Here is a 57,671-nt window from a genome sequence, read left to right as displayed (position 1 = left end):
TAAAACAGCAGGAAAATGAAAGAGGATTTGATATGAAATCATTAGTAATCGCAGAAAAGCCCAGCGTAGGGCGTGATATAGCAAGAGTACTCCAGTGTAAACAGGGAGGAAATGGATTTTTAGAGGGAAAAGATTATGTAGTAACCTGGGCACTGGGACATCTTATCGAGTTGTCAGACCCGGAAAGCTATGGCAATCAGTGGAAGGAATGGAAGTTAGAGACACTTCCTATGTTGCCGGAAAAGTTAGAGATACAGGTAATTAAGAAAACAGGTCGCCAGTACCAGACCGTAAAGGCACAGATGTATCGAAAAGATATCGGAGAGATTATTATCGCTACGGATGCAGGAAGAGAAGGAGAACTGGTAGCACGTTGGATTATCCAAAAAGCAGGTGTGAAAAAGCCTATGAAGCGGCTGTGGATTTCTTCTGTTACCGATAAGGCAATCAGAGAAGGATTTGCTCATTTAAAAGATGCAAGAGATTATCAGAAGTTGTACGAAGCGGCAGTAGCAAGAGCGGAGGCAGATTGGTTAGTGGGACTAAATGCCACAAGAGCTTTAACGGTAAAACATAACGCACAACTTTCCTGTGGCAGAGTACAGACACCAACCCTTGCCATGATTGCAAAAAGAGAAGCACAGATAAAAGCATTTCAGCCAAAGGAATACTATGGAATAAAAATAAAGGGTGGAGGAGTTACCTGGAGTTGGCGTTCTAAGAAAAATAACAGCACCAGCACCTTTTCCAAAGAAGAAATAGAAAAAGTATTCCAGCAGACCAAGAATGAGACCGCGATCATAGAAGAAGTAAAGAAAAAACAGCAAAAATCCTATGCTCCACAGCTTTATGATTTGACAGCGTTGCAGCAGGACGCAAACCGCATGTATGGGTTTTCTGCGAAACAAACCTTGGACTATATGCAAAGACTATATGAGCATTATAAGGTTGTGACCTATCCAAGAACAGATTCCAGATATTTGACAGCAGATATTGTAGATACATTAAAAGAACGCATCAAGGCATGCCAAAGTGGAAATTATGCACAGATTTGTCGCCAGTTGTTGAAAACACCACTGACAGGGAATAAGTCTTTTGTAAACGACAGTAAGGTGTCAGATCATCATGCCATTATTCCCACAGAGCAAGGCATTAACATGAGCGAGTTAGAGTATGGAGAGCGAAAGATATATGAGCTTGTGGTATCCAGATTTTTAGCGGTGCTGTTGCCACCATGCATTTATCAACAGACAGAAGTTACCGCTGTTTGTGCAGGAGAACACTTTACCGTAAAGGGTAAAATCGTGGAACAACCAGGATGGCAGGAAATTAAGATGTCAGACCAGTCCGCAGAAGGGATAGAAGAAAAGGAAGAGTTTGCAGAACATATGCCAGAGTTTACCAAAGGTCAGCAGATTGTTTTTACCGAAGGGAAAATAACCACGGGAAAAACAAAACCACCGGTGCCATTTACCGAAGCAACACTTTTGGCAGCTATGGAAAATCCCATAGGCTATATGGAAAGCAATGACAAGGAGTTGAAAAAGACCTTAGGCGAAACGGGAGGTCTTGGAACAGTTGCAACCAGAGCGGATATTATAGAAAAGTTGTTTAACAGCTTTATGATTGAAAAACGAGACAAGTATATTCATCTGACTTCTAAGGGAAAACAGGTGTTAGAGCTTGCACCGGAAGGATTGACCTCACCGGAATTAACAGCAAGATGGGAACAGGAACTTGCAGATATTGCCAAAGGAAAGGCAAAAAAGAAGGACTTTGAAGCAGAGATACGAAACTATACTGTAGACATCGTAAAGGATATTACTGCATCATCTAAAACGTATCGTCACGATAATCTTACCAATAAAAAGTGCCCGGAATGTGGAAAACTTATGTTAGAAGTAAATCACAAGAACGGACGTATGCTGGTATGTCAGGATAGAGCATGTGGTTATCGAAAGACCTTATCCAGAGTCACCAATGCCCGTTGTCCACAGTGTCATAAGAAGATGGAACTGGTAGGAGAAGGGGAAAATAAACGTTTTACCTGTGTATGCGGCTATCGGGAAAAATTGTCAGCTTTTGAGAAACGAAAACAGGAAAGCGGTGGCGGAGTATCGAAAAAAGACGTGAATAAGTATATGAATAAAATGAAGAAAGAAGCCAAAGAACCGGTGAACAATGCATTTGCAGAGGCATTTGCCAAGATAAAGCTGTAGAAAAGGGGAGAATGGGGAGTATAACGATTATGAAATAAAGAAAAATAAATGTAATGTCATAAAGAAAATGAGCCTTTCATACATTATAAAAAAACAATGTATGAGGGATTCTTTTGAAAGGATACATAGAAGAGCGAGCCATCAATATCGCTAATTATATAATTGAAGAAAATGCAACTGTGCGCCAGACTGCAAAGAAGTTTGGAATCAGTAAAAGTACCGTACACAAGGACGTAACCGAGCGACTTGTCCAGATTAATCCGACCCTTGCAAAAGAGGCACGGAAGGTATTAGACGTGAATAAACAGGAACGTCATATTCGCGGCGGACTTGCTACAAAAGAAAAATACTTGCATATGCATGTATAAACTTAGCATTCAGAAGAAATGGTAAAATAGGAGCATTGACAATTCTTATAAAAAATGATAACATACATCAAGAAAACTGATTAAAATTATCACTATACAGTGCGAAAGATGTATGTTATGATAAGTTCCATGAAAAGCAAAGAAAAGGAATAGTAGCTGTAAAGAAACTTACAGAGAGCCATCGGTGGTGGAAGATGGCAGGGACAATACAGTGAACTCGCCTTGGAGCTTCTGGCTGAAAAGGTAGCATATAGTAGGCTAAGACGGATTCTCCCGTTACAGAGATGGGCATGAAAGTGCTGATAAGAGCATGGAAACATGAAGTAGAGTGGTACCGCGCAGGATGATATATCTTTCGTCTCTATTATCCCTTTTGGGATAGTAGGAACGGAAGATTTTTTTAATATCATAGGGAACACCATGTAGTATTAAAGTGCAAAAGTGCATGGCTTTCCTAGGATACGAGGAATAATAGAAAAATAAAAGTTGGAGGATAGAAAATGAAAAACTATGAAAAATATGAACGACAGTATTTTATGCCACCGGAAGTAACTTATGACTGGGTAAAAAAGGAATACATTACAAAAGCACCGATTTGGTGCAGCGTAGATTTGCGTGACGGTAATCAGGCATTGATTGAGCCAATGAGCTTAGATGAAAAATTGGAATTCTTCCAGCTTTTGGTAGATGTGGGATTTAAGGAAATCGAAGTAGGATTCCCGGCAGCATCAGATACAGAATATAACTTTATGCGAGCATTGATTGAGCGAAATATGATACCGGATGATGTAACCGTTCAGGTATTAACACAGGCAAGAGAACATATTATCAGAAAGACCTTTGAAGCAGTAAAAGGAGCACCACATGCAGTAGTTCACCTTTATAACTCCACTTCATTGGCACAGCGTGAGCAGGTATTTAAAAAGAGCAAAGAAGAGATTAAGAAAATTGCAATAGACGGCGCAGAGCTTTTGAAAAAATTAGCAGACGAAACAGAAGGAAACTTTACCTTTGAATACAGTCCGGAAAGTTTTTCTGGTACAGAAGTGGATTATGCATTGGAGGTGTGTAATGCAGTATTGGATGTATGGAAACCAACTTCGGATAAAAAAGCAATTATCAATTTGCCAACAACTGTAGAAAATGCAATGCCACACGTTTTTGCAAGTCAGGTAGAATACATGAGCAAGCACATGAAGTATCGTGAAAATGTAGTGCTTTCTCTGCATCCACATAATGACCGTGGGGTAGGTATCTGTGATGCGGAATTTGGTATTTTGGCAGGAGCAGACAGAATCGAAGGAACATTGTTTGGAAACGGAGAACGTACCGGAAACGTAGACATTGTAACACTTGGAATGAATATGTTTTCCCATGGGGTAGACCCGGAACTGGACTTCTCCAATATGTCAAAACTGGTAGAAGTATACGAGAGATGTACCAGAATGCAGGTATCTCCACGTCAGCCATACGCAGGAGAGCTGGTATTCACCGCATTTTCCGGTTCTCATCAGGATGCGATTGCCAAGGGAATGGCATGCAGAGAAAAGAATCCAAATGGAAAATGGACAGTGCCATATCTGCCAATCGATCCAAAGGATGTAGGACGTACTTATGATTCTGACGTAATTCGTATCAATAGCCAGTCCGGAAAGGGCGGCGTTGCCTATATTTTGAAACAGAACTACGGAATGACTATTCCGGATAAGATGCGTGAAGAAGTAGGATATACCGTAAAAGGTGTTTCTGACCGCCGCCATATGGAACTTTCACCACAACTGGTTTATCAGATATTTGAAGAACACTATGTAAATGATATGCCTTATTTCCAGATTGCAGAGTGCCATTTCAAACAGGTAGATGGAATCATGGCAGAGGCAACTATTTCACACGGCGGACAGGTGCGTACCGTAGCAGGAAACGGAAATGGACGTTTGGATGCAGTAAGCAATGCACTGAAACAGTATTTTAACGTAAGCTACGAATTGTCCGTGTACGAAGAACATTCCATGTCTACCGGTTCTTCCGCAAAGGCAGTAACTTATGTAGGAATCTGCTGCGATGGAAAAATGTACTGGGGCGTTGGTATTGATGAGGATATTATTAAATCCTCCATTGCAGCACTTTGCGTAGCGGTAAATAAGTTAGATGCCGTAAAGCAGTTAGAACAGTGCAGAGATGAGCGTCTCAATGAAATTATGAACTATATTCAGGAAAACTATTTAACGGTAACCTTAGAAGAATTGACAGAGCAGATGCACTTGTCTAAGCCATATCTGTCTAAGTATATTAAGGAAAAATCAGGAAAAACATTTGGGGAAATTGTAAAATCTGTGCGAATGAAAAAGGCGCGTACACTTTTGAAAAATACCAGTATGACAGTGGAAAACATTGCAGATAGCGTAGGGTATCAGAATGTAGAACACTTTAACCGCCTGTTTAAGAAAAAGTACGGAATGACACCGGTACAGTATCGAAATAGTAAGCAGGATGTGAAGTAGGGATTTTAGAAAAAATATCATTTTAAAGTTGCAAACAAGTAAAAATTATGCAGAAAGTGCCAAAAATTTGGAATTCCATACTTTCCCCTTGTAAATACAGAATTCCTCCTATATAATAGGTAAAAGATGCATAAAGTATTAATGCGAATGAATCGTGTTATTATTTTAAGAAGTTATATAGGAGGAAAAAGCCTTGAATAAAGAAACGGTAATCGTTCTTGACTTTGGTGGACAGTACAATCAGTTGATTGCACGCCGTGTGCGTGAATGTAATGTATACTGTGAAGTGAAGCCTTATACGATGAGTTTGGATGAAATCAAAGCTATCAATCCAAAGGGAATTATTTTCACCGGCGGACCAAATAGTGTTTATGATGAAACATCCCCTCATTATCAGAAGGAAATCTTTGAATTGGGTATTCCGATTCTTGGTATCTGCTATGGCTCTCAGTTAATGGCGTATACATTAGGCGGAACTGTAGAAACAGCTCCTGTCAGCGAGTACGGACATACTGAAGTAGAAGTAGATAATACAGATGTACTGTTTGAAGGTGTATCACCAAAAACAGTTTGTTGGATGAGTCATACAGACTATATCGCAAAGGCTCCGGAAGGATTTAAAGTAACGGCACATACCCCTGTTTGCCCAGTGGCAGCAATGGCATGTCCAGAACGTAAATTATATGCAACCCAATTCCATCCGGAAGTAATGCATACTGCGGAAGGAATGAAGATGCTGAGCAACTTTGTATTCAATGTATGCGGATGCAGTGGTGACTGGAAGATGGATTCTTTCGTGGAAACCACAATCCAGAGCTTGCGTGAAAAAATCGGAAATGGTAAGGTATTGTGTGCCCTGTCCGGTGGAGTGGATTCTTCTGTTGCAGCAGTATTGCTTTCTAAGGCAATCGGAAAACAGTTGACTTGTGTATTCGTAGACCACGGTCTTCTTCGTAAAAATGAAGGTGATGAAGTAGAGGCAGTATTCGGACCAAACGGTCCTTATGAACTGAACTTTATTCGCGTCAATGCACAGCAGCGTTACTATGAAAAATTAAAAGGTGTTACAGAACCGGAAGAAAAACGTAAGATTATCGGTGCCGAATTTATCCGTGTTTTTGAAGAAGAAGCAAAGAAAATCGGTGCAGTAGATTATCTGGTTCAGGGAACCATTTATCCAGACGTAATTGAGTCTGGTCTTGGTAAATCCGCTGTGATTAAGTCTCACCACAACGTAGGTGGACTTCCGGACGTAGTTGATTTCAAAGAAATCATTGAACCGCTTCGTATGCTTTTTAAAGATGAAGTAAGAAAAGCAGGATTAGAACTGGGTATTCCGGAATATCTGGTATTTCGTCAGCCATTTCCAGGTCCGGGACTTGGTATCCGTATTATCGGAGAAGTAACGGAAGAAAAAGTAAAGATTGTTCAGGATGCAGATGCGATTTACCGTGAGGAAATTGCAAAGGCAGGATTGGACAAGCAGTTAGGACAGTATTTTGCAGCTCTTACTAATATGCGTTCCGTAGGAGTTATGGGTGACTTCAGAACCTATGATTATGCAATCGCACTTAGAGCCGTAAATACATCAGACTTCATGACAGCAGAAGCAGCACAGATTCCATGGGAAGTGCTGAGTAAGGTAACAAACCGAATTGTCAATGAAGTGAAGGGGGTTAACAGAGTAATGTATGATTGCACTGGAAAGCCACCTGGAACGATAGAGTTTGAATAATTTTCAAAAGCTCGCAAAGCCTAGTAAAATGGGCATTTGCGAGCTTGTTTTTTGCCTTGTGGTACTATTTTGGTACTAAAGTGAGTTGTGCGGGAATAGAAAATTGATGGCTTGGAATGCTTGCATTCCATAGACAGCAGGTTTCTATTCATATAGGGCGAACGCCCTCCATCGAGATGCAGCGAAGCGGAATCGAGATGGTGCACAGCGGATGACATTATGTTTCACGCATGAGGCCATGTTATTTTCCACTCAAAATACTCGTTAGGAGAAATCTCTCCATTATTTAATTTCGTTTTCATTTCACACCATTCCGAAAGGAAATCATTTACCAATCCATATTCAAAAGTTAATGCGACAGGTGAGCCTGCACTGTCATAATCATCTTCATTGTAAGTTGGTCTGGCAGTCTCGGAAGGTTTTGCAGGTGTCATTGCAGTCAGATGAATCAGGTTGCCGGGAGCTGTATACTCTGGAAATCTTGTGCCTTTTCCACGTGCCGGGAGAGATGTGGCACTTTCTTCAAGCCAGAAAAGTGTTTCGATGATATCTTCAGCAGCACCAAGGCTGTAATCAGAGATTGCCTTGTAATTGCAGTGCAATGCATCAGCAAGCTTTAGAATCATATCTTCACCGGGAATGCGGGCACCGGTTTCATACTGGGATATACGGACCGACATATTTTTGCCTTCAAATCCAAGTGCACCGCCCAGCTCGTCCATTGTCATTTTACGGAATACCCGTATTTTCTTTATTCTTTCACCAATTGTCATAGTGTAGTTACCTCCGTTTATCTGTCCCTGATGGACTGTTAAAGACAGTATAACACGGAAAAAATGAAAATGGAAGTTTTTCTATACGAAAGCATTAGAAAAACTACTTGACAATTCAATACCGCACGGTATAGAATAATACCAATTCAATTATCTATACGGTATGGTATTGAAAAAAACAACTGAATGAGCGGTATCAGAAATCTAACAGGCATTTGCCAGGACATTCATAGGAATCGAGCGAATGTAGACACTCCCCCAAGCGGACCGAGTACCTCGAGCAGGAGCGGGCGGTATTACAGGAGATCATCTCAGGTAAGGAGGCTGGTTGTGACATCAGCAGAACTGGTATGGAGAAACGCCAAAACAAATTTTAATGGAAAGGTGGTGAAAGGGCATGAACGAAAAGTTTTTAGAAGTAGGAGATGTGATGCAGATTCTTGGAATTTCAAGATCCGCAGCATACAAGCTTATGAGACAGATCAACAGTGAACTTGAAAAGAAGGGTTACATTGTAATCCGTGGAAAAGTAAGCAGAAAATATTTTGAAGAACGCATTTATGGTATGAGTGATGCAGGATAAGCAACAGGTAAGAAGATTGAGACAGAGGCAGGTGCAAAAGTTATATCGGCTTAGGCATCTGCTTTTGCATATGAAAAGAAGGAGATGATGAATATGCCAGCTTATAAAGACAGTAAGACAGGCACCTGGTTCGTCAAATTCTATTGTAAGGACTGGACCGGGGAAAATAAACAGATAAAGAAGAGAGGATTTGCAACAAAAAGAGAAGCGTTGGATTATGAGCGTAATTACAAAATACGGCAGGAGAATAATCTGGATATGACATTTGGAGAGTTCTGGAAGCTGTATACAGAGGATGTGAAAAATTATGTCAAACTCAACACTTGGCTTACAAAAGAACACATTGTGGATACAAAGATACTTCCATATTTTAAGAATCTTAAGATGAATGAGATTACACCGGGAGATGTACGCAAGTGGCAGAATGAGATGGTTGCATTTCGTAATGAGAATGGGAAGAGTTATTCCCAGACTTACAAGAAGACAATGCACAACATCTTAAGTGCGATATTTAACCATGCGTGCAGGTTTTATAATCTGAAATCAAATCCGGCAAGACAGGCCGGAAATATGGGCAGGGAAGAAAAGAAGGAAATGCTTTTCTGGACAACTGAAGAATATAAGAAGTTTTCCGAAGCGGTGATTGACAAGCCGGTTTCATTTTATGCATTTGAAATGCTGTACTGGACGGGAATGAGATTAGGTGAGCTGCTTGCTCTTACGATGGAAGATTTTGATTTTGAAAAGAACACAGTCAGAATAAATAAATCGTATCAGCGACTGCAGGGGCAGGATGTTATTACAACACCGAAAACACCTAAGAGCAACAGAACAATCAAGCTGCCAAAATTCCTTGCGGAAGAAATGCAGGAATATTTTGCAATGTTATATGACCAAAAACCAACAGACAGGATTTTTCTGGTAACAAAGAGCTTCCTTCATCATGAGATGGAGCGTGGCTGCAGATTATCCGGTGTGAAGAAAATCAGAATCCATGATCTAAGGCATTCGCACATTTCACATCTGATTGACCTTGGGTTCTCCGCAGTTGCAATAGCTGACAGGGTAGGTCATGAGAGCATTGATATCACATATCGTTATTCGCATCTGTTTCCATCAAAGCAGGTGGCAATGGCGGACAGACTTGATGCTGTCAATGCGAGCTTTGAGGATTGTGAAGAACAGGATGATGATGTAGAAATCATGCAGACAGAGGAAACAGCACCTATGATTGATATGGATGCGGCTGCGGAAAAGATTATAAGTATTGATAAGTACAAGGCAGTCTGATAATGGCGATGCGAAACATTATGAATCATGCCGGCGAGAGTTTTGCATTATGTATGGATGTGATGTTATGTGGACTTAAGTAAAAGGTTTTATATCGGAAGGAGCAGATTATTATGAGCGAGAAAAGGCTGGATGCCAAGAACAGATGGAGAAATGTTGTGGTAGCATTTCGGATGTCACCGGAGGAAGCGCAGGAGCTGAATGTGAAGGTTTCACTCAGCGGACTTTCAAAACAGGATTATATCATCCAATGTCTGCTGAAGCATGAAATCAAGGTTGTTGGTGGAATAAAGGTGGCAAAGAAAGTACAGGTTCATCTTGATACGATACTGGAAGAATTACAGACGTTAGATGAATCTGACAGAGGTATAGAAGTTGAAGAACTGCTGGTTCCATTAAAGCATGTGCTTGATATCCTGCAGAGTGATGAGAAAGGCGGTAATCATTATGAGTAAAACAACATTTGAAAAGCTTGGTATTCCGTATGAAGAAAAGGATGGAATCTTTTATCCGGTGCTTGTTGCAGGAACAGAAAAGGCAGATATAGATGCAGGAAAGTATGGGCGTATGTGGATTAAATATATCAAGGAAGAATATCCAATGAGATATAAAAGCCTGGTGAGGTTCGGCGAGCTTGAAGAGAGAGCAAATGAAGTCAATGAAACAGCATATGAGCTGCTTGATGATATTGAAGCTAAGTGGCTGAAAAAGCATAAGCCTAAGAATCCAAATTCCTTTACGGAACAGTTACAGCTAAGAACACAGACCAGGATGATGGCAGAGGAAATCGTTATTATGGATGTGGTGATGCAGTTTCATTAGTGTGGGGGCAAAAAGTGCCGTCAAAATGCAAAAGTGGGGGCAAAAAGCGCCGTCAAAACAGCAAAGTGACGGCAAAAAGCGCCACCACTCAAATCAGAGTGAAAAAAGTCATGGTGGCGGAAAGTGCCATCAAAATGGAAAAGTGGTGGCGGAAAATGCCACCAAAACAATAAAGTGATGGCAAAAAGTGCCACCACTTTACAACTCTGGTGGAACTTCAACCACCATATCAGTAATCGTGGTGGTACATTAACCACCACATATCATATACAGGGTGCAGGAGCTCCTGCCAAGACGAAAAATTATGTAAACGCTGATGCGTTTATATTTTTTCGGGAAAAGGTCCGACCTTTTCCGCATCTTGCAAAACCTATAAGCAGAACTTTTGGAAAGGATGAAAAGCAATGGTACAGATAAAAAGAGATTGGTTTGATACAGCATTGAAAAATTACGAAAGGGGAGAAATGTATGGCAGATGGAAAGAGAAGATACAAGTCTGACAGGAAAGATTATAAGATATCGGTGAAGCTGTCAGAAAAAGATATGGATATTCTGAAAGCGGCACTTAAACGGACGAGAATGACAGCAAGTGCCTATATAAGAGAATTAATCCGGACAGGAGGCAATATAGATACAAGTTATCCTGAGGACAGGGCAAGAGCAATCCGTGTTATTGCCGGTATTGCAAATAATATTAATCAGGCGGTAAAGCTTGGCAATTCACATGGGAGGTTGTATTACAGCGACATTGACAAGCTGCAGAACAGTCTGGATGATGTAAAGAAAACATTTGGGGAGGTGCTGGAAGTATGGCGATTACAAAGATCTTAAATATACAGGAATCAGAGGGCAGAAATCCGGCATCGCACTTGAAGAATGCCTTGGAATATATCCAGAACCCGGATAAGACAGAAGAATGTGTACTGGTGGGCGGTATTAACTGCCTGGCGGACACAGCATTTGAGCAGATGGAAGAGACAAAGAATATTTTTCATAAGACGGGTAAAAGGCAGGGCTATCATGTGATCATATCATTTTCACCGGAAGAAAAAGTAAGTGCAGAGCAGGCAATGTATGTGCTGGAGCACTTTGCGAAGAATTTACTGGGAGATGATTATGAGGCTGTGTATGCGGTTCATACTGACAAGGAGCATATGCATGGACATCTGATCTGGAATAGTGTCAGTATGACAACTGGCAAGAAATACAATTCACCTAAAAGCAACTGGAAGAATCATCTCCAGCCTATTACAAATAAATATTGTGATGAACTTGGACTTTCCATAATGCCGGCGGAGTACAGCAGGAACCCTAAGAATATCAGCAGGGACAAGTGGGAAAGAGAAATGTCAATGAAAGAGATAATTCTCAGAGATGCCAAGATGTGTGCGTATGCAGCAGGGAATGTAGAGCATTTTAAATATCTGATGAAACGGCTGGGATATGTATTCAAGAAAGATGCGTGGATGGAGGTGCAGGCACCGGGATTTAGATATTATCATAAACTGGCAAAGCTGGACGAGATGTTTTCAGAAGATATGTTACGGCATTATGTGGATATGCCTTGGATGGCAAAGCCTTACTTTTATTCGTCGGATATCATGGGATTGCACAGAGTGAAGCTGTCACCATATCAGAAGAAATTTTATGCAAAGCTATACAGATTAAGGATTGTAGAGCAGAAGCGTTTTGAGGTTGGTGGAGCAAAGTATACAGAGGATTTGAAAAGGTTTCATCAGTTACAGGACGAATATCTGCTGCTTGTAAATAATGACATCAAAAGTGTTGTGGAGCTTGTGGATTTCATAAGTGAGCAGAAAGAAAAGATCCAGCAGATTGAGGACAGACAGAAGGAGATATACAGAGAAAGTTCTAGTCGGAAACGGAATATTAAGAACGAGGAGCAGTATCGTGAGTACCAGATATGGCATGTGGGAGTGCAGAAAGAACTGGATAAATTGAAGCAGGAGAAAAGAGGGATTAAGAAGCAGTTGCAGCTTGCTGATGGCATTGTGAAAGAAGATTTGTATACAGCTTATTATGTGGTGTCTGGGAAAGAAGAAATCGTTGCAGACAGGGATGTTGATATACCGGGGATGGAAAAGGAGGCTGTGTCAGAGAAAGATGTGGCTGTTGAGCCGGAGACGAATGTTGAGGTAGTGAATCCAGACAATAATCAGAACAATACGTCTGTAATGCCAGATATTCGTAATGCGTCTGATGTAAATACGGCAAGAAGGGATGAAGATATTACTGATGTAACAGGTAAAAGTGAATTTATGGAATCTGAAGAAAAAGTGTCTGTGGACAAAGCTGGCTGGATTGTCAGGAGGATATCAGAGCTTGGTGGTTATGAGAATATTAGTGATTCTGTTAAGGCTGATATATTCGGATTTGATATTGCTGATGTTAGTGGGAGCATATGGTTGTTCTCGGATGTAATGAAAAGGCTTGGGATAAAGCTGGATGGAGACGAAATGTATGAGGAATTCCAGAGAATTTATGATGAGAGTGTTGGTAGAGATGCTGGTAAAGATAAAGCAGAAGATAAGATGTGGAATAGGGGCAGAGGAAGGTAATTCCTCTGTCTCTTCCAGTTATGTATTAGATAGAAAAATATTGATTCACAAATCGAAATATTGGCTATTGAAGGAAGTATAGAAAGTCGCGAGAACGTGCGAAAAAATATTGAGAAAATATTAGATATATGGTATGATGTGATATAGAATTGTTTGATGAAATTTTATATGGAGGATTAGCAATGGCAGTATCATATAAGCGATTGTGGATAAAATTAGCCGAAAAAGAAATGAGCAGAGCGGATTTGAGAAAAAAAGCAGAAATAGCACCTAATACCATGACAAAGCTTGGGAAAAATGAATATGTTGCTATGCCTATTTTAGATAAAATATGTAAAAAATTAGGGACGGATTATGGTGAGATTATGGAGTATGTCCCGGATAAAGAAGAATCAATGGGTGACAAATAACAAGTACAGATTATGGGACAAGTAGTTTGATAAGATGTGTTATATAGTTTGATTTGAAACCGTTATTTTTGGAAAGGAGTGCTTGTATGGATATATTTGAAGGTCTTTCTGAAAGACAGAGAGAAGCAGTCGAAACAATAGATGAAAGGCAGAAAATCAGCTTGAATGGGTCGGGAAAATGAATAATATTCGTAGCAGAGCAGTAGAGATTATAGATGTAGAATTGATTTGTGTTTAGGAGGACAAAGCGGCAGATATAATGTTAAAAGTAGTTGCGTGCGCACGCATATTGATGTATAATACGTTCTGATTGGAGGTATATATCTATGCAACTATTAAAATGGCTTTCCGTAACAGACCGATTTTACAAAATCTATTTGGACAAGCAACTTGCCCCCTATGGAATCAACAACAGTCAATATATGTTCTTAATCAAAATCTGTCGTTCGCCCGGCATTTTACAGGATTCTTTAATGGATATGTTTTATGTTCATCCGAGCAATATTGTACGGACAGTTGCGGCATTAGAAAAGCAGGGAATGATTATGCGTTCCCCAAATGATAAGGATAAGCGGACGTGTAAGCTGTATCCTACGGAACGTGCGCTGTCTGTAATTGATGAGGTACAGACGGTATGCGAAAAGACAGAAGCTCTTTTATTGCAGGGTATGAGCGAATCCGAGCAGAACCTTTTTATGGATTTCTTAATACAGGCGGGCAGAAATATCACATCGGAACTCCATATAGAGAGAAAGGGGGAGGAGTTCAATGACTGAAAATCCTCTGGGCTATGAAAAAATTCCAAAGCTGTTGAAAAATTTTGCTGTTCCCAGTATTGTGGCGTCTCTTGTCGGTTCAATCTACAATATTGTGGATCAGATTTTTATTGGTCAAGGGGTCGGTTATTTGGGAAATGCAGCAACCAATGTTGCCTACCCGTTTTCTACCATCTGCCTTGCCATTGCACTACTGGTCGGAATTGGCAGTTCTTCCCGTGTTTCCCTCTGTCTTGGATGCAAAGAGCCGAAAGCTGCCGCCAAAGCAGCGGGAAATGGTATTGTTCTGATGGGAATTTTCGGAATTATTTATTTGCTGGTTGGAGAAACTTTTCTGCCTTTGCTCCTAAAGGCATTTGGGGCAACGACAGCTGTATTTCCATATGCAAAGCAGTATGCCAGCATAACATTGATTGGAATGCCGTTTCTCATTGTAACGAATGGTATGAGCAATTTGATTCGAGCAGATGGAAAACCAAAGTATTCAATGGCCTGCATGGTTGTGGGAGCTATTATCAATACCATTCTTGACCCCATTTTTATTTTTGTTTGCGATTGGGGAATTGCCGGCGGAGCTTGGGCAACGGTTATTGGGCAAATTTTTTCTTTCACACTCGCACTCCGTTATCTATGGCGTTTCCAAACAATCCATTTTGAAAAAAAGTCGTTTTTATTTGACATTAAAGAAAGCCTGAAAATTTGCAGCATGGGGATAAGCAGCTGCTCAAATCAGATTGCAATTACCGTGATTCAAATCATTCAGTACAATTCGTTGACTTATTACGGCGCATTAACAAAATATGGAACGGATATTCCCTTGGCAGCTTGCGGAATTGTTATGAAAACAAATGCCATAATCCTTGCGATTGTTACAGGAATCTCGCAAGGGATGCAGCCGATTATCGGTTTCAACTATGGAGCAAGGCAATATCATCGGGTACGGGAGGCTTACATGCTTGCAATAAAGTGGAATCTTGTTGTTTCCACTATTGCTTTTATCGCATTTCAATTTTTCCCGCGATCTATCATTTCACTATTCGGAGACGGGGACGAGCTGTATTTTGAATTTGCTGTTTTGTTCATGCGTACCTATATTTTCATGGTGTTGGTAAATGGTGTGCAGTTGCTTTCTTCCGACTTTTTTACCGCAATAGGAAAAGCGTTAAAAGGTGCTCTGTTGGCATTAACAAGGCAGACCTTTTTCTTGATTCCGCTTACCCTGCTGCTCCCGCTTCGTTTCGGAATTATGGGAGTATTGCTAGCGGGGCCTGTTGCTGATTTTTCAGCGTTTGTGCTATCTGTTGTACTGGTGGGTATAGAATTTAAAAAACAAAAAAATGACATGTAAACAGCAAACACTTGTGAATGTCAAGCACTTTGTTGTTTCGGTTAGCATAGATAGTGCAAATTAAGATGGTATCTGAATAGAAAAATACAGTATGCTAAATATTTTACAAGGCTTGGAATCATGTTAAAAAGACATGATTTCAGGTCTTTTTATGTCTTGATACCTTTTTGATACTTTTTCTCTCAGAAAAAATAAGAAACTATTGTACCTACATTCGTGCCTATCTGGATTATCTGACAAATATTCTTCACAAATCACCGGAAGATGTTTCCTGGGAAGAACTGCGTGATCACATCAGATGGTTACAGAAATCCAGAAATATCATAAAGAAAAACTGTATGATTGGGAAGTAGGGATTTAATCTCTACTTCCTTTTTAGTTTACATAACAAAAATATCCTGTTTATTTTGCCAACTATAATATGAAAGTGATTTTGATAAATTGATGAATGATATGAAAAAGGATGATGCTATCCATTAGTACCACAAAATTTCTTATTGCAGAATTAGCGGTTGCAGATTATAATTTCCATAGGTGGACAAGCAAACCGACAGAATATTATTCTGTGAATAGCAAACCAACCTGCAAACCACCAGAACTGCACACAATAATGAAAAAATGCAATGGTACTGGAATGGTACTAAAAATATGTGAAACGAAAAATAATGTGTGGAAAAGACACATATTATCAATACAAAACAGTATAGATAACCATATTAAAACAACCAGAATCAAACCAAACTTTGCGAGTTTGAGTAAGGAGTAGTGTTAAAAAAGTCCAGCATTTATGCGGTTTCCAAACAAATTTGTTTAAGCTCTGGCAACGATTTGGCAACAGATTTCCCTTATTCAATGAATAAGATTACTTTATGAGCATAAGAAAACCTTACTGATTTTCAGAAATGACAACTGAAAATTGGTAAGGTTTTTTTGATGTCTATTTTTTCTTTTTACGCTTCGCTTCTTTCTTTTCTTCTTTTTCTGCTTCTTTGGCACATTCGTCTATAAAATCAAAAAGTTCCTGTGGGTAGACCTTCGCCCAGATTTGGTGGGTATCCAGTTCCGGATACTTGTAACGCCATTCATCATATTCCTCTTTGGTAATTTCTCCGCTTTCCAGCTTCTTGGCTTCAGCGAGCCATGCACGGAGCATTTTGTCCATAGTGGAATAGGTGGAATAGTCGGATTTATCAAGGTGTAAGACAACTTCTCCATCCACTTCTCCGATTTTCAGACCACGCATATCTTCCAACGCAAAGAAAGTGTGCATAAGACCAATGTAGGTATCTATATCCGGCACGGTAAGTGCATGGGTGCTGACATCAAGGAAATGAGCCATGTTTTTTACAAGATCCTGCTTTGGTATCCTTGCTTCTGACTCATACTGTGCCATGCGGACATCAGAGGTTTTACCAACAAAACCAAGGATTTCGCCAAGGTGCTTCTGTGTCATGCCTTTTCTATTACGGAAAAATCGTATTCTTTGCCCGATTGCCATTGTAATGCCTCCTATCATATTGTTGCCATTTATCTGTATTAAATGGATAGATAAACAAATTTGTTTAAGTAGAGTATAGCATGAGTCAATGAGGATAGCAAGAAGAACTTAAATAAAAATGTTTAAGATTTTTCGAGAAATCACTTGACTTAACTTAAAATGTTTAGTATCATACAAAGCACAAACTTAAACAAAAAGAGTTAAGTGTAAAAATCGGAAAGGAGGAAAACACATGGAGAACAAGAACTTTATGACGGTGGATGAAGTGGCACAGGAGCTTAATGTTTCCAAGTCCTATGCCTACAAGGTTGTCAGAGAGCTGAATGCGGAAATGCAGAAGCTTGGTTATCTGACCGTTACCGGAAGAGTGAATACCAGCTTTTTTCGTAAGAAATTATGCTACAGCGACTAAAGGAGAGGAGATGATGTAATGGCTGTATACAAAGACGGAGAGAAATGGCGTGTCATTTACCGCTACACCAATTATAAGGGGGAGCGGAAGCAGACGCAGAAACGAGGGTTTGCAACCAAGCGTGAAGCGGTTGCATGGGAGCGAGAGGTCATGTTAAAGAGCGAGTCCAAGCTGGACATGACCTTCGCCAGCTTCTTTGAGATTTACGAGGAAGATAAGAAAAAGAGGGTAAAGGAAAACACATGGGAGTCTAAGAGCCATGTGATCCGTACCAAAATACTTCCCTACTTCGGGGAGCGTAAGATTGCAGAGATTGAGCCAAAGGATGTGATTGCGTGGCAGAATGAGCTTCTTGCCTACAAGGGCGAGAAGGGGAAAGTGTATTCTCCGACTTACCTTAAAACCATACATGCACAGTTAAGTGCCATTTTCAATCGTGCAATAAGATACTACCATCTGCCGAGCAATCCGGCACAGAAAGCAGGCTCTATGGGTAGTGAGGAACACAAGGAAATGCTGTTCTGGACGAAAGAGGAATATCTGAAATTTGCGGATGTGATGATGGATAAGCCACTTTCCTATTATGCCTTTGAAATGCTTTACTGGTGTATTTCGCCCTGCTGGGAGCTGATATTCGTAATCCGCTACGCTACTTGCTCATGAATGCAGCTGCTTCGCAGTGGTGCTATGTCAAGATTTAGCACAAAATAAAATGAGAAGTTCTGTCAGCTAAGCAGCCGGCAGAGATTTAACCCTTTCATACAATTTTTCAAATTCGTCAGGAGACATGTAATCACAATGACTATGAATTCTGACAGTGTTATAAAAGGTTTCGATGTATTCAAAAATCAGGTTGTATGCGTGTCTGTAATTCTTAATGTTAAAACGGTTAAGCCATTCCCTTTTTATGAGTGAATGGAAGGATTCAATATAGGCATTGTCATAAGGATAACCTTTATGAGAATAGCTGCGTTGCATGTTTTTTGTGGCTTCACGCCATGCCTGAGACACATACTGGCTTCCGCGGTCAGTGTGTATTATTAAAGGTAAATCGGTGTTACGTATTGCCTTGGCTTTTTCAATTGTTTTTATTACAGTGGAAACTTCCATTGTGTCGGCAAGAGTCCATGCAATTATCTTTCTGGCAAACAGATCCATTACACAGTTAAGGTGCACGAAGCCGTCATTGGTCCAGATGTATGTAATGTCAGTACACCAGACAGCGTTTGGACGCTCAGGATTAAACTGTTCATTAAAGTAATATATACAACCAATGCCATTGAAAGTTTAAATTCAACATACAGTAAACTTAATCGTCAGAGAAGTGTATTTCCAAGCGACAAGGCATTGTTGAAAGCTCTGTACCTTTCAACGTTTGAAGCAACGAAGAAATGGACAACGACCTTAAGAAACTGGGCTCAGGTGTATGGAGAACTGAGCATTATGTACGAAGGCCGTTTGCCTGAATAGCATAAAAAACACCCAATATCAAGGATGAATATACGCTCGTTATAAAATGGGCGTCCTTGACATGGGTATTTTTATATGCTAGTTATATAAACAAGAGCTGCAAGCTCATTTCATGAACTTACAGCTCCATCACTTATCATAGAATGTCTATTTACAGACTTTATTTCACACACTCAAATAACAAATTATTCTATTTTTCTCATTTAGCAAATTTGTTTTAATAGCGTTGACAAATGTGTAAAATGGAACGCTACATTGAATGCTGTGCAAAAGTCACCTCGAAAATCGTTCCCCCAGTCTTGCCTGATTTGATACAAATACTGCCATCATGTACTCTAACGATTTCACGGACAAAAGCAAGACCCAGCCCTACGCCACCCAGCTCTCGGCTTCTGGATTTATCCACACGGAAGAATGGCTCGAACACTCTCTCCCTAAGCTCCTTTGGTATTCCGCTTCCCGTATCTTCTACAGACAGATAAACATGCTTGTTTCTCTGATATGCGGTTACTGTAACCTGTCCGAGTGGATGATTATATTTGATGGCATTCTCAACCAGATTGTATACAAGCCTGTAAATAAGGATATCACTGCCTATCATAGTGGCATTCTCACATTTTCCAATCAGCTTTATATTCTTTTCCACAGCAAGAGGCTCAAGGTCTGCCAAAACCTCTTCAACAATAGCATCCAATATAATTTTATCATCCCTTCCCACCGTCTGAAGCTCACTCATGTCAAGAAGAGTCTTTACCATCCTGTTTAATTTATCATTTTGTTCCGTAACCATTTTTATGGTCTGCAAAGTGTCTGCATCATTTCCCGGGTGAGAGGCAGAATTATATAAATCAAGCTGTACCTGCATTAACGCTAATGGAGTACGCAGCTCATGTGCTGCATTTGCAGTAAACTGTCTCTGTATCTCAAATGCCTCCGACAGACGCTCAAGCATCTTATTATAAGAAATACCCAGCTGGTTCAGTTCCTTAACATTGTTTTCCTCTATTCTTGAATCAGACAGATTCTGAGCCTGTACCTCTTCAATTTTATCTGAAAACTCCCTAATTGGTTTGAGTGCATGCCCGCTTATAAAATAAGTGACGGCACCTCCCAAAAGCGCCAGCAAAACCGTGATTATCAGACTGTTTCTTTTATAGTCGGCCTTATTATTGTACACCTGAACCGAAAATTCATCCGCAAACTCATCCCACTTATCGTCTGGTATGCTGATATATATTTCATCTGATTTGTTTCCTTTTTCATCCCCCTGTGACTCTACCGCATCCTGCAGAGAATCGATGTAATGCACACCATTTTTATAGACAAACATAGTCAGGCAGCCACATATAATAGCAATACACAATGTAGTAATGCACGTAAGTCTCCACTGTAGCGACATTCTTTTCATCTGTCAGACTCCTCCCGTATTTTATAGCCTTCACCTACCTTGTTCAAAATGGGATCATATCCCAGCTTCGTCTTAAGCTTTTTTCTAAGTGAAGACATATGTACCCTGATTGCTCCGCTAAAGCTGTCTGCCGTGGCATCCCACACATGCTCTATCAGCTCCTCCTGGCTCACCGGTCTGCCTATATTGATAAGTAAATATTCCAAAATACCATTCTCTTTTCTTGTCAGTGGAACCGGCTCTCCCTTTGCATATGCCTCGCGTTTAATCGTATCAAACTTTATTTCTCCGTATTTAAGACATATATCATTCTGTACAAATTTCCTTCTTGTCAGGCTTCTGATACGTGCCTCAAGCTCCTGCAGATGGAATGGTTTTTCCATGTAATCATTTGCTCCTGCATCCAGTCCCTCTACCTTATCAGCAATCTGACCTCTTGCAGATAATATCAAAACCTTAGTTTCATCATTGTATTTTCTAAGCTCCTTAAGAAGCTCCATGCCATCCATCCCCGGCAGATTCAAATCCAAAACTATCAGATCATAATTCTCCGACAGTATACATTCAAGAGCCTCTTTCCCATCATAACAGGCATCCACCTCATAACCGGCAGCATACAGACTCTTTGCAACCATATCACATATTTGTTTCTCATCCTCAACAATTAATAATCTCAAAATGTTCTCCTGCTTCTTAACAATAATTTTACAACCTATATTGTATAATACCAAAGTCAGCTGGTCAACAATACAACAAAAAGGAGCAACATTATGTTGAAATACCAAAAAACATGTCAAATCATTCTGCTTATCCTTGGTGTATCCATGATAAGCTATGGTGCAGTCAGAGGTGAGGCGGCTACAGTGCTTGGTAAAGCAATAAAACTATGTCTGGAGTGTGTCGGAATTGGATAAGGAAAAGAAATTACTATCAAGAAAACTGGCAAAAATACGTGGCTGGATACAGGCCGCAGCAACGCTGCTGACCAATATTCATATTACAAATTTATTTAAGGGTAAAATATATCAGGGCAATGCAAAAACAGTATGCGTACCCGGATTAAACTGCTACTCCTGCCCTGCCGCGACAGGAGCCTGTCCAATAGGGGCATTTCAGGCAGTTGTCGGATCTTCAAAATTTAAGTTTTCATACTACATAACCGGATTTTTTATTTTACTCGGTGTAACTCTCGGCAGATTTATATGTGGTTTTTTGTGCCCATTTGGATGGTTTCAGGATTTACTTCATAAAATCCCCGGAAAGAAATTATCCACAGCCAAACTAAAGCCTCTTAGGTACCTAAAATATGTCATTCTTATTGTTTTCGTTATACTTCTTCCGATACTTGTAACGAACTCTATAGGAATGGGAGACCCGTTCTTCTGCAAATATATCTGTCCTCAGGGTGTTTTAGAGGGTGCTATACCGTTATCTATTGGAAATGCTGCTATCCGTTCTGCGCTGGGAAAGCTTTTTTCTTTCAAGTGTATGATTTTAATTGCAGTGATTGTACTAAGTATCTTATTTTACAGGCCCTTCTGTAAATGGATTTGTCCGCTTGGAGCAATCTACTCATTATTTAATAAGGTCAGCCTGCTCAAAATCACCGTTGATAGCAGCAAATGTGTCGGATGCGGTCAATGCTCAAAGGCATGTAAGATGGATGTGAATGTGTGTAAGACACCGGATCACCCCGAGTGCATACGCTGTGGTGCCTGCATAAAGACCTGTCCGAAGGACGCCATCTGCTACCGGTTTATGGGAAAATCATGTCAAAAAAATGACAACAGATAGCTATTAAACATTTTACTATTATTTTAAAGGAGAAATTACTCATGAAAAATAAATTATTATTTATTTCTATTTTTACACTCTGCATAGCATTATCACTTACAGCATGTGGCGTAAAGCAAGCTTCTACAACAGATTCTAAGAACACTCAGACTGAAGCCGGCTCGGAAGCATCCGGCAAATCAGATTCCAGGCTTGATGATTTATATCAGCAGGAAAATCAGCTTTTTGCAGATCACGCTGATGTGTGGAACAAGGCATTTGGCATGATGAACAAAAGTGACGCCGATCCAAACGGAAATTATGCTGATTATCTTGCCGGTACCGTAGAATCAAACAGGAATTCATTCACAGACGATGAGCTTAAAACACTTAATGAGGATATTGAAACCATACGAAAAATCGAGGAACAGATAGCAGAGCTTAATAACAAAAGTAAATCATCAGATGACAACAAGAAGGACAGCTCTAAAGCCTCATCTGTATTCAGTGATTTTTCCGGTGAGGATTTTGATGGCAATAAGGTAGATGACAGCCTGTTTTCCGGTAATGCAGTAACAGTCGTCAATTTCTGGTTTACCGGCTGCAAACCATGTGTCGCTGAGTTATCCAAGCTTAACGAATTAAATGATGCTATCAAATCAATGGGCGGAGAAGTTGTTGGCATCAACACTGAGACCTTCGATGGCAATAAAACAGCTATCAAAGAGGCTGCCTCTGTTCTTGAAAGCCAGGGTGTCAAATATCGTAATCTGTCAATTGACTCCTCTAGTGCTGCCGGTAAATACGCCTCAGAAATCATGGCATTTCCAACAACTATACTTGTTGACAGAAATGGCAATATTGTAGGCGAACCAATGCTCGGCGGAATTGATAACAAGGACAACTATGATGCCCTTATGAAGCAGATTCAGTCTGTAATTGATGCAGACAGCACAAATAAATAGAGGTCTGCATATAAAAAGCTCCTGTGCATTGCACCAATGTCATTTAGATAAGAATGGTTTAGCGGTTAGGGCTTTTTTCACAGCGAGTAAACATTTTGTTTATTCGCTGTTTTTCTATATTAAAAAACGTTTAGCATAATAATTTTGCACAACAAACAGACAGATGCTTCCATCTGCCTAAAAAAGAGTGTATACTAATATTTGATTAAGCTGCTCTATAGAGAAAGCTTATCGCTGACTGGGGTTTGACTTTGCGAGGGTCTGTTCGCCCAGAACGTATGGGAAGAAGCTCATGTCCGATTAGATACTCTACATCGGGTGGAGCTTCCTCTTTTTTAGTGATAGAAAATGACAGCAAATTCGCATTGCACGAGTATAATTCAACTGATATATATGTTTGCAGTCATTTTTATTTTTTACAACAACATTAGTTGCTATAATCTCACAGAAATTATACAATGTCATTCTTGACCATATTTCCTGCATAATATATTCCGTTTTCTTTGCATGAAAACGTATTAACCCCAATGCATATTTTAATTCACGGAAAGAAGTTTCAATTCCCCATCGTTTTGCGTATAACTGTTTGATTTCATCAGAGTTTATTTTATCTTGTGGCAGATTTGTGATAATGCATTCATAAGAATCTTTTGAAATCGGAAAACGCACCACCCTCATTTTCATTTCATAAAACTTATTACAATGCAGGTCAATATAATCAAAAGGTGTTTTCTTCATAATAATTCTGTATTTTTGAGGATTTGCTTTTACTTCATTTGTCTGCTTTTTTGTGAGAGTAACATGAACCCATTCATCAAATTCATCATTTTCTGGCAGTGTAGTAAGCTTTGAAGTTATTCCATTACTTGTTATATCCTTGACACGTATTAATTAATACATTCCTTTGCGTTCAGCATGAGCAAATATATTATAATTCTCATACCCCCTGTCTGCGATGAAAACAGCCGATTTACCACTGTATCTGTCAATCAATTCACACATAGCACTATTTTCATTTTTCAGGCGGGCAGGTTGAATAATTGCATCAATGTACCGTCGACTGCATAAATCATAAAAAGCATTTAAATGTAGTTGATTGAATCCTTTGCTGTCAGGAAGTGATTGAAAATAGGTTGTTTCATCATTGGGATTGTGGGCAATACATAAATCTGATCCATCACATGCAATTAATTTAAGCCCTTTATAGGTGGCATTGTCTGCAAAAGACTTAGAGAATTCTTGAAATAAAAATTCAAATGCATCTGGCAATATCTGTGCTCTGCGTTGGTTAAATGATGAGTTCGATGGTGTGGAATTGTTAAAATCAAAATATTCCAACAGTTCATCTCTCAATGACTTGCCTTCCATTGTAAGCATGAACTTCATTATTTCTTCAAATGACCATTTCTTTTTACGTGAAAAATCTGATTCCGGATTCTTTGTAAACATCCAATGGTAAGAATCCATATCTTTAATAATTGATAATAGTTTTTGTTTTATCTCTATAGAATAATTCATAGTGTAATTCTCCTTGCAATCAAGATATTTTCTTAATTACAAGGGCCGCTCTAACTATCTTAAAAGAAAGATAGTTAGAGCGGCCACACATTTTGTTTATCCCGTCAAGTGTTTTATGGAAATTTCACAAAAAAAGAACAGGGTACACATTTCTATATACACTGTTCTTTGTGTCATTCTTATCTAAATGACATTGTGCATTTTATATCCTCTTTTATCTGTTGATGAAGCAGATTACAGCTCAGATAATGTCAGGCTGATTTATGGAACAACGGATTTATTTCAGGATGTTAAGCGGGTATATCACAGAGAATTTGATGATGTGGTAAAGGAATATAACAGCAGGCAGAAAAGAGAAGACAGAAAGATAAAGGACTACTTTGAACATGTTGCAGGTCTTAATCAGGATATGGCGGTAGAGATTATTTTTCAATGCGGGGACAAGAAATATTGGGACGAGCATTGGAAAAACAAAAATTATATGTCTGAGGTATTTGACTATATTCTTGAATGCCTGCAAAAGCTACTGCCGGAGTTCAAGATTGCGAATGCGGTCATACACTTTGATGAAGCCAGCCCGCATATGCATGTGGTAGGCGTTCCGGTATGGGAAGGAGCAAAGCGTGGCTTATCTAAGAAAGTATCAAAAAGAAATGTATTTACACCACAAACATTATCTGTAATTCTTCAAGATAAATTGAGAGCGGAGGCAAGTTATGGATTTGAATGTTATTTCAAGGAACAGCTGGCAGAGAAGAAAAAAGGTCGCAACCATGACTTGTCTGTGACGGAATATAAGGTAGCACAGGAGAGTAGGAAGCTTGCTGATATAAAGCAGCATAACAATGAGGAGCAGGAGAAAAATACTAAACTGAGAAGCAATAACGCAAGCATATCATATCAGATTGCTACACAGGAACAACGCCATAGTAGAAATCTGGATGTTATAGCTGCTGATGAAGACAGGCTGGAGAAAGTCAGGAGTAGTATTAATGCAGCAGAAACGGAATATGCAAAATATGAAGATATGATTACGGATAAAAAGAATAATCTGGAACTTCTTTCTTCTAAGGAAAGTGAACTGATTGAAAGAACAAAAATTGCAGAGAGCGTATATGATATGTTCCGACAGAGTGGAACTGATGATGTTAGGGAGAAGCTTATTGATGTAATGTATGAGAACCAGAAGCTTAGAGAGGAAAATACGACATTAAAGGAACTGCTGGAAAAGGCGTATGAGTTTATGAAGCAGTTTGTAATTGATGGGGTTAATCTGCTGGAGAGGTTTCTGGAGAGTGTGGGGAAGGTGATTGATAAAGTTCCTAAAAGAACAAAATAAAAACATCTGTTCGTGCAACAAAGTATTGACATTGACATACGAACAAAGTATCATAAATTTATGAAGCAGGAGGAACAAATGAGATGAGAAAATCAATTTCGATCAGTATAAGAGTGAGTGAAGAAGAATTAGATAAGTTTAAGGAAGCAGCAAGATTAGAAGCATATTCATCATATAGTGAGTTTATAAGAAGAACGGCATTGATAGAAGCTGCCAAAATAATTAAGGAAAACAATGAAGGAGAGGATACCCATGAACATAATTAGTTTGTTTAGTGGATGTGGTGGATTAGATTTAGGCTTTGAAAGAGCTGGGTTTAATATTCCTGTTGCAAATGAGTTTGATAAAACAATATGGGCGACATTTAAAGCAAATCATCCTAATACTCATCTGATTGAAGGTGATATAAGACAGGTAACAAAAGAAGATATAGAACAGTTTATAAATGGAGAAGTTGACGGAATTATCGGTGGACCACCTTGTCAGTCGTGGTCTGAAGCAGGTTCATTAAAGGGAATTAAGGATGACAGAGGACAGTTGTTCTTTGATTATATTAGAATCCTAAAGGAATTCCAACCTAAGTTCTTTTTGGCAGAAAACGTAAGCGGAATGTTGGCGAACAGACATTCAGAAGCGGTGCAGAATATTCTAAATCTTTTTGATGATGCTGGATATGATGTGTCATTTACCCTTGTAAATGCAAAGGATTACGGAGTTGCAGAAGAAAGAAAGAGAGTGTTTTATATAGGTTTCAGGAAGGATTTGCGCATTGATTTTGGATTTCCTAAAGGTTCAACAAAGGATGATGATAAAAAAATCACTCTTCGTGATATTATATGGGATTTGCAAGATACGGCTGTTCCATCAGGAGAGAAAAATCATCATAACCCAGAATCAATCAATAACAATGAATACTATACTGGAGCATATTCACCAATATTTATGAGCCGTAACAGAGTAAAAGGATGGGATGAACAGGCATTTACAGTTCAGGCATCAGGAAGACAATGTCAGCTTCATCCACAGGCACCTAAAATGGTTAAAGTGGCACAGAATGATTGCAGATTTGTAGAAGGAAAAGAACATCTTTATCGTCGAATGACAATTAGAGAGGTTGCCAGAGTACAGGGGTTTCCGGATGATTTCAAATTTATATATGAGGATACTAATACAGCATATAAAATGATTGGTAATGCTGTTCCAGTTAACCTTGCATATGAAATAGCTGTTGCGATAAAGAAATACCTAGAAGGTAATGGTGCAGAGGTTATTGTAGATAATGAGGTTATAGATGCAAAGGAGGTTAATGAGAAGAAAGTGAGTACAAAGAGTAATGATCAGGGCAGAGCATATGAGTATGCTTGGATAAAAACACTTTACAAGGCATTATGTGAAATGCGAAAAACTAGAATAGTTGATAATTCTAGCTTGCATGCAAATGAAAAGGCATGGGCTCTTATGGATGAGGGAATGCAGCAGACATTTATGATATCAGCAGAATCAGCAATTGATACAGTGCTTGAAATGGAACCTAAAATGTCAGAAGGCAGTAACGATGAATTGACATTAGAATTTCAGAAGGACGGAGCAGGCGTAAAGGGTGATGTAAGAGATATTGTTATTAGAAGAGAAGATATTGAGTGGGAAATAGGATTAAGTATCAAACATAATCACGATGCCGTAAAACATAGCAGATTAAGTCATAAACTCGATTTTGGTAAAGAGTGGTTTGATATGCCTTGTAGTGATGCATATTGGGATGCGGTTCAACCAATATTTGATATGTTGAAGAATGAAAAGGATAATGGTTCAAGATGGTCTGAAATCAATGACAAAGATGAGGTAGTATATGTACCTTTATTACAGGCATTTATGGATGAGGTTAATAGAGCATATAAAGAAGATAAGAATATGCCACGTAAGATGATAGAATATCTGATTGGAATAGAGGATTACTATAAGGTTGTCAGCCGTGACAGTAAGCGTCTTACTATGATTCATACTTTTAATATGCATGATACTTTAAATAAACCAAGTGAAAATAAGGTGTCGGCAATTACTGTGCCAGTAGTAGAGTTACCTACAAGACTTGTGGCACTTGAGTTCAAGCCAGGAAGCACTAATACAGTAGAAATGTTTTTGGATAATGGATGGCAATTAAGTTTCAGAATTCATAATGCAAGTACAAAGGTTGAACCAAGCTTAAAATTCGATGTGCAGTTTATTGGTATGCCGACATCAGTGCTGAATATTGAATGTAAATGGAAATAAGGCGGCACAGACATTGAGAAAAATGCTATTAAGTTTCAGACCAGATGTTTATGAAAAAATAAAATCTGGTGTGAAGATATTTGAACATAGAAGAAATTTTCCAAATGAACCTATAATGGCATATATGTATGTCAGCTCACCGGTGAAAGCAATCACCGGTGTTGTATACTTGGGTAAAAGGCATTGTCTATCTGACTGGATGGAAGACTATAAAGAAGATAGCAATGCCGTTACACGAATAAAAGAATATATAGAAAAGTATCATTATAGGTATGCTATGGAAATAGATAGATTTCAGGAAACATCACAGATATCATTAGATGACTTAAGAGAAAATGTTCCGGGATTTGTAGCACCACAGATGTATATATATTTGGATGATACAGAATTGTTGGAGTATATAGAGAGTAACTTAAAAATGATAGATTTGCAGGTAGAACATTCATTTGAAAGAATAGAGACTTGTCATGTTTGTGTGCATTAACATTTATTGATAGGAGTTGAAGCATGGGATTTCCAACATTATTAGAATCTGAGTTACTAGCTGTTTCAAAAGCATTGGGAGACACAGAATTTGGATTTACAGGGACAGAAATAGGATTATTGCTTTCAGAGTGTGGCTTAAAAGATATTGATTCAAAAAATACAAAATATAAGAGATTATTTAATGCATTTTGTGAGCAGAGTAGAAAAGATAATAGTACAAACTGTGTATATAAATTTATACAAGTATGTATGGAGCCAGCTAGAGGGCTAAATACTCAATCTGCATATGAGAAGAGACGTTTTGAAATAAATAGGGTATTGATGTTAAAAGGAATTGAAATAAGGGATGATGGCAACTTCTATAAAATTACTAAGGCTGAAAGTTTATCCGAAGTGGAAAGAAGAACAAGAGAATTAAAAAATAAATTATCATGTTATGGTGCACATCAAAGAGTTTTAATATGCTGCAGAGAAGAATTACTAGTAGATGATTATTTTCATGCGGTTCAGGAAGCAGTAAAAGGAATATGTGATCGGGTAAGAGAAATGAGTGGATTGTTAACAGATGGAAATGAACTTATTCAAACTGCTTTTTCTGTAAAAAATCCATATATTGTTTTAAACTCATTAAGGACAACTTCAGAACAGAACCAGCAAAATGGACTTAAAGAGATAATACTGGGATTAATTCATATGGTAAGAAATGTTACGGCTCATGAATTGAGAATTAGATGGGATATTAATGAAAATGATGCGATTGATATTTTGCAACAAGTTTCTTTTGTACATAAATATATGGATCAATGTATTCCAGTTAGACATTTAACATAATAAAGATATTAAAACATGTAATCAGAGATATATGATAAGGAGAAAGATGAGATTATGGATAATGTTTTGCAAATTGATAAGCAAATATTAAATTCGGATAAAATAATATGTAGACATATAAATAATTTGTGTAATTCGACGAGAGGAGAAATATCACAGGATATTCTATCACAATTAAGACATTTTGTTGAACATATTTTGTTGAAAATATATGCTAATGGTAATGATATTGAGGATACACAGGATAATGTTAAACAGGCTGTTAAATATGCAAAAAATCAAGAGTGGTTGAGATATTTGTCTCGTTTTCATCATTTTTTGCAGGTATCTGTATCACATAGGACTTTAGAGGAAGAAAATTCAGAGCGTTTAATGTTAAAATATTACGAATATCTTCTTAGGATAAAAACAATGTTACATGATAAGTATTCTCTTGATGTTTTGTATAACTTAGAGCAATTTCCAATTGAAACAGATGAGAGCTTAAATGAGTATTATCTAAAAATTGTTCAAAAGGTTGATGAATATAAAAAATCATCAAAAAATATGTATAAATATGATCGTTTTTACATTCAAAATATAAAACCATTTTTTTGTAATAATAAAATATATTATGAAGTAGCATTTATTCCGGCAAATGATAAGGCAAGTAAAACAGATAGAATAATTGCATTTACAGATAGGGAAATAACAGACTTTTATGCGGTAAAGTTAGCAATAGAAGATGATTATATAGAAATATTTGATAAATGTATGCCTATAAGAATTATTTTGGATTGGGAAGTAAGTATTCGACCATGTGAATTTAAAAATTTTAGTAAGATAATTAATAATCAGACCAAACCCATTGGAAAAGCAGAGGAGAGGGAACTAGTTAAGTATTTGACCGAGTCGGGAAGAAGCTTAGCAGAGATAGTTGTTTATTCAGATGAAAAATATAATGAAATCCGCAATCGAATTGTTCCAAATAGAGAGGGGTATCATTTTTTTGATTTATTGGATTTCTGTAGACAACTCATTAAAAATCAAGGTGCAGGTTACAATGTTTTAAGATATTTGTTACATCATATGAATAATAGAGTTATTAAAGAACAATATCATGAGAGTTATAAAAAGAATTATAACACTGGAAGATGGGAATATTTGGGTGCTAATAATTGGCTCTCAAATTTATATTTAGCAAATGAGTGTTTGCCTTTTGATACAATGCCGTTCTGTTCTGGATTGAGAAAACATGTACCAAATATATCAGATTTGTTAATAGCATTGGATACAGCTGGACGTGAACATGAATTTATGGCTAGAGTTATAAAAAATAATACTGAACAGAAAGGGATGCTGTATACCCCATTAGAGCAGAATGGAGAAAAGTATAAACTTGGTAATTTTGAAGATGTTGAAACTTTGAAAAATATATATAATAAGAAGTTACCGCAAACTCAGAAACAGCAAGCACGTAAATTGATTATAGATAAAGGCTATATATTTATTGAGGCATACAGGGATGATACAATATCTATAATTACAACGATTAAGAGATTAGCTCAAAGCGGTGTGAGTAATTATTCCAATACTGTAAAACATTGGATTGAAAATAGTGATTATAATATATCGGAAGAGAAGAAAAAAGCATTGGAGACAATGTTTGCTAAATCGCATGTATCGGTAATATATGGGGCAGCAGGAACAGGGAAGACTACATTTATTAATTACATTTCCAATTTTTTTAAAGAGTATTCGAAATTGTATTTGGCATATACGAATCCAGCAGTGAACAATCTGAAGAGAAAGGTCGCTGCAACCTCAGATTGCGAATTTATGACAATTTCAAAGTTTAACAATAGATATAATAATGACATAAAGAGAAAGTATGATATTATATTTATTGATGAGTGTAGTACGGTTAGCAATAAGGAAATGAAGGAGTTTTTGGAACTTGCTGATTATAAATTACTTGTATTAGTTGGAGATACGTACCAAATAGAATCAATAGAATTTGGAAATTGGTTTGATACAATACGTGGATTTCTTCCAGAGTCTGCAATATGTGAATTGGTAAAACCATATAGAAGTAATAGCAAGCAGTTACAAGCTTTGTGGGATAATGTCCGCAAAATGGAGGATGATATATTGGATCGACTACAAGCAGGAGGTTATTCAGTAAATCTTGATCCGTCAATTTTAACTCCAGCATCAGAGAACGAGATTATCTTATGTTTAAATTATGGAGGACTGTATGGAATAAACAATATAAATCATTTTATGCAAGAAAACAATAATGGCAAGGAGATAAGGAGAGGAATACAGAGATATAAAGTTGGTGATCCAATTTTGTTCAATGATTTGGCGGATTCATTTTTTACAAAGAATAAAGAACAAGTTCCAATTATTCATAATAATATGAAAGGCAGAATAGAAGATTTTAGACTTTTGGAAGCTGGTAAAGTAACGGAACGAATTCAATTTGATATAGAGATTGACAAGCCATTGATGAATTTAGATGACAAAGATTTAGATTTTCAAGTTATAGGTGTATCAGAAAAGGGAAATTCTATTATAAGATTTGAAGTTTATAAAAATAAAAGTACAGATGAAGATGATGACAGTGTATCTAAGAATATGGTACCATTTCAAATAGCATATGCGGTATCTATTCACAAAGCACAGGGTTTAGAGTATGATTCAGTAAAAATCATTATAACAGATGATATTGATGAACTGATAACACATAGTATCTTTTATACTGCCATAACAAGGGCAAGAGAAAAATTGAAAATTTATTGGACACAATCTGTTGAAAAGAAGGTTTTAGATAGAATAAAACCTAAAAATAATCATCAGGATATTTCTTTATTGAAACAAGAGTTGCTGTTAAGAAAATAAATTTGTACCCAAAATAAGATAAGTGTTGGAGATATTTTTCGAAGAAATATTGTACATTTTCTTATGTAGGAGACCTAATACCAAATGGGTACATTGATACCCATATGATACCTAAATTTTTGAAAATAAAAAATAATTGTGATAAAAGGCGGAATAATCGCCATTAAAAGCTCTAGAAATCAAGCTTTAGCAGAGATAATAAGTTTCTCTGCGGGGAGTTTGAATAATTTTTAAAAGCTCGCAAAGCCTAGTAAAATGGGCATTTGCGAGCTTGTTTTTTGTCTTGTGGTACTAAAGTGAGCTGTGCGTGAATAGTTTCATTTACGCCTGAGACCATGTTATTTTCCACTCAAAATATTCATTAGGAGAAATCTCTCCATTATTTAATTTCGTTTTCATTTCACACCATTCCGAAAGGAAATCATTTACCAATCCATATTCAAAAGTTAATGCGACAGGTGAACCTGCACTTTCATAATCATCTTCATTGTAAGTTGGTCTGGCGGTCTCGGAGGGTTTTGCCGGAGTCATTGCAGTCAGATGAATCAGGTTGCCGGGAGCTGTGTACTCTGGGAATCTTGTACCTTTTCCACGGGCAGGAAGTGATGTGGCACTTTCTTCAAGCCAGAAAAGTGTTTCAATGATATCTTCAGCAGCACCAAGGCTGTAATCAGAGATTGACTTGTAATTGCAGTGCAAAGCATCAGCAAGTTTTAGAATCATATCTTCACCGGGAATGCGGGCACCGGTTTCATACTGGGATATGCGGACAGACATATTTTTGCCCTCAAATCCAAGTGCACCGCCCAGCTCGTCCATTGTCATTTTACGGAATACCCGTATTTTCTTTATTCTTTCACCAATTGTCATAGTGTAGTCACCTCCGTTTATCTGTCCCTGATGGACTGTTAAAGACAGTATAACACGGAAAAAATGAAAATGGAAGTTTTTCTATACGAGAACATTAGAAAAATTCCTTGACAATTCAATACCACACGGTATAGAATAATATCAATTCAATTATCTATACGATATGGTATTGAAAAATAACAGAATGAGCGGTATCAGATATCGAACAGGCATTTGCCATGACATTCATAGGAATCGAGCGAATGTAGACACTCCCCCAAGCGGACCGAGTACCTCGAGCAGGAGCGGGCGGTATTACAGGAGATTATCTCAGGTAAGGAGGCTGGTTGTGACATCAGCAGAACTGGTATGGAGAAACGCCAAAACAAATTTATAAAGGAAAGGTGGTGAAAGGCATGAACGAAAAGTTTTTAGAAGTAGGAGATGTGATGCAGATTCTTGGAATTTCAAGATCAGCAGCATACAAGCTTATGAGACAGATTAACAGTGAACTTGAAAAGAAGGGTTACATTGTAATCCGTGGAAAAGTAAGCAGAAAATATTTTGAAGAACGCATTTATGGTATGAGTGATGCAGGATAAGCAACAGGTAAGAAGATTAATGCGGAGGCAGGTGCAGGAGCGATACGGCTTAGGCATCTGCTTCTGCATATGGAAAGAAGGAGATGATGAATATGCCAGCTTATAAAGACAGTAAGACAGGCACCTGGTTTGTCAAATTCTATTGTAAGGACTGGACCGGGGAAAACAAACAGATAAAGAAAAGAGACTTTGCAACAAAGAGGGAAGCACTTGATTATGAGAGGAATTATAAAATACGGCAGGAGAACAATCTGGATATGACATTTGGAGAGTTCTGGAAGCTGTATACAGAGGATGTGAAAAATTATGTCAAACTCAACACATGGCTTACCAAAGAACACATTGTGGATACAAAGATACTTCCATATTTTAAGAATCTTAAGATGAATGAGATTACACCGGGAGATGTACGCAAGTGGCAGAATGAGATGGTAGCATTCCGTTATGAGAATGGGAAGAGTTATTCCCAGACTTACAAGAAGACAATGCACAACATTTTAAGTGCGATATTAAATCATGCGTGCAGGTTTTATAATCTGAAATCAAATCCAGCAAGACAGGCTGGAAATATGGGCAGGGAAGAAAAGAAGGAAATGCTTTTCTGGACAACTGAGGAATATAAGAAGTTTTCAGAAGCGGTGATTGACAAGCCGGTTTCATTTTATGCATTTGAAATGCTGTACTGGACGGGAATGAGATTAGGTGAACTGCTTGCTCTTACAATGGAAGATTTTGACTTTGAAAAGAACACAGTCAGAATAAATAAATCGTATCAGCGGCTACAGGGGCAGGATGTTATTACAACACCGAAAACACCTAAGAGCAACAGAACAATCAAGTTGCCGAAGTTCCTTGCCGAAGAAATGCAGGAATATTTTGCAATGTTATATGACCAGACACCAACAGACAGGATATTTCTGGTAACAAAGAGCTTTCTTCATCATGAGATGGAGCGTGGCTGCAAGTTATCAGGTGTGAAGAAAATAAGAATTCATGATCTTAGGCATTCGCACATTTCACATCTGATTGACCTTGGGTTCTCCGCAGTTGCAATAGCTGACAGGGTTGGCCATGAGAGTATTGATATCACATATCGTTATTCACATCTGTTTCCGTCAAAGCAGGTGGCAATGGCAGACAGACTTGATGCTGTCAATGCAAGCTTTGAGGATTGCGAAGAGCAGGATGATGATGTAGAAATCATGCAGACAGAGGAAACAGCACCTATGATTGATATGGATGCGGCTGCGGAAAAAATTATAAGCATTGATAAGTACAAGGCAGTCTGATAATGCCTATGTAAAACATTATGAATCATGCCGGTACAAGTTTTGCTGGATATATGCAGCAGAAATTAAAAGAATAGATTTTATATCGGAAGGAGCAGATTATTATGAGCGAGAAAAGGCTGGATGCCAAGAACAGATGGAGAAATGTTGTAGTAGCGTTTCGTATGTCACCGGAGGAAGCACAGGAGCTGAATGTGAAGGTTTCACTCAGCGGACTTTCAAAACAGGATTATATCATCCAATGTCTTATGAAGCATGAAATCAGGGTTGTTGGTGGAATGAAGGTGGCAAAGAAAGTACAGGTGCATCTTGATACGATACTGGAAGAATTACAGACATTAGATGAATCTGACAGAGGTATAGATGTTGAAGAACTGCTGGTTCAATTAAAGCATGTGCTTGATATTCTGCAGAGTGATGAGAAAGGCGGTAATCATTATGAGAAAGACAACATTTGAAAAGCTTGGCATCCCATATGAAGAAAGGGATGGAATCTTTTATCCGGTGCTTGTCGCAGGAACAGAGAAGGCAGAAATAGAAGCAGGAAAGTATGGGCGAATGTGGATTAAATATATCAAGGAAGAATATCCAATGAGATATAAGAGTCTGGTGCGGTTCGGGGAGCTTGAAGAGAGAGCAGATGAAGTCAATGATACAGCATATGAGCTGCTCGATGATATTGAAGCTAAGTGGCTGAAAAAGCATAAGCCAAAGAATCCAAATTCCTTTACAGAACAGTTACAGCTAAGAACACAGACCAGGATGATGGCAGAGGAAATCGTTATTATGGATGTAGTGATGCAGTTTCATTAGTGTGGGGGCAAAAAGCGCCCCCAAAACCACAAAGTGGGGGCAGAAAGCGCCCCCGCACAAATCAGAGTCGAAAAAGTGTGGGGGCAAAAAGTGCCGTCAAAATGCAAAAGTGGGGGCAAAAAGCGCCGTCAAAACAGCAAAGTGACGGCAAAAAGCGCCACCACTCAAATCAGAGTGAAAAAAGTCATGGTGGCGGAAAGTGCCATCAAAATGGAAAAGTGGTGGCGGAAAATGCCACCAAAACAATAAAGTGATGGCAAAAAGTGCCACCACTTTACAACTCTGGTGGAACTTCAACCACCATATCAGTAATCGTGGTGGTACATTAACCACCACATATCATATACAGGGTGCAGGAGCTCCTGCCAAGACGAAAAATTATGTAAACGCTGATGCGTTTATATTTTTTCGGGAAAAGGTCCGACCTTTTCCACATCTTGCAAAACCTATAAGCAGAACTTTTGGAAAGGATGAAAAAGCAATGGTACAGATAAAAAGAGATTGGTTTGATACAGCATTAGAAAACTACGGAAGGGGAGAAACACATGGCAGATGGAAAGCGAAGATACAAATCTGACAGGAAAGATTATAAGATATCGGTGAAGCTGTCAGAAAAAGATATGGATATTCTGAAAGCAGCACTTAAGCGAACCGGAATGACAGCAAGTGCCTATATAAGAGAATTGATCCGGACAGGAGGTAACATTGATACAAGTTATCCAGAGGACAGGGCAAAAGCAATCCGTGTTATTGCAGGTATTGCAAATAATATTAATCAGGCAGTAAAGCTTGGCAATTCGCAAGGGAAATTGTATTACAGCGATATTGACAAGCTGCAGAACAGTCTGGATGATGTAAAGAAAACATTCGGGGAGGTGCTGGAAGTATGGCGATTACAAAGATCTTAAATATACAGGAGTCAGAGGGCAGAAATCCAGCATCACACCTAAAGAATGCTTTGAAATATATTCAGAATCCGGATAAGACAGAAGAATGTGTACTGGTGGGCGGTATTAACTGCCTGGCGGACACAGCATTTGAGCAGATGGAGGAGACAAAGAATATTTTTCATAAGACGGGTAAAAGGCAGGGCTATCATGTGATCATATCGTTTTCACCGGAGGAAAAAGTAACAGCAGAGCAGGCAATGTATGTGCTGGAGCATTTTGCGAAGGATGTGCTTGGTGATGATTATGAGGCTGTGTATGCAGTCCACACAGACAGGGAACATATGCATGGACATCTGATATGGAACAGTGTCAGTATGACAACCGGCAAGAAATACAATTCACCGAAAAGCAACTGGAAGAATCATCTCCAGCCTATTACAAATAAATACTGTGATGAGCTGGGACTTTCCATCATGCCAGCAGAGTACAGCAGGAATCCGAAAAATATCAGCAGGGACAAGTGGGAAAAGGAGATGTCCATGAAAGAGATAATTCTCAGGGATGCAAAAATGTGTGCATATGCAGCCGGAAAGGTGGAGCATTTTAAATATCTGATGAAAAGACTTGGATATGTATTTAAGAAAGACGCATGGATGGAGGTGCAGGCAACGGGATTTCGGTATTATCATAAACTGGCAAAGCTGGATGAGATGTTTTCAGAAGATATGCTAAGGCATCATGTGGATATGCTTTGGATGGCAAAGCCTTACTTTTATTCGTCGGATATCAGGGGATTGCACAGGGCGAAGCTGTCACCATTCCAGAAGAAGTTTTATGCAAAGCTGTATCGGTTAAGGATTGTAGAACAGAAGCGTTTTGTAGTAGGTGGAGCAAAGTATACAGAGGATTTGAAGAGGTTTCATCGGTTACAGGATGAATATCTGCTGCTTGTGAATAATGATATCAAAGATGTTGTGGAGCTTGTAGATTTCAGAAGTAAGCAGAAAGAAAAGATTCAGCAGATTGAGGACAGACAGAAGGCAATATATAGAGAAAACTCTAGCAGGAAACGAAGTATTAAGACAAAAGCACAATACCGGGAATATCAGATATGGCATGTGGAAGTGCAGGAAGAACTGGACGAGCTGAAGCAGGAGAAAAAAGAGATTAAGAGGCTGATACAGCTTGCTGATGGCATTGTGAAAGAAGATTTGTATACGGCATATTATGCGGTGTCGGAGAATGAGGAGATTGTTGCAGACAGGGATGTTGAGATACCGGGGATGGAAGATAATAAGCTGGTTGAGATAACAACGGAAGCGGTTGTTGAGCAGGAGACAAATGTTGAGGTAATGAATCCTAACAATATTCAGAATGAAATAGGCAGACAAAAAGATCAAACAGATAGTGTGAGAAAGCAACAGACTGATTTAGATGGCATAGGAATATCAGAGATTCATAATTCGTATGGTGTGAATGTGGCAAGAATGGACGAAAGTATAACTGATGTAACAGATAAAACTGAATTTGTGGAAATTAAAGAAACTGAACCTGTGGACAAAGCTGACCGGATTGTCAGGAGAATATCAGAGCTTGGTGGTTATGAGAATGTTAGTGATTCTGTTAAGGCTGATATATTCGGATTTGATATTGCTGATGTAGGCGGCAGCATAAGGTTGTTCTCGGAAGTGATGAAAAGGCTGGAGATAAAGCTGGATGGAGATGAGCTTTATGAAGAGTTTCAGAAAATTTATGATGAGAGTGTTGGTAGAGATACTGGTAAAGAGAAGGCGGAAGATAAGATTTGGAACAATGGCAGAGGAAGGTGATTCCTCTGTCATAACATCATGTAGAAAAATATTGTTTTAGCAAATGACTATATAATATATGGTAAAATGGAAACATAATACAAGTTTTGAATTATGTTGTGAAAAGTTTATGAACATTTTTCATAGCAATGGGACTGGCAGCTGCTACTCCTAATACGCTAAATGATATGATGGTAAAATATAGTAAATTTTGCCAGCGTTCATAATTACGACATTCGTAATTCTTATCCAATGATGTTAGCTTTTCCTGGGTGCTCATATCGTTGGATGATTTAATTAGCATAGTTTTCGTTATGTATTTTTCGTTAGATGTATTTTCTGCATCAGAGATGGATGCAAATGCTTTTAGATACATATTTTCAATGATGCTGTCTTGTAGGGTGCTGTTTTCGCCTATTGTTTGGATATAATTATTTTCATTCATGTGATGCCTCCTGATTAAAAATCTTTGAATTGACAAGAAATATTTTAAGATTTATCTTTATAAATGTAAATACCAATGATGATATATAAATGATGTAAAAAATAAAATTAGGAGGATAAAATATATTATGAATAATATAGAACATGATAAGGCACAATGCTGGTGCAATCGCCTGCATAAATTGATGAAAGAAAAGAATTATACTCAAAAAAGCTTCTTAAAAGAATATAAGGAAAAATACGGAGGCGGAACTCAGGCAAATATAAGCAGATGGCTACGTGTAGGAAGTAAAATTGAAAATGGAAAAACTATAGGGTTTCCTTCATATGAAACAATGTCAAATTTGGCAGATTTTTTTGGGGTATCAGTAGGTTATCTTATTGGTGAAACAGATTATGAATCATTTGAAATGGAAAAAGTTTGTGAGCATTTAGGGCTGGAGGAAGAAACTGTAAAAGCTATAATAGGAATAACTTCTGGTGAAAATATGGGCATTGGTGCAAACAGTATGTGCAGTGAATATAAATCAGCATTTCGCTATATTTTAACAGCAAGTAGTTTTCCTGTTTTTATTAAAGAGGTCAGAGAATATGCAGAAAATGTCTACAGATTGAAGCATCCGATAAAATATATGGATATAGTTTCTGCAAAAATGAGAAAAGATTTATTTGATTTGGCTGTTAAGTGTATGGATTATCAATGTATATCAGATGATAAATATGGGAGAATAGATGATTTTGAGGAAAATAGTGTAGAACCTACAGAAGAATTGTTAGAGGCAATTAGGATATTGAACGATGCACAAGATAAAGATTATGCTCAAAAATGTCATATAGAACAAATGGTTAAACTTTCTGAATATGAACTTCAGAAAATATATTTTGAAGTTATTAAGGAATTAACCAAAGAAGAGCATTTGCTAGATATGGTAATCCCTATGTATGTTGAAAAAGATTTAATAAATAAAGATTAAAATTAAAATTAAAATAGCTTTCTGCTTGTGAAAAATTAGTGAGAGTAGTTTTTGATTTTAATTTACTAGCAATTTATAAACAACATATGCTTAAAAATTATTTTGACATCATCAAAAAATATGTTTATAATATAAAAATAGATAGTAAGCAGGAGGATTGGTGCATGACAATATCAGAACAAATAAAAGTATTGTGTGTGAGATGTGGTGTAAGTGAAGCAGAACTGGCAAGGCGGCTGGGAAAATCGCCACAAAGCTTTAATTCGAAAATGAAAAGAGAAAGTTTTACAGTAGAAGATTTAGAGAAAATTGCAGATGTATTGGGTGTCGAATTTAACAGAGAATTTATATTAGCAAATGGAGATAAAGTTTGATGAAGAATATTGCAAAAGAATTTAAACTTGGAGAATTATTTTGTGGTCCTGGCGGATTGGCACTGGGAGCAACGACAGCGAAGATTGAAGATTCAGATTATAAGATTATTCATAAATGGGCAAATGATTATGATAAAGACACATGTAATACATATATCAGAAATATCTGCCCAGATGATGGAGAGAGTGTTATTTGTGGAGATGTAAGAAAACTTGATATTGACAGTCTTGGAGATATAGATGCATTAGCTTTTGGATTTCCATGCAATGATTTTTCTGTTGTAGGTGAGCAAAAGGGATTTGATGGTGTATATGGTCCGTTATATACATATGGGGTAAAAGTATTAAAGAAATATGAGCCTTTGTGGTTTTTAGCAGAAAATGTTGGTGGTTTAAAGAGCGCTAATGATGGAAAGGCATTTCAGAAGATACAGGAAGATTTAAAAAATGCCGGATATAGAATATATCCTAATTTATATAAATTTGAGGAATATGGGGTGCCGCAGGCAAGACATAGAGTAATAATTGTTGGTATCAGAGAGGATCTGCCATATGAATTTAAAATACCTAGTCCAAAACCATATAAAAATGTTGATGTTACTTGTAAGAATGCAATAGAGAATCCTCCAATCGGAAAAGAAGCTTATAATAACGAGTTGACAAAGCAATCCGAAATAGTTGTAAAGCGATTGAAATATATTAAACCGGGAGAAAATGCGTTTACTGCGGATTTGCCAGAAGAATTGCAGCTTAAAGTGAAGGGGGCAAAGATAAGTCAGATTTATAAGAGGTTAGATCCAGATAAACCAGCATATACAGTAACTGGTTCTGGTGGTGGTGGAACGCATATGTATCATTATTCGGAGCCAAGAGCATTGACTAATAGAGAGAGGGCAAGATTACAGACATTTCCTGATAATTATATTTTCGAGGGTTCTAAAGAGTCTGTTAGAAAACAAATTGGTATGGCGGTACCTGCAAAAGGAGCTAAAATCATCTTTGAAGCTATTTTAAGAACATTTGCGGGAATTGACTACGAAAGTGTAGAACCAAGTATAAAGGAGTAAGGTATGTATACTGATAATTTTGAAGAAGAAATCTTATTTACACCGGCGAGAAAAGATGGCGAAGCATGTAATCATTTAAAAATTGTTACAGCATTTACCGATGTTGAGAGAATATCAAGTCATTTGATAAAACTATTTGATGGCAGAAATAAAGAATATGTGTCTGGAATAAAAGTGGATATTATACTTGGAATGACAAAAGGCACGGGTCTGACACAAAAGAAACATGACAAGATATGCTCATTGATAAAAAGATTGAACAGTGTGTCTGGAATGCCTCAGATATCGTGCAATTATATTGTGGAAGGCAAACAGGTACATTCCAAGGTGTATGTATGGTGCAAGGGGCGAAAGGCAATAGAAGCTTTTAATGGTTCAGCTAATTATACCATGAATGCATTTTTTGTAAGAAGAGAATGTATGGATGTATGTAATCCTAAAGAGGCAAACCATTACTTCAACAGTCTGTTGACTGATACGATAAATTGCTTTGATGGTCAGATAAACGATAAGATTTCATTTTCTAGCAAGAAAAATGTGGAAGATGATGTTGCGGATACTAATTTAGAAAAATTATCTTGGGCGAGTTATCAGACTATTGAGCCAACAGATACATTAGAAGTATCTTTACTAAAAGCCGATGGCAGCGATACTGGATATGGTTCTGGTGTAAATTGGGGAATACGTAAAAATGGTTATAAGAGAAATAGAAACCAGGCGTATATTCCATATAATGTGGCAGATCATAAAGATGGATTTTTCCCAGATGTAAATGCTGATGGAACGTATCCAGTGTTTAAGGTTGTAACAAAGGAATATGATGCTTTTTATATGAGACAGGCACAAGCAAAGGGAAAGGCATTAGAAACTCCAGAAAGTAATGCGATAATAGGAGAATGGATAAGGCATAAACTTGGAGTGCCGGATGGTACATATATTACGAAACAAATGCTAGATCAATATGGAAAAACAAAGGTTTTGTTTAAAAAGTATGAAGATGGCATATATACTTTGGAGTACTAATTCTGGCATTAAGGAGAGAACAATATGGAGCAGAAGATCAATATCGATAATTTAGACGATTTGCAAAAACAGGCGTTAGTCTGTATGTATTATGCTATGCTTCCTAAAACAGACGCAAGATATAAGCAGAGAATACATGATTGGGAAGTGTTAGAAAAGAGATTTGGAACAAAGAAAACAACATATAAACATGCAAAGGATGCTTTTGATTTTTATTTTCCTAACAATGGAAGAAAAGGCTGGAGTGATGATAGAGATTTAAAAAGACGAGGACATGCATATCAGGAAGTGTTTGAGCTGTATAAGGATTATTCTGCAGACCAATTGGAAAAAGCTGTAGCGGAGATTATTCATGGATATGAGAATGAAGAGCCAACATTTGTATCTATGAAATGTGGTTTTCCAGATACAGTACATAACATTCTCAATGGCAACAAAGATATAACAGTTGATGGCGTTTATACCCTGAAAGAGGAATTGAATATTGGAAAGCATGTATTTGTTACATTGGGAGGAGACACAGGAAAATCAGAGGTTGATTGGGTTCCAGGGTTTATAGGAGTAGCACATGTAATTAGAGAACCTTATGATTTTGGATATAATGGTAAGGAAAAATACTTTAAGTTTGATATAGAAGTTGACTGTGTTTTTGAAAAGCCATTTAAAAGGGAAGATTTTTTAAGCTATAGAGAAGCATATGATGCTCCATATATAGGACCGGAGTTATCAAGAGATCCGTCACAGGCATTAAGTACTTTGGATATGATAAAGGCTGTTGCTGTTATACGTGCAGTACTTGATGAATTCCCAGAAATGCTTGGAAAATTCAAAGAAATTTTTGACAGAGAGTTTATGGATAGGGTTCTTGGAGCAATTACTGTAATGATACCAACATCTGTAAAATTTGGAGAAAGCAAAGAGGATGCAGTAAATTCTATTCATGAAGAAATGAGCATAGAGAATGAAGGCTCTGAGGAGGAAGAAATGGAATCTAAGCCATATATTGAACCTGATTATTATACAGGGTGTTCACGCAAAAATAAAGATACGGGGGCTGTATATGCACACAATAGAATTGTGTTTGGAGCACCAGGAACAGGAAAAAGTTTTAAGCTGAATGATGAGCAGAAGGATCTCATTTCAGAAGGTGGAGAGTATGAAAGAGTTACATTCCATCCAGATTATTCATATGCTAATTTTGTTGGAACATATAAGCCGGTACCTACAAAAGATGGAATATCATATGAATATGTTCCTGGACCATTTATGAGAACATATGTAAAAGCAATAGAAAATGGACAGTCGGAAAATAAGGAAGATGTAAAACCATTTCTGCTTCTTATAGAGGAAATTAATAGAGCAAATGTTGCTGCTGTATTTGGAGAGGTATTTCAGCTTTTAGATCGTGACGATAGAAATGCAAGCCAATATCCAGTTAAACCTTCTGAAGATATAAAGGCATACTTAGCAAAAGAACTTGGTGGAAAGCCAGAGCAGTATGATGAAATAAAGATACCAGATAATATGTATATCTGGTCAACTATGAATAGTGCTGATCAGGGTGTATTTCCAATGGATACAGCATTTAAAAGAAGATGGAACTTTGAATATATAGGTATTAACCATAAGGAAGAAAAGATTAAAGATACATATTTAGTGTGTGATAAAGCACAGGTACCATACAGAGTTGATTGGAATGAGCTTAGGAAGGCTATAAATACAACACTTGCTTCCAGAGATTATAAGATAAATGAAGACAAGCTTATGGGACCATTTTTTGTATCTAAAAGCATTTTAGAGAATGAAGATGCGTTTAGAGAAACTTTTAAGAGTAAAATTATTATGTACTTATTTGAAGATGCAGCAAAGCAGAGAAGGCATATGTTGTTTGGCGGCTGTGATGAGGATATAAGAAACCAATATTCAGCGATTTGCGAGGAATTTGATAAAAGAGGCATAGATATTTTTGATAAAGAAATCCGAGACAAAATCAAGAAAGAATATTTAAGTGAATTAGACTGAGAAGGGAATGTTACTGGATGATTTCTAAATATGTCAAAGAGCAGAAGCGGTATACTCAAGATGAACTTAGAAAAATATTTGAATGCACAGCTGATGAAACAGTGCAGATTATAAGAAAGTTAAAAGAGTATGGAATTGTTAAAAATGTTAAAAAAAGTGATAGGCAAAGTATGCTCTCTGACTTAGTTGAGGAAGATATCAGAGTAACAGATATCGAAAGTGGAGAGCGGGAATTATATTATGTGTTTTCATTTGTTGGAGTAATTGTTGTATATGGACGGGTATTAAAGTGTTATCCTAAATATATTAACTCTTGTGGCAGTCCAATAGCACAGATGAAGCAGATTATGCGTGTTTTGGAAAAATATAATTCAAAAGAGCAGGTAATAAAACTATATAATGAAAGTGATGATGGAGGATCGTTTAATTTATTGGCAGTAATGCTGTATTTGCTACAGGATTATTATGATAATGGAATATACGCTAATGATGTTGAGATTGTTGAAACTAATGGTACAGGAGAAATACTGTGGGACAGAACAATCAATGAAACATTTTCATATATATCAAATAACAGACCATATTATACTGAATTACAAACGAAAAAGCGGACTTCAGATGAATATGATTTTATCAGACGCTTACATGCCTGTGTACTGACTAAATTTTCAAAGGAACTTGAAGAATCCGATTTGCCGGAGTTGTTTAATATTGTGACAGTAGAGCTGGCGGAAGAACAGCTGGAAGATTTGGGCGATGAAGATTATATTTTATATAGGATACAAAATGAACTTAATGTGCAGTATAACACAAGAAAACAACTGGTGTTGAAGGCAATGTATGCGTATATTGCACAAAAAGCAAACTTTAATAACATTGACAGTTTTAGCATATATGGTACCAACAGCTTTAACTTAGTATGGGAAAAAGTATGTGCACAGAATTTTGGAAATGTTTTAAATGTAAAATTATCAGAGTTGCCACTTGGAGTCTGTGATGATTATAAAGAAAGTAAAGATAGTACTTTAATAGAAATAATTGACAGACCAGTATGGCATAAGACTTCAGATAATATTAGTGATGGGAAGCCAGATACACTAAGACCAGATTTGATTAGTATTTATGAGTGTGGTGATAGTGGAGAATATTGTTTTGGCATATATGATGCAAAGTATTATAACATTAATTTTCATAAGAATGCATCAGAATACAAAGTTATAGGACAGCCTGGAGTGGCGGATGTTACAAAGCAGTATTTATATCAGCTTGCGTACGATGATTTTATAACAAAGCAAGGATACAAATATGTGCAGAATATGTTTTTTTGCCCTGACGAATCTGGAGATAAAGAATATGGATGGGTGCAGATGGATATGCTGCATCAAATCGGAGACAAAAAATTAGAGAATGTAGCAGTTGTAAAGCTTTGTGCATCAGAAATGTATTCTTTATATTTGGCAGATCATATAGTAAATGAAAATGAGATGGACAAATATATTCCAGTAATTGGGCGACAGGAAGTAGATAGTCAAAATTTTGCAAATAGGATGATGGCATATCTTACAAGAATCACAACTGCCAGCAAATTGGCTGAAAAGAAACTGGAAATGAAATCGGACAGAGGCAGGCTTATATATCCAAAACAGATAAAAAGAGAGTTGGGTGCCAAAATTATATATGATGCTATATGCCCTGTTGCAAGTAATGCTTTTTATGGATTTAATCCATATGAAAAAGAAGACCATGAAAGTATGGTGGCAGAGGATATGGGAGATTCTTATAATCGTTGCAGTCAGATTGCGGATGCCTCTATTGAGATAGAAGAAATTATAAAAGATTTATCAGAAGCGGAGCTTAGAGATGAAAAAGTACTTAAAGTAGTACTTAAAAAATGCATTGAAAGTAAATCAGATATTAAATCTATGGCGGATGGAAAGTCGCTTGATATGCTGACAGATAAAATAATGGAACTTGTTAGAGATGTGTATTTATAGCGTGCAGTTATAGGTATAAATGCAGACAAGAAGCAAAGGAGAAAAGAACTGGAAAAGTTGATGAAAAACAGATTGTTGAGGTGATTTTGTGGCAGATGATTTAACAAAAGAACAGCGGCATAAAAATATGAAAAATATTCATGGGAAGGATACCAAAATAGAAGTTATATTAAGAAAGGCTTTATGGAACAAAGGATATCGGTATCGTAAGAATTATAAAAAACTTCCGGGAAGTCCAGATATCGTGCTGACAAAGTATAAGATAGCTATTTTTTGTGATGGAGAATTCTTTCATGGAAAAGATTGGGATACTTTAAAAAAGAGACTTGAAAAGAGTAACAATAGTGAGTACTGGATTAGCAAGATATCCCGTAACAAAGAGCGGGATGATGAGATAAATAAGAAATTGGACTTTGAGGGCTGGACTGTAATCCGGTTTTGGGGTGAAGACATAAAGAAACATACAGATGAGTGTGTGAAGGTTGTGGAAGAGACAATTTTGAATTTGAAAATTTCTGTCTAAAACATAGTAGACTTTGCCTGTGTTTTAGAATTTGGGGAGAACATACAGTAAAATTAAAGAACTGTTGTATTATGAAGGATGCATATGTAATACAAGTAGAGTGATCAATAATAAAAATCGAAGAAGAGATGCAGAATTTTATTATATAGCTGTAGAATGTTTGTACTGAAGATTGGAGGTTGCACGTTTTGAAAGTTTTGGAATGCAAAAAGATAGATGTTAAGAATTACAATAGCATTACATATATAAGAATAGAACCAGAAGATTTCTCAATAACAATACGAGATATTATAACAGCACTTTCTGATTTGTCGTGGATTACCAAGTTTGATCAGTCATATATTCGTAATAGCTTTTTGAAACGAGCGGAAGATACGGCGGAGTATTTAGCAAGTAAAATATTGAAAGATGATGGAGACAAGATAACAGAGGACTCGGGGGAGTATGTTGTTTCTGAATTGGCAAGAGAAGCATTAGTAGCTGAATTAAAATATCTTGACATTCCTTTAGCAGAATTATTTAAAGAACAAGTGTCAGGTAATCCGGGATTTGATTTTTATTCTGCAAATAAAGACAAGGTTATTATTTTTGGAGAAGCTAAATATAGTTCAAGCAGAAATGCTTATGGTATTGGGATGGAACAAGTAGATAGATTTATAAGAGAAGGTCAGGATGTATCAGATTTAAACGATATAGATAAATTTTTTGAAGAAGAATCATTGCAGTTAGCAGATAAGGGAGATAAAGCATATGCTGTTGCGTTTGCTGCTAAGGGGACAGCATCAGATATGATAATAAATGGAATTGTCAGTAACAAACATTATAAGAATATTGCAATCAATAAAGAGGTTATTTTTTTGGCGGTGAATGTATGAATGATTTAATTAAGAAAATAAAAAATGGGGATGATATATCAAAGATAATACAATATGTCATACATGATATTTATGAAAATGGACCAATTGATGGAACTAGTATGGAAATACTATGTTATTTATCAATTTATCAGCCGCAAGAGTTTGAAAAATGGAAGAACAGAATTTTAAAATATATGGGAGTATACTATAAGAAAATAAAAACAGAATTCTTTCCAGAAATTGTTTTTGGTATGTACGAAAAACATATAGAAGAAACCTTTAATAATAGTTATACTCCTGTTCAGGCAAATATGGTAAGTGAGATAGAAGAAAATAAATGTTTTAGTTTTTCAGCTCCCACAAGTACGGGAAAATCATATGTATTTCGTCATTTAATTAGAAATTCAAAAAATGATATTGTCGTAGTTGTACCTTCACGTGCATTAATAAATGAATATTTCAATACTTTATGTGATGCTATTACAGATAAAAGTGTTAATATTCTTACATTTATTGATAAGATTAACATTAAAAGGGCAAAGAGAAATATTTTTATCGTTACGCCTGAAAGGTGTAAGGAATTGTTTAAACAAAAGGAAGAATTTAATATTGATATTTTTTTATTTGATGAGGCACAATTAAGCAATGAAGAATCGTCGAGAGGTATTTTTTTTGATAGCATAGTTAGGCGTGCTCAAAAGGCATTCCCTAATGCAAAATTTGTATTTGCGCATCCTTTTGTGGAAAATCCTGAGGCACAGATTGACAAAAATCATTTTGATATAAGTGATTCTGTTGCAAAATGTTATAAATATAGAAATGTGGGACAAATATTTTACGCAGTAGATGGGAATAAATACTACCACTTTGGGATCGATAAAGAAATTATGGGAAGGCATAAGTTGATATGCGAGTTTGATCCAGTAGAAACAGCAATAAACGATGGTGGAAGTGTTTTGGTATATACCACCAAAACAAGTATATACAATAAGAAAGTGTTCTCTAAGTTTGAAAAATACATTAACTTGTGTCCGGAAATAGATGATGAAGATGCAAAAAAATATATAAAGCAAATAAAAAAATATATTGGAGCAAATGATAAAGTTGGTGGAGAGAGATATTCTCAGATGGTTGATTTGATGAAACATGGAATTGTAATCCATCATGGATCATTACCTTTACAAGCTAGATTAATATTAGAAAAATTCACTAATGCTGGATATTGTAAAATCTGTTTTGCCACATCAACTTTGGAACAAGGGATTAATATGCCGTTTGATGTTGTTTACCTTAACACATTTGAAGCTAGTAAACCATTATCATTAAAAAATTTGATAGGTAGAGCAGGACGTTCAACATTGAAACAAAAATTTGATTTTGGCAGTATTGTTGTTAAAAAAAGCAACATGTCTGAATTGAGGAAAATTATTAATTCACCAGATATGCTTGAAAATGTTTCGATGCTTGATTCAGAGGTGGAAGATGATTTAAAGGAATTTAAAGATGCTATTATAAATGGTACTATTTCAGATGAGTATAATATTTCAGAAAAACAGTTAAATAAACTACGTGATGAAAATTCAGAGAACATTATTAAAAATATATTGGATACAATGTTTAAACATGATGATTTGATAAGTCTTAATTCCATTAATGAGGATCAGGAATGCAAATTATCATTATATGAGTATTTTGAACAGTTGTATGAATACTATCTTGGCAGGATATTGAATAACGGCGAAAAGAATGTTTTTAATACAGCAATCAAAATTTTACTTTGGCAAATCCATTGTAAGTCATTTAAAGATATATGCTTTTATAGGTATTCATATGCAAGTAAAAAGCAAGAGAGGGAACAATTACAAAAAGAAATTAAATTTGGAAATGAATTTGAAAGTTATATAGCAAATTTAAAATTACAACATTTACAGGCACAGTTTGTGGCTGGTTATGCAGAGATTCCAAATAAAAATCTTCAAGTATTTAGTATGTTTGGAAATAATGAAACAAAAGCTATAGATGTTGATTATGACAGAATAGTATTTGATACATATGACTATTTGGATAAAATAATAGGCTTTAAATTAAGTGATATATTTTATGCGGCATTCAATGAATATTTTGAAAAAACAGATGATTTAAGAGCAAAGAGAATGGCTCAATTAGTTAAGTATGGAACAGAAGACGAAAAGGAAATAATGATGCTTAGATATGGTTTTTCTTTTGACGATATTGAATGGCTGGAACCATATATTAAAACAATTAATCAAGAAGAAATCATATTTAGTAGAAAAATCGAAAAACTTCCGATTGAAAAAATGAATGTGATAAAGAGATTTATTTGACAGGTTTCTTATGAGAGAGAGTTACTTTATTTAATAGTCTCATCGATAGATTAAGATTAGTTACAGAAAGAGGTATTTAATGAAAACACTGGTTTTAGGAAATGGTTTTGATATAGATCATGAGCTGCCAACTAAATATAAGGATTTTCTTTGCTTTGTTGAGGTAATAAAGGAGATTCAAATTTTAGAAGAAAAAGGAGATTCTTCATCATATATTTTGGACACTGAATTAAAAAAGTATGTATATAATTTGCTTTATTTAGATGATAAGAAGAAAACTAAATTTGAGGTTTTATCATTGCTCGAATCAAATGTTTGGATAGATTACTTTTTGAATGTCAAAGGTGAATTTGGGGAAAATTGGATAGATTTTGAAGCGGAGATATCTCATGTTGTTCAGGAATTAGAAAATGTTAAAGATTATGTTATTGATGAAATGAGGAAAGGTGTAAAAGTTACTGATGTTCCTGATTTTATGAAAAAAAGGTTGGACAAGTTGTCTCCGAATGCAGTAGGTATATATAAGGATGGTAATGAAAGGGAGATGTATGATTTTATTTCAAAATGGGTAAACGATTTAAAAAGAATGATACATCTGTTAGAGATATATCTTGATGATTATGTACAGAAGATTAAAATAGCGTGCTTTTCACCAGATATTTATGAATTAAACCCGGACAGGGTAATTTCATTTAATTATACAAATACATACGAAAAAATTTACTCATATAAGAGAAATGGTATTAAATATAACTACATTCATGGAAAATCATCAAGCGATAGTTCTGTAGATACTTGTAATATGGTATTGGGTATAGACGAGTATCTGGATAATGATAGGCGGAATCAAAAGACAGAATTTATTCAGTTTAAGAAGTATTTTCAAAGAATTCATAAAAAGACGGATTGTGAATATGTGTATTGGTTTGATAAGGAGTTAAGGACAGAAAAAAGTGAAAAGAATCGTGAAGAGGTATTTATTTTTGGTCATTCATTAGATATTACGGATGGAGATGTATTGTCAACAATAATAAACTGTCCTAATACATATGTTACTATATTTTATCATGATGATGTAGATTATGGAAAACAGATTACTAATTTAGTTTCTTTGCTGGGACAAGATATCATGCTTAGTAAGGTTTATGGAAAGAATCCAAGTATTATTTTTAAACATCAACAAGAACATAGGCTGATATCTAATAGTGAGTTTGAGGTAGCCTCTGATATGTATAAGTTGAGAAACTTATATGAATATAATAATGTGCAGGCACAAGAAATCGTTAATGGTGTGATTAATAAGATTGAGAATTGTAATATTTCTTATTTTGAGAACCAAAAAAATGTTGTAAATATGTACGATATATTACAAGAACTGGGATTGGCAGAAGAAAATAGAAGCAAATTATTGTCCTTCGCTAAAGTTATTTATGATGATAAACTCCTTGGACAAAAGGTTCATATTGATGCATCGCAGTGGGAATATGAGGATTATGATGGGCATTACTATTGCGATAGTAAAACAGAAAAATTTATAAATGAAATAAATGAATATAATTTGGAACAATATGAGAAATATGTATTCCCTATACAGAACGAAAGCGATGAAGAGGAAATGTATTTGCTATATCCCAATAAAGTAAAAGATGGATATTCAATTGATGATTATGAGAAAACATTTCAATATGCCCTGAACAAAATAAATTCTACAGCAACAGATACGAGAAAAGTATTGAATGCTTTGTGTACAATTGCACTGCATTTAGACAGTGAAGATGTTAAGAAGTTTTATCGTGCTAAAAAGAAAAGCTCAAAGAATCCGATACTTCAGTCTAGAATAAATTATATTATGTCATGTTATGAAGAAGATTTGTATATGGAGTATCAAGCGAGACAATATGAAGAGAGCGTGAACGACGATTAGTTGGCATATGATATAAGTAACCATCGAAGGCAAATATTCTTAAGGTATATGATGAAATGGACAAAAAACAGATTTTTGGCACAAAGGAAATAGCAAAATACTAGACTAATCGCCATCTACAGCAAAAGTAGTGATGGTAAAACTCAGAGATAAGGGAAATAATGATACTAACTATAGGTACGGTTAATCTGAAAGTTTAAATTTCAGTGCAGAATTAAATTGGGGAGGGATAATTTACTTTTATATTTTAAAATTGACAATTATAGAAATTACTATGATTGATAGACTATTATTATGTATAATATAGTATATTAGATAGAGTTAGACAAAGAACTTTTTATAAAAATCTTGATATTATGGAGGAAGAAAAATGGTTGTTGATTTATCTAATTTGGAAGATAAGAAGATTATGGATATTAAATTAAAATCGGTAGAAGTCAAACGAGATTATTCACTAAATAATACATTAAAAGTTCATTTTTCAGATTATAATATTTCTGTTATTTATGGAGAAAATGGGTGTGGAAAAACAACAATTTTACGACTGATTAATGCATTTTTAGCTCAAAATGATAGTGTCCTTAGTCAAGAAAAAGTGCTGTTGATGTCAATGACATATCAATTTGAAGGTGTAGAGACGAAAGTGCTTGTTGAAAAAAAAGAACGGACAGAAAACATAAAAGATGAAGACGGTAATATAATGGAGCAGGTTTCAATATATTATGATTGGAGTGATTATCGCAAATCAGCATTGGTTGGGATGTCAAGTATTTTGTTCGGTGTTAATAGAGGAATTACAAATAATTCACATATATCAGAAGAGGAGATTTATGACAGCATATTTAGGTCTAGATATAGGGAGAAGTTTGACGGAAGTAATGACTTAATGATGTTTTGCCATATGTTAAGTCGGAGTTTAAATATGAATCAAAGGAGAAGAAGAGGAAGAAGAATTAAGGATAGTTTGGATTTGTCATCACCTGTTCTAAATATAGATTCAGTATCTATGGATGTTATTGAAGAATTGTTAGTTGAAAGGTATGGAAGAGCTAAGATGATGTCTAACGATAAAGTGCGAAAAGCATTATTTGATACTTTGGCGGATGCGTGTAATTCATTAGATGATATCGAAATTACAGAGGCTGAGTATCATAAAATATTATTAATGAACAAAGATAGATTGATTTTGGCACTAAGCTCGGGTTCTACAAACACTCTTAGCGAACGAATTGTTGAAATATTAAGGAATGTTGATGAGTATGGTTCAGTCTCCGAAAACAGTGAGAATCCATTATTAAAAAAACTTATTGTTAATATGTCGAATGAATTAAACCAGGAATCAGAATATATACAGGCTGTAAATAGATTAGAGGAGATTTTTAACGAATATATAGGTCCGGATAAATATTTACAAATTACGGAAGAAGGAGCAATCGTGAGATTTCATTCTTCTGAAGAAACTCATAAAATTGGGGCTTTATCAAGTGGGGAGAGACATCTTTTGGTTTTGTTAACGATTTTTGTGATTGAAGGTAATAGAAGACATTTATTTATGGTTGACGAACCAGAAATTTCGCTTAATATGATTTGGCAACGTAAATTATTACCGCTATTGAGCGAACTAGCTCCAAATGCAGAAATTATTGTGGCATCACATAGTCCATCTATTGCAAAGGAAAATTCTAATTACTTGGTTGAATTGAGGTAGGATTATGAAAAACGATTTAGAGGAAACCGTAATTGCTGCATTTATGTGTAAGCAACCTGTTATTCTTGTAGAGGGACAAGATGATATTAAGTTTTATGATAATATTGCTTCATTAAAGAGATTGTCGGTTGGAGTACAAGCGATTGAAACGATAGATGGTTATTCAGAGGGCTGTGAGCAAGTATGCAATGCAATGGATGAAGTTGCGTCTTTAATCCAGAAGGACAATAGACTAAAAAAGTATGTTGTAGGTATAATAGATAGAGATGTAAGACAATATTTAAATAATCTTCCTGTGAAGGAAAATTTATTAGTGCTTAAATATTATTCTTATGAAACACATCTAATTACTGACACAACGATTAAAAGTCTATTGGAACAATTGACAAAGATACCAGGATCATTGATAACACATGAAGTTGTGGATTGGATTAAGCAGGATTTCGAGAGTCAATTGAATGAATTATACTATTTTTCGCTTGAAGCATTAAAGAAGATGTGTGACAATTCTTATCAAGCTGACATAACTTATGGACTAGATGGGGGTGCAGTAATAGGAAAGTCAAAACAGTATAAATGGAGTTTGATTGAAACGAAAACGAGCGATTTGGATCAATTTGCAATAGTACATGGTATTTCAAAGAGTGATTTGAAATATATCGCAAAAGGTAAATGGCTTCTTGCAACTTGGTGTGATTATTTGATAAAAAAAGCAAAAGTTTTACATTCTTTATGTGGAATACAAATACCTCAATGTGAATACTGTAAAGCTGGACAAACCAATAAATGTCTATGGAAAAAAAGTAGCAGTTTTCAGGTTGTTGAAGTCGAAAGTTTGCTTTATACACAACAATTTATTGATCTGAACGAGGTGAATTATATTTGGAAATATATGAAAGATAAACTGGCCTGCTAATTTACATAAAAGTAATTTATGGTGATGAATGTAGCACAACACTGGGGGGAGGTTCAAAAGCATGGACATGAGTAAAAAAGATTAGAAACTATTTCAAGATAAATTATCGGGTTGGCAGGAAAAATACATTGAAGGTCTTGTCAAAGGGTATATGAACTTTCCGAATGATGATACACAAAGTATGCATCAGAGAAATTCTAGAAATTGGAAAAGGCAGATAAAAAAGATAGGCGTCATCAGGGAGTTATCACAGAGATGAGCAGGTGATACATATGGAGATTGGTGCAACAAAAGCAGTTCAAGATCGACTAAAAACAACAAAGATTGAAGAAAGCAAAGGTGCTTCACTTGTGTTCTGCTGGGACACACATTTGACGAAAATAAGAGGAAGAAATGTCTTGTTTATTGTGAATGCCAGTAATCGTTATGCAATAGCAATGACAGATATTGAACCAAGAAACTGGAATTACTATACAATGTATATCCGCAGTGTGATTCATGGCGTGATGCAGGAAATGGGATATTCCGAGGATCAGATAGGGCAGTATTTTAAAATGTCAGGCGATACAACTGTAACAAAAACTCATGGTAGGAAATCGGTTGGTGGCATTAACAGAATGGTAATGGATGCACAGTATTTTGGTAAGAAGCTGGAGAAAGAAGCAAAGTATCAATGGGAACTTAGTGAGTATCTGAACAGAGATATCTGCCAGCCAGAGGGATTTGATGCATATGGATATCCGAGTGAACTTTTTAAATTAGACATGGAACGACTAGGGATAGCTACTAAGAGAAAGCCGGCAAAGGTAATTGATTTTACCAGGTACATAGATACTAATCGCAATACTAACCATTAGCGCAAAAGAATTGTAAAAGCAATTGTTTGGGCATAAGAAGTTAGTTTGCAATGACAAAAAGCAAGATATATAAAATAATTCGTCGCTAAAAAGGCGACGAAAAAAGCGACGGAAAAGTAGAACATTCATGAGCATAACATTTGAAATAGTCAAATTTAAAAAGCCAACAAAAGATGATTTGGGATTCCCTAAAGAGGCAGTAAGTAATGGAGATGTTCGCATTATAAAATCCAACTCCAGATATATTACTATTTCTTATGGCGACAAATCAAAGGAGATAGAAAAAGGCAGACTTGAAAAATATAAGGTGATGGTTCAAACAAAATGTGTTGTTTTGAAGATTAAGGCTTTATGGAACAGCAGTGAAAATAATTTATATGGTATAGATAAAAAGAAAGCTATAAAGTGTATACCAGATATTGAAGATTATGAATATGTTCCAGTTAATAATAGTATGCTGGCAAAAGCAGAAATTCCCTTCTTGATATTTGAAAGAAACCGGGGAAAATGTTTTATAGAGATGTATTGATAGAATCTAGAGAAAGGAACACTTTTATGAGCAAAGAATTACAGATAAGAAATAGCACTGTTGATTTCTTGGTTTTCACACGAGATGCAGGAGAAGACGGAATAGAAGTCAGGGTTCAGAATGGCGATGTATGGCTTACGCAGAAAGCAATTTCGCAGCTTTTTGATGTAGATAGAAGTGTGATTACAAAACATCTGAGCAATATTTTTAAAGAGGGAGAATTAAATGAAAATTCAACTTGTGCAAATTTTGCACAAGTTGCTGATAATGGAAAAACATACAACTACAAATTTTATTCATTAGCTGCAATTATTGCTGTGGGCTATCGCATTAATTCAGAGCGGGCAATGCAGTTTAGAACATGGGCAACAAAGGTATTGGATACATTTACAAAGCAGGGTTATGTTCTTGATAAAAGCAGATTGATTAATGGACAGATTTTCGACGAAGATTATTTTGAACATCTTATTGCTGAGATTCAGGAAATCAGGGCAAGTGAGAGAAGATTTTACCAGAAAATCACAGATATATATGCAACAGCAGTTGATTATGATAAGAATTCACAGATGACAAGAGAGTTTTATGCAACAGTTCAGAATAAGATGCATTATGCAGTTCATGGTAATACAGCGGCAGAAGTGATAGTGGCAAGAGCTGATCATAATAAGGAACATATGGGACTTAAATCATGGAAAAATGCGCCTGATGGTAAAATAGTAAAAACAGATGTGTCAATTGCAAAAAACTACTTGGAAAAAGAAGAACTTGCAGAACTAAATGAGATTGTGACAATGTATCTTGATTATGCAACAAGACAGGCACGAAGACATATTCCTATGACTATGGAAGATTGGAAAACAAAGCTTGACGCATTTCTTAGATTTAATGATGCGGATGTACTTCAGGATAAAGGAAAAGTAACAGCAGCTATTGCAAAGGAATTTGCAGAAAGTGAGTTTGAGAAATACAGAGTTATACAAGATTCACTATATGAAAGTGACTTTGATAAATTGATGAATGATATGGAAAAGAATGATGCTATCCATTAGTACCACAAAACTTTTTCTTGCAGAAATATTTGTTGGAGCTTATAATTTTCATAGGTGGACAAGCAAACCGACAGAATATTATTTTGTGAATAGTAAACAAACCTGCAAGCCACCGGAACTACACACAATAATGAAAAAATGCAATGGTACTGGATTGGTACTAAAAATATGTGAAACGAAAAATAACGTGTGGAAAAGGTGTAAGTTATCAATACAAAATAGTATAGATAACTGCGTTATAATAACCTGAATCAAACCAAACTCTGCGAGTTTGAGTGATGTAAAAACAGCGGGAAGCTAGTATTTATGCAGCTTCCCGTTTTTTGTGCTTGCAAAATGCTTGCAGTTTCTTGATATAATTAAATAGTAGAATAAGGAATATATCTATAGAAATTAGGTCTTGAAGATGAATGAAAAATCATTTTCAAGACTTTTTTAATTTATAGGAAATTTCTCAAATCGTCAGAAATAGTGTATAATGAACTAGAAATAAAAAATGACATGACAAAAGAGCGAATGGTGGATTCGCCATGACGTTGTTTATGAAGTTTTTTGT

General features: G+C 36.5%; 55 protein-coding genes, 2 pseudogenes and 1 other annotated feature. Of the genes and pseudogenes, 49 read left to right on the top strand and 8 right to left on the bottom strand.

Annotated features, from left to right (window positions below; translation table 11 throughout):
• The first annotated feature begins 32 nt into the window (after window positions 1-32).
• The 4 genes from KQI83_RS15865 (at window position 33) to guaA (ending at window position 6,823) form a co-directional block, all read left to right on the top strand.
• The gene (locus KQI83_RS15865; RefSeq protein ID WP_216560039.1) at window positions 33-2,219 is read left to right on the top strand and encodes a DNA topoisomerase III; all 2,187 of its coding nucleotides are present in this window, start codon (window positions 33-35) and stop codon (window positions 2,217-2,219) included.
• 113 nt (window positions 2,220-2,332) lie between these two features.
• Window positions 2,333-2,587 carry a sporulation transcriptional regulator SpoIIID gene (gene spoIIID, locus KQI83_RS15860; RefSeq protein ID WP_216560037.1) on the top strand — a complete coding sequence of 85 codons (255 nt, stop codon included), beginning with the start codon at window positions 2,333-2,335 and terminating at the stop codon, window positions 2,585-2,587.
• A 130-nt stretch (window positions 2,588-2,717) separates the two neighbouring features.
• Window positions 2,718-2,953: a binding site (T-box leader), on the top strand.
• A 134-nt stretch (window positions 2,954-3,087) separates the two neighbouring features.
• Window positions 3,088-5,088, top strand: a complete 2,001-nt coding sequence (locus KQI83_RS15855) for a 2-isopropylmalate synthase (protein ID WP_216560035.1) — start codon at window positions 3,088-3,090, stop codon at window positions 5,086-5,088.
• A gap of 193 nt (window positions 5,089-5,281) precedes the next feature.
• Window positions 5,282-6,823 carry a glutamine-hydrolyzing GMP synthase gene (guaA, locus tag KQI83_RS15850; protein WP_216560032.1) on the top strand — a complete coding sequence of 514 codons (1,542 nt, stop codon included), beginning with the start codon at window positions 5,282-5,284 and terminating at the stop codon, window positions 6,821-6,823.
• Between the two features lie 224 nt (window positions 6,824-7,047).
• Here the strand turns inward: guaA and KQI83_RS15845 are convergent, their stop codons facing one another.
• On the bottom strand, window positions 7,048-7,596 hold the full coding sequence (locus KQI83_RS15845; RefSeq protein ID WP_022292935.1) for a helix-turn-helix domain-containing protein: 549 nt from the start codon (window positions 7,594-7,596) through the stop codon (window positions 7,048-7,050).
• A gap of 397 nt (window positions 7,597-7,993) precedes the next feature.
• On the opposite strand from KQI83_RS15845, the gene KQI83_RS15840 reads away from it, so the two are divergent.
• The 11 genes from KQI83_RS15840 (at window position 7,994) to KQI83_RS15790 (ending at window position 15,404) form a co-directional block, all read left to right on the top strand.
• Window positions 7,994-8,179: an AlpA family phage regulatory protein gene (locus KQI83_RS15840; RefSeq protein WP_015560978.1), complete on the top strand. Its 186-nt coding sequence runs from the start codon at window positions 7,994-7,996 to the stop codon at window positions 8,177-8,179.
• A gap of 93 nt (window positions 8,180-8,272) precedes the next feature.
• On the top strand, window positions 8,273-9,469 hold the full coding sequence (locus KQI83_RS15835; protein ID WP_075680665.1) for a site-specific integrase: 1,197 nt from the start codon (window positions 8,273-8,275) through the stop codon (window positions 9,467-9,469).
• A 113-nt stretch (window positions 9,470-9,582) separates the two neighbouring features.
• Window positions 9,583-9,924, top strand: a complete 342-nt coding sequence (locus tag KQI83_RS15830; protein ID WP_075680664.1) for a plasmid mobilization protein — start codon at window positions 9,583-9,585, stop codon at window positions 9,922-9,924.
• A complete protein-coding gene (locus KQI83_RS15825; RefSeq protein ID WP_075680663.1) occupies window positions 9,917-10,291 on the top strand; it encodes a TnpV protein in 375 nt (124 codons plus the stop codon). The genes KQI83_RS15830 and KQI83_RS15825 overlap by 8 nt, the downstream gene beginning before the upstream one ends.
• 123 nt (window positions 10,292-10,414) lie before the next feature.
• Complete coding sequence (locus tag KQI83_RS15820; RefSeq protein WP_143524750.1) at window positions 10,415-10,708, top strand: hypothetical protein; 294 nt, start codon at window positions 10,415-10,417, stop codon at window positions 10,706-10,708.
• 51 nt (window positions 10,709-10,759) lie between these two features.
• Entirely contained in the window at window positions 10,760-11,122 is a 363-nt protein-coding gene (locus KQI83_RS15815) for a plasmid mobilization protein (RefSeq protein WP_075680661.1), read from the top strand.
• The gene (locus KQI83_RS15810; RefSeq protein ID WP_216560028.1) at window positions 11,101-12,870 is read left to right on the top strand and encodes a relaxase/mobilization nuclease domain-containing protein; all 1,770 of its coding nucleotides are present in this window, start codon (window positions 11,101-11,103) and stop codon (window positions 12,868-12,870) included. Before KQI83_RS15815 ends, KQI83_RS15810 begins: the two co-directional genes overlap by 22 nt.
• Window positions 12,871-13,052: 182 nt before the next feature.
• A complete protein-coding gene (locus KQI83_RS15805; RefSeq protein ID WP_075680659.1) occupies window positions 13,053-13,280 on the top strand; it encodes a helix-turn-helix domain-containing protein in 228 nt (75 codons plus the stop codon).
• A 178-nt stretch (window positions 13,281-13,458) separates the two neighbouring features.
• On the top strand, window positions 13,459-13,518 hold the full coding sequence (locus KQI83_RS17005) for a TnpV protein (RefSeq protein WP_253292202.1): 60 nt from the start codon (window positions 13,459-13,461) through the stop codon (window positions 13,516-13,518).
• A gap of 88 nt (window positions 13,519-13,606) precedes the next feature.
• Entirely contained in the window at window positions 13,607-14,056 is a 450-nt protein-coding gene (locus tag KQI83_RS15795; protein WP_118508147.1) for a MarR family winged helix-turn-helix transcriptional regulator, read from the top strand.
• Window positions 14,049-15,404: an MATE family efflux transporter gene (locus KQI83_RS15790; protein ID WP_216507395.1), complete on the top strand. Its 1,356-nt coding sequence runs from the start codon at window positions 14,049-14,051 to the stop codon at window positions 15,402-15,404. The genes KQI83_RS15795 and KQI83_RS15790 overlap by 8 nt, the downstream gene beginning before the upstream one ends.
• A gap of 937 nt (window positions 15,405-16,341) precedes the next feature.
• On the opposite strand, the gene KQI83_RS15785 is transcribed toward KQI83_RS15790, so the two are convergent.
• Window positions 16,342-16,902, bottom strand: coding sequence for a helix-turn-helix domain-containing protein (locus KQI83_RS15785; RefSeq protein ID WP_216560026.1), 561 nt, complete (start codon window positions 16,900-16,902; stop codon window positions 16,342-16,344).
• Window positions 16,903-17,134: 232 nt separating this feature from the next.
• On the opposite strand from KQI83_RS15785, the gene KQI83_RS15780 reads away from it, so the two are divergent.
• Both KQI83_RS15780 and KQI83_RS15775 read left to right on the top strand, forming a co-directional pair.
• Complete coding sequence (locus KQI83_RS15780; RefSeq protein WP_216560024.1) at window positions 17,135-17,314, top strand: HTH domain-containing protein; 180 nt, start codon at window positions 17,135-17,137, stop codon at window positions 17,312-17,314.
• An 18-nt stretch (window positions 17,315-17,332) separates the two neighbouring features.
• Window positions 17,333-17,923, top strand: a pseudogene (locus KQI83_RS15775) (Arm DNA-binding domain-containing protein); the annotation flags it as partial.
• A 120-nt stretch (window positions 17,924-18,043) separates the two neighbouring features.
• Here the strand turns inward: KQI83_RS15775 and KQI83_RS17245 are convergent.
• Window positions 18,044-18,580: an IS3 family transposase gene (locus tag KQI83_RS17245; protein WP_334300150.1), complete on the bottom strand. Its 537-nt coding sequence runs from the start codon at window positions 18,578-18,580 to the stop codon at window positions 18,044-18,046.
• Here KQI83_RS17245 and KQI83_RS17335 point away from each other — a divergent pair.
• Window positions 18,485-18,784: a transposase gene (locus tag KQI83_RS17335; protein ID WP_216560014.1), complete on the top strand. Its 300-nt coding sequence runs from the start codon at window positions 18,485-18,487 to the stop codon at window positions 18,782-18,784. The genes KQI83_RS17245 and KQI83_RS17335 overlap by 96 nt on opposite strands.
• Before the next feature lie 250 nt (window positions 18,785-19,034).
• On the opposite strand, the gene KQI83_RS15760 is transcribed toward KQI83_RS17335, so the two are convergent.
• Both KQI83_RS15760 and KQI83_RS15755 read right to left on the bottom strand, forming a co-directional pair.
• The gene (locus KQI83_RS15760) at window positions 19,035-20,192 is read right to left on the bottom strand and encodes a sensor histidine kinase (RefSeq protein WP_216560012.1); all 1,158 of its coding nucleotides are present in this window, start codon (window positions 20,190-20,192) and stop codon (window positions 19,035-19,037) included.
• A complete protein-coding gene (locus KQI83_RS15755; RefSeq protein WP_216560010.1) occupies window positions 20,189-20,869 on the bottom strand; it encodes a response regulator transcription factor in 681 nt (226 codons plus the stop codon). Before KQI83_RS15755 ends, KQI83_RS15760 begins: the two co-directional genes overlap by 4 nt.
• Before the next feature lie 93 nt (window positions 20,870-20,962).
• Here KQI83_RS15755 and KQI83_RS15750 point away from each other — a divergent pair, with 93 nt between their 5' ends.
• Genes KQI83_RS15750 through KQI83_RS15740 form a run of 3 tightly spaced genes read left to right on the top strand, consistent with a single transcriptional unit; the run spans window position 20,963 to window position 22,930 of the window.
• On the top strand, window positions 20,963-21,106 hold the full coding sequence (locus KQI83_RS15750; protein ID WP_009263530.1) for a CD1871A family CXXC motif-containing protein: 144 nt from the start codon (window positions 20,963-20,965) through the stop codon (window positions 21,104-21,106).
• A complete protein-coding gene (locus KQI83_RS15745) occupies window positions 21,099-21,986 on the top strand; it encodes a 4Fe-4S binding protein (protein WP_216560007.1) in 888 nt (295 codons plus the stop codon). Before KQI83_RS15750 ends, KQI83_RS15745 begins: the two co-directional genes overlap by 8 nt.
• 41 nt (window positions 21,987-22,027) lie before the next feature.
• On the top strand, window positions 22,028-22,930 hold the full coding sequence (locus KQI83_RS15740) for a TlpA disulfide reductase family protein (RefSeq protein ID WP_216560005.1): 903 nt from the start codon (window positions 22,028-22,030) through the stop codon (window positions 22,928-22,930).
• A 309-nt stretch (window positions 22,931-23,239) separates the two neighbouring features.
• Here KQI83_RS15740 and KQI83_RS17160 read toward each other — a convergent pair.
• Window positions 23,240-24,298, bottom strand: a pseudogene (locus tag KQI83_RS17160) (IS4 family transposase).
• Window positions 24,299-24,635: 337 nt separating this feature from the next.
• Between KQI83_RS17160 and KQI83_RS15730 the strand changes: the two are divergent.
• From KQI83_RS15730 to KQI83_RS16915, 6 genes are all read left to right on the top strand, one after another.
• Window positions 24,636-25,787 carry a plasmid recombination protein gene (locus KQI83_RS15730; RefSeq protein ID WP_216560003.1) on the top strand — a complete coding sequence of 384 codons (1,152 nt, stop codon included), beginning with the start codon at window positions 24,636-24,638 and terminating at the stop codon, window positions 25,785-25,787.
• A gap of 83 nt (window positions 25,788-25,870) precedes the next feature.
• On the top strand, window positions 25,871-26,053 hold the full coding sequence (locus KQI83_RS15725) for a type II toxin -antitoxin system TacA 1-like antitoxin (RefSeq protein WP_216560001.1): 183 nt from the start codon (window positions 25,871-25,873) through the stop codon (window positions 26,051-26,053).
• Window positions 26,040-28,058, top strand: a complete 2,019-nt coding sequence (locus tag KQI83_RS15720; protein ID WP_216559999.1) for a HaeIII family restriction endonuclease — start codon at window positions 26,040-26,042, stop codon at window positions 28,056-28,058. Before KQI83_RS15725 ends, KQI83_RS15720 begins: the two co-directional genes overlap by 14 nt.
• A gap of 13 nt (window positions 28,059-28,071) precedes the next feature.
• Complete coding sequence (locus KQI83_RS15715; RefSeq protein ID WP_216559997.1) at window positions 28,072-28,542, top strand: hypothetical protein; 471 nt, start codon at window positions 28,072-28,074, stop codon at window positions 28,540-28,542.
• Window positions 28,543-28,565: 23 nt separating this feature from the next.
• Complete coding sequence (locus KQI83_RS15710) at window positions 28,566-29,375, top strand: TIGR02391 family protein (protein ID WP_154268203.1); 810 nt, start codon at window positions 28,566-28,568, stop codon at window positions 29,373-29,375.
• A gap of 54 nt (window positions 29,376-29,429) precedes the next feature.
• Window positions 29,430-32,258 (top strand): ATP-dependent DNA helicase, encoded by a 2,829-nt coding sequence (locus tag KQI83_RS16915; RefSeq protein ID WP_176931406.1) that lies wholly within the window; start codon window positions 29,430-29,432, stop codon window positions 32,256-32,258.
• 321 nt (window positions 32,259-32,579) lie between these two features.
• On the opposite strand, the gene KQI83_RS15700 is transcribed toward KQI83_RS16915, so the two are convergent.
• Window positions 32,580-33,128 (bottom strand): helix-turn-helix domain-containing protein, encoded by a 549-nt coding sequence (locus tag KQI83_RS15700; RefSeq protein WP_216559995.1) that lies wholly within the window; start codon window positions 33,126-33,128, stop codon window positions 32,580-32,582.
• A 395-nt stretch (window positions 33,129-33,523) separates the two neighbouring features.
• Here KQI83_RS15700 and KQI83_RS15695 point away from each other — a divergent pair, with 395 nt between their 5' ends.
• From KQI83_RS15695 to KQI83_RS15665, 7 genes are all read left to right on the top strand, one after another.
• Entirely contained in the window at window positions 33,524-33,709 is a 186-nt protein-coding gene (locus tag KQI83_RS15695) for an AlpA family phage regulatory protein (RefSeq protein WP_015560978.1), read from the top strand.
• A gap of 92 nt (window positions 33,710-33,801) precedes the next feature.
• Window positions 33,802-34,998: a site-specific integrase gene (locus KQI83_RS15690; protein WP_216559993.1), complete on the top strand. Its 1,197-nt coding sequence runs from the start codon at window positions 33,802-33,804 to the stop codon at window positions 34,996-34,998.
• Window positions 34,999-35,102: 104 nt separating this feature from the next.
• On the top strand, window positions 35,103-35,456 hold the full coding sequence (locus KQI83_RS15685; RefSeq protein ID WP_216559991.1) for a plasmid mobilization protein: 354 nt from the start codon (window positions 35,103-35,105) through the stop codon (window positions 35,454-35,456).
• Window positions 35,437-35,811, top strand: a complete 375-nt coding sequence (locus tag KQI83_RS15680) for a TnpV protein (RefSeq protein ID WP_216559989.1) — start codon at window positions 35,437-35,439, stop codon at window positions 35,809-35,811. The genes KQI83_RS15685 and KQI83_RS15680 overlap by 20 nt, the downstream gene beginning before the upstream one ends.
• A gap of 199 nt (window positions 35,812-36,010) precedes the next feature.
• Entirely contained in the window at window positions 36,011-36,388 is a 378-nt protein-coding gene (locus KQI83_RS15675; RefSeq protein WP_216559987.1) for a hypothetical protein, read from the top strand.
• Entirely contained in the window at window positions 36,357-36,719 is a 363-nt protein-coding gene (locus KQI83_RS15670) for a plasmid mobilization protein (protein ID WP_216559985.1), read from the top strand. The genes KQI83_RS15675 and KQI83_RS15670 overlap by 32 nt, the downstream gene beginning before the upstream one ends.
• Window positions 36,698-38,530, top strand: coding sequence for a relaxase/mobilization nuclease domain-containing protein (locus KQI83_RS15665; RefSeq protein ID WP_216559982.1), 1,833 nt, complete (start codon window positions 36,698-36,700; stop codon window positions 38,528-38,530). The genes KQI83_RS15670 and KQI83_RS15665 overlap by 22 nt, the downstream gene beginning before the upstream one ends.
• 91 nt (window positions 38,531-38,621) lie before the next feature.
• Here KQI83_RS15665 and KQI83_RS15660 read toward each other — a convergent pair whose 3' ends face one another.
• Window positions 38,622-38,954, bottom strand: coding sequence for a hypothetical protein (locus KQI83_RS15660; protein WP_216559979.1), 333 nt, complete (start codon window positions 38,952-38,954; stop codon window positions 38,622-38,624).
• Between the two features lie 127 nt (window positions 38,955-39,081).
• Between KQI83_RS15660 and KQI83_RS15655 the strand changes: the two genes are divergently transcribed.
• The 15 genes from KQI83_RS15655 (at window position 39,082) to KQI83_RS15585 (ending at window position 57,115) form a co-directional block, all read left to right on the top strand.
• Entirely contained in the window at window positions 39,082-39,927 is an 846-nt protein-coding gene (locus KQI83_RS15655) for a helix-turn-helix domain-containing protein (protein ID WP_216559977.1), read from the top strand.
• 164 nt (window positions 39,928-40,091) lie between these two features.
• The gene (locus KQI83_RS15650; RefSeq protein ID WP_118341405.1) at window positions 40,092-40,301 is read left to right on the top strand and encodes a helix-turn-helix domain-containing protein; all 210 of its coding nucleotides are present in this window, start codon (window positions 40,092-40,094) and stop codon (window positions 40,299-40,301) included.
• Complete coding sequence (locus KQI83_RS15645) at window positions 40,301-41,368, top strand: DNA cytosine methyltransferase (RefSeq protein WP_216560427.1); 1,068 nt, start codon at window positions 40,301-40,303, stop codon at window positions 41,366-41,368. The genes KQI83_RS15650 and KQI83_RS15645 overlap by 1 nt, the downstream gene beginning before the upstream one ends.
• Before the next feature lie 3 nt (window positions 41,369-41,371).
• Window positions 41,372-42,391, top strand: coding sequence for a restriction endonuclease PLD domain-containing protein (locus KQI83_RS15640; RefSeq protein WP_216559975.1), 1,020 nt, complete (start codon window positions 41,372-41,374; stop codon window positions 42,389-42,391).
• Between the two features lie 84 nt (window positions 42,392-42,475).
• Window positions 42,476-44,413, top strand: coding sequence for an AAA family ATPase (locus KQI83_RS15635; RefSeq protein WP_253295678.1), 1,938 nt, complete (start codon window positions 42,476-42,478; stop codon window positions 44,411-44,413).
• Between the two features lie 17 nt (window positions 44,414-44,430).
• Window positions 44,431-46,407: an LlaJI family restriction endonuclease gene (locus tag KQI83_RS15630; protein ID WP_216559969.1), complete on the top strand. Its 1,977-nt coding sequence runs from the start codon at window positions 44,431-44,433 to the stop codon at window positions 46,405-46,407.
• Between the two features lie 88 nt (window positions 46,408-46,495).
• Window positions 46,496-46,930 (top strand): very short patch repair endonuclease, encoded by a 435-nt coding sequence (locus KQI83_RS15625; RefSeq protein WP_216559966.1) that lies wholly within the window; start codon window positions 46,496-46,498, stop codon window positions 46,928-46,930.
• Window positions 46,931-47,118: 188 nt separating this feature from the next.
• On the top strand, window positions 47,119-47,805 hold the full coding sequence (locus KQI83_RS15620) for a hypothetical protein (protein ID WP_216559964.1): 687 nt from the start codon (window positions 47,119-47,121) through the stop codon (window positions 47,803-47,805).
• The gene (locus KQI83_RS15615; protein WP_216559962.1) at window positions 47,802-50,132 is read left to right on the top strand and encodes a DEAD/DEAH box helicase; all 2,331 of its coding nucleotides are present in this window, start codon (window positions 47,802-47,804) and stop codon (window positions 50,130-50,132) included. The genes KQI83_RS15620 and KQI83_RS15615 overlap by 4 nt, the downstream gene beginning before the upstream one ends.
• 79 nt (window positions 50,133-50,211) lie before the next feature.
• The gene (locus KQI83_RS15610; protein ID WP_216559960.1) at window positions 50,212-52,056 is read left to right on the top strand and encodes an AbiH family protein; all 1,845 of its coding nucleotides are present in this window, start codon (window positions 50,212-50,214) and stop codon (window positions 52,054-52,056) included.
• A gap of 370 nt (window positions 52,057-52,426) precedes the next feature.
• Window positions 52,427-53,764, top strand: a complete 1,338-nt coding sequence (locus KQI83_RS15605; protein ID WP_216559958.1) for an AAA family ATPase — start codon at window positions 52,427-52,429, stop codon at window positions 53,762-53,764.
• A 4-nt stretch (window positions 53,765-53,768) separates the two neighbouring features.
• A complete protein-coding gene (locus tag KQI83_RS15600) occupies window positions 53,769-54,680 on the top strand; it encodes a DUF4435 domain-containing protein (protein ID WP_216559956.1) in 912 nt (303 codons plus the stop codon).
• A 272-nt stretch (window positions 54,681-54,952) separates the two neighbouring features.
• Window positions 54,953-55,537 carry a DUF6933 domain-containing protein gene (locus KQI83_RS15595; RefSeq protein WP_216559952.1) on the top strand — a complete coding sequence of 195 codons (585 nt, stop codon included), beginning with the start codon at window positions 54,953-54,955 and terminating at the stop codon, window positions 55,535-55,537.
• 127 nt (window positions 55,538-55,664) lie between these two features.
• Window positions 55,665-56,066 carry a hypothetical protein gene (locus tag KQI83_RS15590; RefSeq protein ID WP_216559950.1) on the top strand — a complete coding sequence of 134 codons (402 nt, stop codon included), beginning with the start codon at window positions 55,665-55,667 and terminating at the stop codon, window positions 56,064-56,066.
• A 26-nt stretch (window positions 56,067-56,092) separates the two neighbouring features.
• Window positions 56,093-57,115, top strand: a complete 1,023-nt coding sequence (locus KQI83_RS15585) for a virulence RhuM family protein (protein WP_216559948.1) — start codon at window positions 56,093-56,095, stop codon at window positions 57,113-57,115.
• The last annotated feature ends 556 nt before the right edge of the window (window positions 57,116-57,671 follow it).

This window comes from Roseburia sp. MSJ-14 (assembly GCF_018918225.1).
In the GTDB taxonomy this organism is placed as follows: domain Bacteria; phylum Bacillota; class Clostridia; order Lachnospirales; family Lachnospiraceae; genus Petralouisia.
The sequence above is the reverse complement of the archived record's forward strand: the minus strand, read 5'-3'. Positions and strand labels throughout refer to the sequence as shown.

Coding starts and splice junctions, on each gene's coding strand:
- KQI83_RS15645 (WP_216560427.1), top strand. CDS start 40,301: ATGAAGAATATTGCAAAAGAATTTAAACTTGGAGAATTATTTTGTGGT.
- KQI83_RS15740 (WP_216560005.1), top strand. CDS start 22,028: ATGAAAAATAAATTATTATTTATTTCTATTTTTACACTCTGCATAGCA.
- KQI83_RS15665 (WP_216559982.1), top strand. CDS start 36,698: ATGGCGATTACAAAGATCTTAAATATACAGGAGTCAGAGGGCAGAAAT.
- KQI83_RS15785 (WP_216560026.1), bottom strand. CDS start 16,902: ATGGCAATCGGGCAAAGAATACGATTTTTCCGTAATAGAAAAGGCATG.
- KQI83_RS15685 (WP_216559991.1), top strand. CDS start 35,103: ATGAGCGAGAAAAGGCTGGATGCCAAGAACAGATGGAGAAATGTTGTA.
- KQI83_RS15795 (WP_118508147.1), top strand. CDS start 13,607: ATGCAACTATTAAAATGGCTTTCCGTAACAGACCGATTTTACAAAATC.
- KQI83_RS15760 (WP_216560012.1), bottom strand. CDS start 20,192: ATGAAAAGAATGTCGCTACAGTGGAGACTTACGTGCATTACTACATTG.
- KQI83_RS15845 (WP_022292935.1), bottom strand. CDS start 7,596: ATGACAATTGGTGAAAGAATAAAGAAAATACGGGTATTCCGTAAAATG.
- KQI83_RS15650 (WP_118341405.1), top strand. CDS start 40,092: ATGACAATATCAGAACAAATAAAAGTATTGTGTGTGAGATGTGGTGTA.
- KQI83_RS15610 (WP_216559960.1), top strand. CDS start 50,212: ATGAAAACACTGGTTTTAGGAAATGGTTTTGATATAGATCATGAGCTG.
- KQI83_RS15585 (WP_216559948.1), top strand. CDS start 56,093: ATGAGCAAAGAATTACAGATAAGAAATAGCACTGTTGATTTCTTGGTT.
- KQI83_RS15720 (WP_216559999.1), top strand. CDS start 26,040: ATGAACATAATTAGTTTGTTTAGTGGATGTGGTGGATTAGATTTAGGC.
- KQI83_RS15855 (WP_216560035.1), top strand. CDS start 3,088: ATGAAAAACTATGAAAAATATGAACGACAGTATTTTATGCCACCGGAA.
- KQI83_RS15670 (WP_216559985.1), top strand. CDS start 36,357: ATGGCAGATGGAAAGCGAAGATACAAATCTGACAGGAAAGATTATAAG.
- KQI83_RS15840 (WP_015560978.1), top strand. CDS start 7,994: ATGAACGAAAAGTTTTTAGAAGTAGGAGATGTGATGCAGATTCTTGGA.
- KQI83_RS15590 (WP_216559950.1), top strand. CDS start 55,665: ATGAGCATAACATTTGAAATAGTCAAATTTAAAAAGCCAACAAAAGAT.
- KQI83_RS15640 (WP_216559975.1), top strand. CDS start 41,372: ATGTATACTGATAATTTTGAAGAAGAAATCTTATTTACACCGGCGAGA.
- KQI83_RS15835 (WP_075680665.1), top strand. CDS start 8,273: ATGCCAGCTTATAAAGACAGTAAGACAGGCACCTGGTTCGTCAAATTC.
- KQI83_RS15725 (WP_216560001.1), top strand. CDS start 25,871: ATGAGAAAATCAATTTCGATCAGTATAAGAGTGAGTGAAGAAGAATTA.
- KQI83_RS15630 (WP_216559969.1), top strand. CDS start 44,431: ATGATTTCTAAATATGTCAAAGAGCAGAAGCGGTATACTCAAGATGAA.
- KQI83_RS15830 (WP_075680664.1), top strand. CDS start 9,583: ATGAGCGAGAAAAGGCTGGATGCCAAGAACAGATGGAGAAATGTTGTG.
- KQI83_RS15695 (WP_015560978.1), top strand. CDS start 33,524: ATGAACGAAAAGTTTTTAGAAGTAGGAGATGTGATGCAGATTCTTGGA.
- KQI83_RS15790 (WP_216507395.1), top strand. CDS start 14,049: ATGACTGAAAATCCTCTGGGCTATGAAAAAATTCCAAAGCTGTTGAAA.
- KQI83_RS16915 (WP_176931406.1), top strand. CDS start 29,430: ATGGATAATGTTTTGCAAATTGATAAGCAAATATTAAATTCGGATAAA.
- KQI83_RS15865 (WP_216560039.1), top strand. CDS start 33: ATGAAATCATTAGTAATCGCAGAAAAGCCCAGCGTAGGGCGTGATATA.
- KQI83_RS15605 (WP_216559958.1), top strand. CDS start 52,427: ATGGTTGTTGATTTATCTAATTTGGAAGATAAGAAGATTATGGATATT.
- KQI83_RS15825 (WP_075680663.1), top strand. CDS start 9,917: ATGAGTAAAACAACATTTGAAAAGCTTGGTATTCCGTATGAAGAAAAG.
- KQI83_RS15680 (WP_216559989.1), top strand. CDS start 35,437: ATGAGAAAGACAACATTTGAAAAGCTTGGCATCCCATATGAAGAAAGG.
- KQI83_RS15730 (WP_216560003.1), top strand. CDS start 24,636: ATGACATTGTGCATTTTATATCCTCTTTTATCTGTTGATGAAGCAGAT.
- KQI83_RS15750 (WP_009263530.1), top strand. CDS start 20,963: ATGTTGAAATACCAAAAAACATGTCAAATCATTCTGCTTATCCTTGGT.
- KQI83_RS15700 (WP_216559995.1), bottom strand. CDS start 33,128: ATGACAATTGGTGAAAGAATAAAGAAAATACGGGTATTCCGTAAAATG.
- KQI83_RS15815 (WP_075680661.1), top strand. CDS start 10,760: ATGGCAGATGGAAAGAGAAGATACAAGTCTGACAGGAAAGATTATAAG.
- KQI83_RS15595 (WP_216559952.1), top strand. CDS start 54,953: ATGGAGATTGGTGCAACAAAAGCAGTTCAAGATCGACTAAAAACAACA.
- KQI83_RS15810 (WP_216560028.1), top strand. CDS start 11,101: ATGGCGATTACAAAGATCTTAAATATACAGGAATCAGAGGGCAGAAAT.
- KQI83_RS15655 (WP_216559977.1), top strand. CDS start 39,082: ATGAATAATATAGAACATGATAAGGCACAATGCTGGTGCAATCGCCTG.
- KQI83_RS15805 (WP_075680659.1), top strand. CDS start 13,053: ATGGCAGTATCATATAAGCGATTGTGGATAAAATTAGCCGAAAAAGAA.
- KQI83_RS15615 (WP_216559962.1), top strand. CDS start 47,802: ATGAATGATTTAATTAAGAAAATAAAAAATGGGGATGATATATCAAAG.
- KQI83_RS15690 (WP_216559993.1), top strand. CDS start 33,802: ATGCCAGCTTATAAAGACAGTAAGACAGGCACCTGGTTTGTCAAATTC.
- KQI83_RS15660 (WP_216559979.1), bottom strand. CDS start 38,954: ATGAATGAAAATAATTATATCCAAACAATAGGCGAAAACAGCACCCTA.
- KQI83_RS15780 (WP_216560024.1), top strand. CDS start 17,135: ATGGAGAACAAGAACTTTATGACGGTGGATGAAGTGGCACAGGAGCTT.
- KQI83_RS15600 (WP_216559956.1), top strand. CDS start 53,769: ATGAAAAACGATTTAGAGGAAACCGTAATTGCTGCATTTATGTGTAAG.
- KQI83_RS15710 (WP_154268203.1), top strand. CDS start 28,566: ATGGGATTTCCAACATTATTAGAATCTGAGTTACTAGCTGTTTCAAAA.
- KQI83_RS15635 (WP_253295678.1), top strand. CDS start 42,476: ATGTATTATGCTATGCTTCCTAAAACAGACGCAAGATATAAGCAGAGA.